At 58.6% G+C, this 57,671-nt stretch carries 48 protein-coding genes (2 of these 48 running past the window's edge); 32 read left to right on the top strand and 16 right to left on the bottom strand.

The window, feature by feature from the left end:
- The 17 genes from murF to K0F75_RS12890 all read left to right on the top strand — a co-directional run.
- Positions 1 to 118 carry the end of a UDP-N-acetylmuramoyl-tripeptide--D-alanyl-D-alanine ligase gene (gene murF, locus K0F75_RS12970; RefSeq protein WP_219062259.1) on the top strand. Its footprint begins 1,250 nt before the window's first position, so only the last 118 of its 1,368 coding nucleotides appear in the window; its start codon lies beyond the left edge, outside the window; it ends in the stop codon at positions 116 to 118.
- Positions 118 to 1,200 (top strand): phospho-N-acetylmuramoyl-pentapeptide-transferase, encoded by a 1,083-nt coding sequence (mraY, locus tag K0F75_RS12965; protein WP_219062258.1) that lies wholly within the window; start codon positions 118 to 120, stop codon positions 1,198 to 1,200. The genes murF and mraY overlap by 1 nt, the downstream gene beginning before the upstream one ends.
- 5 nt (positions 1,201 to 1,205) lie before the next feature.
- On the top strand, positions 1,206 to 2,552 hold the full coding sequence (gene murD, locus K0F75_RS12960) for a UDP-N-acetylmuramoyl-L-alanine--D-glutamate ligase (protein WP_219062257.1): 1,347 nt from the start codon (positions 1,206 to 1,208) through the stop codon (positions 2,550 to 2,552).
- A complete protein-coding gene (gene ftsW / locus K0F75_RS12955) occupies positions 2,552 to 3,763 on the top strand; it encodes a putative lipid II flippase FtsW (protein WP_219062358.1) in 1,212 nt (403 codons plus the stop codon). Before murD ends, ftsW begins: the two co-directional genes overlap by 1 nt.
- Entirely contained in the window at positions 3,753 to 4,823 is a 1,071-nt protein-coding gene (gene murG / locus K0F75_RS12950) for an undecaprenyldiphospho-muramoylpentapeptide beta-N-acetylglucosaminyltransferase (RefSeq protein ID WP_219062256.1), read from the top strand. Before ftsW ends, murG begins: the two co-directional genes overlap by 11 nt.
- Positions 4,816 to 6,276: a UDP-N-acetylmuramate--L-alanine ligase gene (gene murC / locus K0F75_RS12945; protein ID WP_219062255.1), complete on the top strand. Its 1,461-nt coding sequence runs from the start codon at positions 4,816 to 4,818 to the stop codon at positions 6,274 to 6,276. The genes murG and murC overlap by 8 nt, the downstream gene beginning before the upstream one ends.
- A complete protein-coding gene (locus K0F75_RS12940) occupies positions 6,273 to 7,232 on the top strand; it encodes a D-alanine--D-alanine ligase (protein ID WP_219062254.1) in 960 nt (319 codons plus the stop codon). Before murC ends, K0F75_RS12940 begins: the two co-directional genes overlap by 4 nt.
- A gap of 4 nt (positions 7,233 to 7,236) precedes the next feature.
- Complete coding sequence (locus K0F75_RS12935; protein ID WP_219062253.1) at positions 7,237 to 8,103, top strand: cell division protein FtsQ/DivIB; 867 nt, start codon at positions 7,237 to 7,239, stop codon at positions 8,101 to 8,103.
- A gap of 14 nt (positions 8,104 to 8,117) precedes the next feature.
- The gene (ftsA, locus tag K0F75_RS12930) at positions 8,118 to 9,371 is read left to right on the top strand and encodes a cell division protein FtsA (protein WP_219062252.1); all 1,254 of its coding nucleotides are present in this window, start codon (positions 8,118 to 8,120) and stop codon (positions 9,369 to 9,371) included.
- Between the two features lie 66 nt (positions 9,372 to 9,437).
- Positions 9,438 to 10,628 (top strand): cell division protein FtsZ, encoded by a 1,191-nt coding sequence (gene ftsZ, locus K0F75_RS12925; protein ID WP_219062251.1) that lies wholly within the window; start codon positions 9,438 to 9,440, stop codon positions 10,626 to 10,628.
- 112 nt (positions 10,629 to 10,740) lie between these two features.
- A complete protein-coding gene (lpxC, locus tag K0F75_RS12920; protein ID WP_219062250.1) occupies positions 10,741 to 11,652 on the top strand; it encodes a UDP-3-O-acyl-N-acetylglucosamine deacetylase in 912 nt (303 codons plus the stop codon).
- Positions 11,653 to 11,853: 201 nt separating this feature from the next.
- Complete coding sequence (gene tssI, locus K0F75_RS12915; RefSeq protein ID WP_219062249.1) at positions 11,854 to 13,866, top strand: type VI secretion system tip protein TssI/VgrG; 2,013 nt, start codon at positions 11,854 to 11,856, stop codon at positions 13,864 to 13,866.
- Complete coding sequence (locus K0F75_RS12910) at positions 13,863 to 14,744, top strand: DUF4123 domain-containing protein (RefSeq protein WP_219062248.1); 882 nt, start codon at positions 13,863 to 13,865, stop codon at positions 14,742 to 14,744. The genes tssI and K0F75_RS12910 overlap by 4 nt, the downstream gene beginning before the upstream one ends.
- Positions 14,741 to 18,298, top strand: a complete 3,558-nt coding sequence (locus K0F75_RS12905) for a toxin VasX (RefSeq protein ID WP_219062247.1) — start codon at positions 14,741 to 14,743, stop codon at positions 18,296 to 18,298. Before K0F75_RS12910 ends, K0F75_RS12905 begins: the two co-directional genes overlap by 4 nt.
- Complete coding sequence (locus K0F75_RS12900; protein WP_257604352.1) at positions 18,291 to 19,427, top strand: hypothetical protein; 1,137 nt, start codon at positions 18,291 to 18,293, stop codon at positions 19,425 to 19,427. The genes K0F75_RS12905 and K0F75_RS12900 overlap by 8 nt, the downstream gene beginning before the upstream one ends.
- A 39-nt stretch (positions 19,428 to 19,466) precedes the next feature.
- Positions 19,467 to 19,901, top strand: a complete 435-nt coding sequence (locus tag K0F75_RS12895) for a hypothetical protein (protein WP_219062246.1) — start codon at positions 19,467 to 19,469, stop codon at positions 19,899 to 19,901.
- Positions 19,894 to 21,030 carry a hypothetical protein gene (locus K0F75_RS12890; protein ID WP_257604350.1) on the top strand — a complete coding sequence of 379 codons (1,137 nt, stop codon included), beginning with the start codon at positions 19,894 to 19,896 and terminating at the stop codon, positions 21,028 to 21,030. Before K0F75_RS12895 ends, K0F75_RS12890 begins: the two co-directional genes overlap by 8 nt.
- 79 nt (positions 21,031 to 21,109) lie before the next feature.
- On the opposite strand, the gene K0F75_RS12885 is transcribed toward K0F75_RS12890, so the two are convergent.
- Complete coding sequence (locus K0F75_RS12885) at positions 21,110 to 21,565, bottom strand: DUF721 domain-containing protein (RefSeq protein ID WP_219062245.1); 456 nt, start codon at positions 21,563 to 21,565, stop codon at positions 21,110 to 21,112.
- Positions 21,566 to 21,871: 306 nt separating this feature from the next.
- On the opposite strand from K0F75_RS12885, the gene secA reads away from it, so the two are divergent.
- From secA to K0F75_RS12865, 4 genes are all read left to right on the top strand, one after another.
- A complete protein-coding gene (secA, locus tag K0F75_RS12880) occupies positions 21,872 to 24,607 on the top strand; it encodes a preprotein translocase subunit SecA (RefSeq protein ID WP_219062244.1) in 2,736 nt (911 codons plus the stop codon).
- Between the two features lie 125 nt (positions 24,608 to 24,732).
- Positions 24,733 to 25,950, top strand: a complete 1,218-nt coding sequence (argJ, locus tag K0F75_RS12875) for a bifunctional glutamate N-acetyltransferase/amino-acid acetyltransferase ArgJ (RefSeq protein ID WP_219062243.1) — start codon at positions 24,733 to 24,735, stop codon at positions 25,948 to 25,950.
- A gap of 90 nt (positions 25,951 to 26,040) precedes the next feature.
- Entirely contained in the window at positions 26,041 to 26,679 is a 639-nt protein-coding gene (locus K0F75_RS12870) for a glutathione S-transferase family protein (protein ID WP_219062355.1), read from the top strand.
- Positions 26,676 to 27,620 (top strand): Nudix family hydrolase, encoded by a 945-nt coding sequence (locus K0F75_RS12865; protein WP_219062242.1) that lies wholly within the window; start codon positions 26,676 to 26,678, stop codon positions 27,618 to 27,620. The genes K0F75_RS12870 and K0F75_RS12865 overlap by 4 nt, the downstream gene beginning before the upstream one ends.
- A gap of 78 nt (positions 27,621 to 27,698) precedes the next feature.
- On the opposite strand, the gene K0F75_RS12860 is transcribed toward K0F75_RS12865, so the two are convergent.
- The 3 genes from K0F75_RS12860 to K0F75_RS12850 form a co-directional block, all read right to left on the bottom strand.
- Positions 27,699 to 28,274 (bottom strand): cob(I)yrinic acid a,c-diamide adenosyltransferase, encoded by a 576-nt coding sequence (locus tag K0F75_RS12860; RefSeq protein WP_219062241.1) that lies wholly within the window; start codon positions 28,272 to 28,274, stop codon positions 27,699 to 27,701.
- A gap of 2 nt (positions 28,275 to 28,276) precedes the next feature.
- Entirely contained in the window at positions 28,277 to 30,313 is a 2,037-nt protein-coding gene (locus K0F75_RS12855) for an ATP-binding protein (protein WP_219062354.1), read from the bottom strand.
- A 79-nt stretch (positions 30,314 to 30,392) separates the two neighbouring features.
- A complete protein-coding gene (locus K0F75_RS12850; protein WP_219062240.1) occupies positions 30,393 to 31,310 on the bottom strand; it encodes a putative 2-dehydropantoate 2-reductase in 918 nt (305 codons plus the stop codon).
- A 175-nt stretch (positions 31,311 to 31,485) separates the two neighbouring features.
- Here K0F75_RS12850 and K0F75_RS12845 point away from each other — a divergent pair, with 175 nt between their 5' ends.
- Together K0F75_RS12845 and K0F75_RS12840 are read left to right on the top strand one after the other, a co-directional pair.
- Positions 31,486 to 31,965 carry a YajQ family cyclic di-GMP-binding protein gene (locus tag K0F75_RS12845; protein ID WP_219062239.1) on the top strand — a complete coding sequence of 160 codons (480 nt, stop codon included), beginning with the start codon at positions 31,486 to 31,488 and terminating at the stop codon, positions 31,963 to 31,965.
- An 11-nt stretch (positions 31,966 to 31,976) separates the two neighbouring features.
- On the top strand, positions 31,977 to 32,819 hold the full coding sequence (locus tag K0F75_RS12840; RefSeq protein WP_219062238.1) for a mechanosensitive ion channel family protein: 843 nt from the start codon (positions 31,977 to 31,979) through the stop codon (positions 32,817 to 32,819).
- Positions 32,820 to 32,878: 59 nt separating this feature from the next.
- On the opposite strand, the gene K0F75_RS12835 is transcribed toward K0F75_RS12840, so the two are convergent.
- Together K0F75_RS12835 and K0F75_RS12830 are read right to left on the bottom strand one after the other, a co-directional pair.
- Complete coding sequence (locus tag K0F75_RS12835) at positions 32,879 to 34,438, bottom strand: AmpG family muropeptide MFS transporter (protein ID WP_219062237.1); 1,560 nt, start codon at positions 34,436 to 34,438, stop codon at positions 32,879 to 32,881.
- Between the two features lie 42 nt (positions 34,439 to 34,480).
- On the bottom strand, positions 34,481 to 34,849 hold the full coding sequence (locus tag K0F75_RS12830) for an MGMT family protein (protein ID WP_219062236.1): 369 nt from the start codon (positions 34,847 to 34,849) through the stop codon (positions 34,481 to 34,483).
- A 135-nt stretch (positions 34,850 to 34,984) separates the two neighbouring features.
- Between K0F75_RS12830 and K0F75_RS12825 the strand changes: the two genes are divergently transcribed.
- Positions 34,985 to 35,992: a DUF481 domain-containing protein gene (locus K0F75_RS12825; RefSeq protein WP_219062235.1), complete on the top strand. Its 1,008-nt coding sequence runs from the start codon at positions 34,985 to 34,987 to the stop codon at positions 35,990 to 35,992.
- 104 nt (positions 35,993 to 36,096) lie between these two features.
- On the opposite strand, the gene K0F75_RS12820 is transcribed toward K0F75_RS12825, so the two are convergent.
- The gene (locus K0F75_RS12820; RefSeq protein WP_219062234.1) at positions 36,097 to 36,855 is read right to left on the bottom strand and encodes an SDR family oxidoreductase; all 759 of its coding nucleotides are present in this window, start codon (positions 36,853 to 36,855) and stop codon (positions 36,097 to 36,099) included.
- 143 nt (positions 36,856 to 36,998) lie between these two features.
- Between K0F75_RS12820 and K0F75_RS12815 the strand changes: the two genes are divergently transcribed.
- The 4 genes from K0F75_RS12815 to groL all read left to right on the top strand — a co-directional run bounded on the left by K0F75_RS12815 (position 36,999) and on the right by groL (position 40,532).
- Positions 36,999 to 37,730, top strand: a complete 732-nt coding sequence (locus K0F75_RS12815) for a HugZ family protein (protein WP_219062233.1) — start codon at positions 36,999 to 37,001, stop codon at positions 37,728 to 37,730.
- A 66-nt stretch (positions 37,731 to 37,796) separates the two neighbouring features.
- Positions 37,797 to 38,279, top strand: coding sequence for an FxsA family protein (locus K0F75_RS12810; RefSeq protein ID WP_219062232.1), 483 nt, complete (start codon positions 37,797 to 37,799; stop codon positions 38,277 to 38,279).
- A gap of 265 nt (positions 38,280 to 38,544) precedes the next feature.
- Complete coding sequence (locus K0F75_RS12805; protein WP_020292988.1) at positions 38,545 to 38,838, top strand: co-chaperone GroES; 294 nt, start codon at positions 38,545 to 38,547, stop codon at positions 38,836 to 38,838.
- 50 nt (positions 38,839 to 38,888) lie between these two features.
- Complete coding sequence (groL, locus tag K0F75_RS12800; protein ID WP_219062231.1) at positions 38,889 to 40,532, top strand: chaperonin GroEL; 1,644 nt, start codon at positions 38,889 to 38,891, stop codon at positions 40,530 to 40,532.
- Between the two features lie 134 nt (positions 40,533 to 40,666).
- Here groL and K0F75_RS12795 read toward each other — a convergent pair whose 3' ends face one another.
- Both K0F75_RS12795 and K0F75_RS12790 read right to left on the bottom strand, forming a co-directional pair.
- The gene (locus K0F75_RS12795; protein ID WP_219062230.1) at positions 40,667 to 41,416 is read right to left on the bottom strand and encodes a phosphatase PAP2 family protein; all 750 of its coding nucleotides are present in this window, start codon (positions 41,414 to 41,416) and stop codon (positions 40,667 to 40,669) included.
- A gap of 54 nt (positions 41,417 to 41,470) precedes the next feature.
- A complete protein-coding gene (locus K0F75_RS12790) occupies positions 41,471 to 43,420 on the bottom strand; it encodes an LTA synthase family protein (protein ID WP_219062229.1) in 1,950 nt (649 codons plus the stop codon).
- A gap of 213 nt (positions 43,421 to 43,633) precedes the next feature.
- Here K0F75_RS12790 and colR point away from each other — a divergent pair, with 213 nt between their 5' ends.
- The 4 genes from colR to K0F75_RS12770 all read left to right on the top strand — a co-directional run bounded on the left by colR (position 43,634) and on the right by K0F75_RS12770 (position 46,845).
- Entirely contained in the window at positions 43,634 to 44,317 is a 684-nt protein-coding gene (gene colR / locus K0F75_RS12785; RefSeq protein ID WP_219062228.1) for a two-component system response regulator ColR, read from the top strand.
- Positions 44,307 to 45,587 (top strand): HAMP domain-containing sensor histidine kinase, encoded by a 1,281-nt coding sequence (locus tag K0F75_RS12780; RefSeq protein ID WP_219062227.1) that lies wholly within the window; start codon positions 44,307 to 44,309, stop codon positions 45,585 to 45,587. The genes colR and K0F75_RS12780 overlap by 11 nt, the downstream gene beginning before the upstream one ends.
- A gap of 314 nt (positions 45,588 to 45,901) precedes the next feature.
- A complete protein-coding gene (locus tag K0F75_RS12775; protein WP_219062226.1) occupies positions 45,902 to 46,618 on the top strand; it encodes a lipopolysaccharide kinase InaA family protein in 717 nt (238 codons plus the stop codon).
- Positions 46,618 to 46,845, top strand: a complete 228-nt coding sequence (locus tag K0F75_RS12770) for a hypothetical protein (RefSeq protein WP_219062225.1) — start codon at positions 46,618 to 46,620, stop codon at positions 46,843 to 46,845. Before K0F75_RS12775 ends, K0F75_RS12770 begins: the two co-directional genes overlap by 1 nt.
- Before the next feature lie 48 nt (positions 46,846 to 46,893).
- On the opposite strand, the gene K0F75_RS12765 is transcribed toward K0F75_RS12770, so the two are convergent.
- The 7 genes from K0F75_RS12765 to K0F75_RS12735 form a co-directional block, all read right to left on the bottom strand.
- Positions 46,894 to 49,941 (bottom strand): multidrug efflux RND transporter permease subunit, encoded by a 3,048-nt coding sequence (locus K0F75_RS12765; RefSeq protein WP_219062224.1) that lies wholly within the window; start codon positions 49,939 to 49,941, stop codon positions 46,894 to 46,896.
- A gap of 14 nt (positions 49,942 to 49,955) precedes the next feature.
- On the bottom strand, positions 49,956 to 51,107 hold the full coding sequence (locus K0F75_RS12760) for an efflux RND transporter periplasmic adaptor subunit (protein WP_219062223.1): 1,152 nt from the start codon (positions 51,105 to 51,107) through the stop codon (positions 49,956 to 49,958).
- A 132-nt stretch (positions 51,108 to 51,239) separates the two neighbouring features.
- Positions 51,240 to 52,352 carry a DUF1513 domain-containing protein gene (locus K0F75_RS12755; RefSeq protein WP_219062222.1) on the bottom strand — a complete coding sequence of 371 codons (1,113 nt, stop codon included), beginning with the start codon at positions 52,350 to 52,352 and terminating at the stop codon, positions 51,240 to 51,242.
- 1 nt (position 52,353) lies between these two features.
- Entirely contained in the window at positions 52,354 to 53,418 is a 1,065-nt protein-coding gene (locus K0F75_RS12750; RefSeq protein WP_219062221.1) for an imelysin family protein, read from the bottom strand.
- A 36-nt stretch (positions 53,419 to 53,454) separates the two neighbouring features.
- On the bottom strand, positions 53,455 to 54,840 hold the full coding sequence (locus tag K0F75_RS12745; protein WP_257604363.1) for a di-heme oxidoredictase family protein: 1,386 nt from the start codon (positions 54,838 to 54,840) through the stop codon (positions 53,455 to 53,457).
- A gap of 193 nt (positions 54,841 to 55,033) precedes the next feature.
- Positions 55,034 to 56,368 carry an imelysin family protein gene (locus tag K0F75_RS12740; RefSeq protein WP_219062219.1) on the bottom strand — a complete coding sequence of 445 codons (1,335 nt, stop codon included), beginning with the start codon at positions 56,366 to 56,368 and terminating at the stop codon, positions 55,034 to 55,036.
- A gap of 172 nt (positions 56,369 to 56,540) precedes the next feature.
- A protein-coding gene (locus K0F75_RS12735) for a bifunctional diguanylate cyclase/phosphodiesterase (RefSeq protein ID WP_219062218.1) crosses the window boundary here: on the bottom strand, positions 56,541 to 57,671 show its 3' portion. 921 nt of this gene lie beyond the right edge of the window; 1,131 of the gene's 2,052 nt are visible here — the last part of the coding sequence; the start codon falls outside the window, past its right edge — the gene reads right to left on this strand; it ends in the stop codon at positions 56,541 to 56,543.

The raw sequence follows: 57,671 nt of genomic DNA, 5'->3' as shown, positions 1-57,671 counted from the left end.
CGCGGCGCTTGGCGCCGAGCAGGACACTAATACCACTATTTTGATCAAGGGTTCGCGCAGCGCTGCGATGGAAAACATCGTCGCGGCTTTGTGTGGTTCTAGCCGGGAGAAACACTAATGCTGCTGCTGCTGGCGGAATATCTGCAACAGTTCTACAAAGGCTTCGCGGTCTTTCAATACCTGACCCTGCGCGGGATTCTCGGCGTGCTCACTGCGTTGTCGCTCTCGCTGTGCCTGGGTCCATGGATGATTCGCACCCTGCAGAATCGCCAGATCGGCCAATCGGTACGTAATGACGGTCCGCAGTCTCACCTCTCCAAGTCGGGCACCCCGACCATGGGCGGCGCGTTGATCCTCTCGGCGATTACCGTCAGCACCCTGCTGTGGGCTGATCTGAGCAACCGTTATGTCTGGGTCGTGTTGATCGTCACGTTGCTGTTCGGTGGCATTGGTTGGGTCGACGATTACCGCAAAGTGATCGAGAAGAACTCCAAGGGGCTGCCTAGCCGCTGGAAATACTTCTGGCAGTCAGTGTTCGGCCTTGGCGCCGCGATTTTCCTTTATGCAACTGCGCCGTCCGCGGTAGAAACCACCCTGATCCTGCCGATGCTCAAGGATGCCAGCATCCCGCTCGGTGCCGGCTTCATGGTGCTGACCTATTTCGTCATCGTCGGATCGAGCAACGCAGTCAACCTGACGGATGGTCTCGACGGTCTGGCGATCCTGCCGACGGTGATGGTTGGCGGTGCGCTGGGTATCTTCTGCTACCTGTCGGGTAACGTGAAATTCGCTGAATACCTGCTGATCCCTTATGTACCGGGCGCGGGTGAGCTGATTGTGTTCTGCGGCGCGTTGATTGGTGCAGGCCTGGGCTTTCTCTGGTTCAACACGTACCCGGCGCAAGTTTTCATGGGCGACGTCGGTGCCCTGGCACTCGGCGCCGCACTGGGCACCATTGCCGTGATCGTTCGTCAGGAAATCGTCCTGTTCATCATGGGCGGTGTATTCGTGATGGAAACCCTTTCAGTCGTCATCCAGGTCGCGTCCTTCAAGTTGACCGGTCGCCGTGTGTTCCGCATGGCACCGATTCACCACCACTTTGAACTCAAAGGCTGGCCCGAGCCGCGCGTGATTGTCCGTTTCTGGATCATCACCGTGATTCTGGTGCTGATCGGCCTTGCCACCCTGAAGCTGAGGTAGAACGAGTGTCTCTGATCGTTTCTGACCACTTCCGCATCGTTGTCGGTCTCGGCAAGAGCGGCATGTCCCTGGTTCGCTTCCTGGCGAAGCAGGGCGTGTCGTTTGCTGTGGCTGATACGCGGGACAATCCGCCCGAGTTGGCGACGTTGCGTCAGGACTACCCGCAGGTGGAAGTACGTTGCGGCGAGCTGGATGTGGAGTTTCTCTGCCGTGCCGACGAGCTGTACGTCAGCCCCGGCCTGGCATTGGCGACCCCAGCACTGCAGCAGGCGGCGGCCCGTGGCGTGAAATTGTCGGGTGATATCGAGTTGTTCGCGCGTAACGCGAAGGCGCCCATCGTTGCAATCAGCGGTTCGAATGCGAAAAGCACGGTCACCACGCTGGTGGGTGAAATGGCGGCCGCAGCGGGTAAACGTGTTGCAGTCGGCGGCAACCTCGGCACCCCGGCGCTGGACCTGCTCGATGACTCGGTCGAGTTGTACGTGCTTGAGCTCTCCAGCTTCCAGCTTGAAACCACTGACCAACTCGGCGCTGAAGTGGCGACTGTGTTGAACGTCAGCGAAGATCACATGGACCGTTACAGCGGCCTGCCGGCGTATCACTTGGCCAAGCACCGGATTTTCCGTGGTGCCCGGCAAGTGGTGGTCAATCGGCAGGACGCACTGTCGCGGCCGCTGATCGGTGAAGGCTTGCCGTGCTGGACCTTCGGTCTGAACACACCCGATTTCCACGGCTTCGGTCTGCGCGAAGAGAACGGCGAAAAATACCTCGCCTTCCAGTTCGACACCCTGATGCCGGTCCGCGAGCTGAAAATTCGCGGCGCACACAATCAATCCAATGCCTTGGCTGCGTTGGCGCTCGGGTATGCAGTGGGCTTGCCGTTTGACGCCATGCTCAGCGCCTTGCGCACCTTCACCGGCCTCGCGCATCGCTGCCAATGGCTGCGTGAGCGTGCAGGTGTCAGCTATTACGACGACTCCAAAGCCACCAACGTTGGCGCCGCGCTGGCTGCCATCGAAGGCCTGGGCGTGGATATTACGGGCAAGCTGGTGTTGATCGCAGGTGGAGATGGCAAGGGTGCTGATTTCAGCGCCTTGCGTGCCCCTGTCGTCGCCTATTGCCGCGTGGTCGTGTTGTTGGGCCGCGATGCTGAATTGCTGGCCAAGACCTTCGGCGATGCGGTGCCTTTAGTCCGCGTCAAAACCCTGGAAGAAGCTGTGCAACGTGCTGCCGAATGGGCTCAGGACGGGGATGCGGTATTGCTGTCTCCCGCCTGCGCCAGCCTGGACATGTTCAAGAACTTTGAAGAGCGTGGGCGTTTGTTCGCTCACGCCGTGGAGGCCTTGTCATGATTCTGGGTGTGATCAAGCCTTATCCATCGCCGCTGATCAGCGGTCGCGGCATTGATGTCGACTTCCCGATGTTGGCCGGTTGTCTTGCGCTGCTGGGCCTGGGTCTGGTGATGATCACTTCTGCCTCGTCAGAAGTGGCCGCCGTGCAGTCCGGCAACCCGCTGTACATGATGATGCGTCACCTGGTGTATCTGGTCATCGGTTTGGGCGCCTGTGGCGTGACCATGATGATTCCTGTTTCGACCTGGCAGCGCCTGGGCTGGCTGATGTTGATTGGCGCCTTCGGTTTGCTGGTGATGGTATTGGTGCCGGGGCTGGGCCGTGAGGTTAACGGTTCGATGCGCTGGATCGGTTTCGGGATGTTCAACGTCCAGCCTTCGGAAATCGCCAAGGTGTTCGTGGTGATTTTTCTTGCCGGTTACCTGGTACGGCGCCAGCAGGAGGTTCGGGAAAGCTGGATGGGCTTCTTCAAGCCATTCATCGTTTTGCTGCCGATGGCAGGTTTGCTGCTGATGGAACCGGACTTCGGTGCCACCGTCGTAATGATGGGGGCTGCGGCGGCGATGCTGTTCCTCGGTGGCGTAGGACTGTTCCGCTTCACCCTGATGGTGGTGTTGGCGGTGGGCGCGGTGTTCGTGCTGGTTCAAGCGCAGCCCTATCGTATGGCGCGTCTGATCACCTTCACCGACCCCTGGTCCGATCAGTTTGGCTCCGGTTATCAGCTGACCCAGGCCCTGATTGCCTTTGGCCGTGGCGAATGGTTCGGCGTCGGTCTGGGTAACAGCGTGCAGAAGCAGTTCTATTTACCTGAAGCGCACACCGACTTCGTGTTTGCTGTGCTCGCGGAAGAATTGGGCGTGGTCGGCTCGCTGATCACTGTGGGCCTGTTCGTATTCGTCAGTATCCGGGCCATGTACATCGGTATGTGGGCCGAGAGGGCCAAGCAATATTTCGCAGCCTATGTGGCTTACGGTCTGGCGTTCCTGTGGATTGGTCAGTTCCTGATCAACATCGGCGTAAACGTCGGACTGTTGCCGACTAAAGGCCTGACCTTGCCCTTCCTCAGTTATGGCGGCAGTTCGTTGGTGATCTGCTGCGCAAGCCTGGGCTTGCTGCTGCGCATCGAGTGGGAAGCGCGGACCAATACCGGCAGCGAAGAAACGGAATTCAATGAAAGCGACTTCACCGAGGAGCCGACCCATGGGCGCTAACGTGCTGATCATGGCGGGCGGCACGGGCGGACACGTCTTCCCGGCGCTGGCCTGCGCGCGCGAATTTCAGGCCCGCGGTTACAGCGTGCACTGGCTCGGCACACCGCGCGGTATCGAAAACGAACTGGTCCCGCAAGCGGGCTTGCCGCTGCATTTGATCAACGTGACCGGCCTGCGGGGCAAGGGCGTGCTTACGCTGTTGAAGGCGCCGTTTGTGGTGCTTAAGGCTTTGTTGCAAGCGCGCAAGATCGTTCGTCAATTGCAGCCCGTCTGCGTACTGGGAATGGGTGGTTTCGTCACGGGTCCTGGCGGCCTGGCAGCGAAATTGGCGGGTGTACCGCTGATCATTCATGAACAGAACGCTGTCGCCGGTACAGCCAATCGCAGCCTGGCGCCGTTTGCCACTCGCGTGTGCGAAGCCTTCCCGAACACGTTTTCGACTTCGGCAAAACGCCGTACCACCGGCAACCCGGTACGCACCGAGCTGTTTCTCGAAACGCCGCGTCAGGCGTTGGCCGGACGTAAAGCCCGTTTGCTGATTCTTGGCGGAAGCCTGGGCGCTGAGCCACTGAACAAACTGCTGCCCGCCGCATTGGCACTGGTGCCGCTGGAGTTGCGACCTGAAGTGTTTCATCAGGCCGGCAAGAATCATGACCAGATCACCGCAGAGCGCTATCGCACTGCCGATGTCGAGGCGCAAGTGGCGCCCTTCATCAAAGACATGGCCCAAGCCTATGGCTGGGCCGACCTGGTGGTTTGTCGCGCAGGCGCGCTGACCGTCAGTGAACTGGCGGCGGCTGGCCTGCCGTCGTTGTTGGTGCCGTTGCCCCATGCGATCGACGACCACCAGTCCCGTAATGCCGACTATCTGGCCCGCGAAGGTGCAGCCTTCGTCATGCCACAAGCGACAACTGGCGCAGCCGAAATGGCCGCACGCCTGAAAGAGGTTTTGATGCAACCCGAACAATTGAACAGCATGGCCCGCACGGCTCGCGACCTGGCCAAACCTGACGCAACGCGCACTGTGGTCGATATCTGTCTGGAGGTGGCTCATGGTTGAGAACAAGAGGGCGATGCCCCAGCCGGAAATGCGCCGCATCCGTCGCATCCACTTCGTCGGTATCGGCGGTGTGGGCATGTGCGGTATTGCCGAGGTGCTGCTTAACCTGGGCTACGAAGTGTCCGGCTCCGACTTGAAGTCTTCACCGGTGACTGAACGTCTTGAATCGTTCGGCGCTAAAGTGTTTATCGGCCATCGCGCCGAGAACATCGCGACGGCTGACGTACTGGTGGTCTCCAGTGCAGTCAATACCGCCAACCCGGAAGTCGCTACTGCTCTGGAACGTCGTATTCCTGTGGTCCCGCGTGCCGAAATGCTGGCCGAACTGATGCGCTATCGCCATGGCATCGCAGTCGCTGGCACGCATGGCAAAACCACCACCACCAGTTTGATCGCTTCGGTGTTCGCGGCCGGTGGCCTGGACCCGACGTTCGTCATCGGTGGTCGTCTGAATGCTGCCGGAACCAACGCTCAGTTAGGCACCAGCCGTTACCTGATCGCTGAAGCGGATGAAAGCGACGCCAGCTTCCTGCACTTGCAGCCGTTGGTGGCCGTGGTCACTAACATCGACGCCGACCACATGGCGACCTACGAGGGCGACTTCAACAAACTGAAGAAAACCTTCGTCGAGTTCCTGCACAACCTGCCGTTCTATGGGCTGGCCGTGGTGTGCATCGATGATCCAGTGGTGCGTGAAATTCTGCCGCTGATCAAGCGTCCGACACTGACTTACGGTTTCAGCGAAGAAGCCGACGTACGGGCCATCAACGTGCGTCAGGCCGGCATGCTGACTTACTTCACCGTGCTGCGTCGTGACCGCGCGCCGCTGGATGTCTCGGTAAATATGCCGGGCAACCACAACGTTCTCAACTCGTTGGCGACCATCGCTATCTCTACCGATGAAGGTGTCAGCGACGAGGCCATCGTTCAGGGGTTGTCGGGCTTCCAGGGTGTCGGTCGACGCTTTCAGATCTATGGCGAGCTGCCGGTGGAAGGCGGCAATGTGATGCTGGTCGACGACTATGGTCATCACCCGCGTGAAGTGGCTGCGGTAATCAATGCTGTTCGTGGCGGCTGGCCTGATCGTCGTCTGGTCATGGTTTACCAGCCTCATCGCTTCAGCCGCACCCGCGACCTTTACGATGACTTCGTGCAAGTACTGGCCGAAGCCAACGTGTTGTTGCTGATGGAAGTCTATCCAGCCGGGGAAGAACCGATTCCTGGTGCCGACAGCCGCAACCTGTGCCACAGCATCCGTCAACGGGGTCAGCTGGACCCGATCTACATCGAGCGTGGCGTCGAGTTGGCACCGCTGGTCAAACCACTGTTGCGTGCTGGCGATATTTTGCTGTGCCAGGGCGCCGGTGACATTGGTGGCTTCGCGCCGCAACTGCTTCGAAGCCCGCTGTTTGCAGGTGCTGTCGTGGCCCCGACCGAGGGGAAACTGAAATGACTTCGACCCTGCAAACCGCCTTGTTGTCCACGCTCGAACCCAAGGCTTTCGGCCGTGTCGCCGTGCTGTTCGGCGGTAAAAGCGCTGAGCGTGAAGTGTCGCTGAAATCCGGCCAGGCAGTGCTTGAGGCCCTGCAAGGCGCAGGTGTCGACGCGTTCGGCATCGACGTCGGTGACGACTTCCTGCAGCGCCTGGTCAGCGAAAAAATTGACCGTGCTTTTATCGTCTTGCACGGTCGTGGCGGCGAAGACGGCAGCATGCAAGGCTTGCTGGAATGTCTGGACATCCCCTACACCGGCAGCGGTGTGCTGGCTTCTGCGCTGGCCATGGACAAGTTGCGGACCAAGCAGATCTGGCAAAGTCTGGGCTTGTCGACACCTCGGCATGCCGCATTGAGCACTGAAGCTGATTGTATTTCTGCGGCAACGGAACTGGGCTTCCCTTTAATCGTCAAACCCGCCCATGAAGGTTCGAGTATTGGTATGGCCAAGGTGACCAGCGTCGATGAATTGATCGCCGCATGGAAAGCTGCCAGCACCTACGATTCACAAGTATTGGTCGAGCAATGGATCCAGGGTCCGGAGTTCACTATCGCGACTCTGCGTGACCAGATATTACCGCCCATCGGTCTGGGCACTCCCCACAGTTTCTACGACTACGACGCCAAGTACCTGGCTTCCGATACTCAGTATCGGATCCCTTGCGGGCTCGACAGTGCAAAAGAACAAGAGCTTAAAGATCTTACTGCGCGTGCTTGCGAGGCCGTTGGCATTGCAGGTTGGGCGCGTGCGGACGTTATGCAGGATGCTGACGGCAAGTTCTGGTTGTTGGAAGTGAACACCGTCCCGGGCATGACCGACCACAGTCTGGTCCCTATGGCGGCACGAGCGGCGGGTCTGGATTTTCAGCAGTTGGTGTTAGCGATTCTGGCTGACAGTGTCGAGGCGCGAGGTTAATCCCATGCAAGGCGCGATGCTACGTCATCAGCAACCCGTTCCCGGCCGCAAGCCGGTGCCGCGTGGTGCCAGTCGGATGGTGGCCAAAGAGCCGCTGTCGATGCGCCTGCCTAAAGCAAACTTCGGATTCTTCAAGCGTCTGTTCTGGCCTGTGATGTTGGTCGTTCTGGGCTTCGGCACCTACGAAGCCGCGCAGCGGCTGTTGCCGTATGCCGACCGGCCAATTACCCGGATCAATGTGCAGGGTGATCTGAGCTACATCAGCCAGCAAGCGGTGCAGCAGCGGATTGCCCCGTATGTGGCGGCGAGCTTCTTCACCATCGACCTCACAGGGATGCGCACCGAACTGGAACAAATGCCATGGATCGCCCACGCCGAAGTCAGGCGTGTCTGGCCCGATCAGGTGGTCATTCGTCTGGAAGAACAATTGCCGGTGGCGCGCTGGGGTGAAGAGGCGCTGCTGAACAACCAGGGGCAGGCGTTTACCCCGCGCGAGCTGGCCAATTACGAGCATCTGCCTCAACTGTTCGGCCCTCAGCGTGCCCAGCAGCAGGTGATGCAGCAGTATCAGGTGTTGAGTCAGATGTTACGGCCGTTGGGTTTTTCCATCGTACGTCTGGAATTACGTGAACGTGGCAGTTGGTTTTTGACCACTGGTGCAGGCAGTGCGGGCCCGGGTATCGAGCTGTTACTGGGACGCGACCACCTGGTGGAAAAAATGCGCCGATTTATTGCCATTTATGAAAAAACGCTTAAAGAACAGATCACGAATATTGCGCGCATCGACCTGCGTTACTCCAACGGCCTTGCCGTGGGATGGCGTGAGCAGGTTGCGCCTACGACGGACAAACCCGCCGTCGCGAAGAATTGATAAGAGGCAGGACCATGGCAAACGTGCAAAGCGGGAAAATGATCGTCGGCTTGGATATCGGCACCTCCAAAGTGGTGGCGCTGGTGGGCGAAGTCGGGGCGGATGGCACCCTGGAAATCGTCGGTATCGGCACGCATCCTTCCCGCGGCCTGAAGAAGGGCGTGGTGGTGAACATCGAGTCCACCGTGCAATCGATCCAGCGCGCCGTTGAAGAAGCTCAACTGATGGCCGGTTGCCGTATCCACTCGGCTTTCGTCGGTGTAGCGGGCAACCACATTCGCAGCCTGAACTCCCACGGCATCGTGGCGATCCGTGATCGTGAAGTCAGCATGGCGGATCTGGAGCGTGTACTCGATGCCGCCCAGGCCGTGGCGATTCCAGCGGATCAGCGGGTGCTTCACACCCTGCCGCAGGACTACGTGATCGACAACCAGGAAGGCGTACGTGAGCCTTTGGGGATGTCGGGCGTACGTCTGGAAGCCAAGGTTCATGTGGTGACGTGCGCCGTCAATGCCGCACAGAACATCGAAAAATGCGTGCGTCGTTGCGGGCTGGAAATCGACGACATCATTCTCGAGCAGTTGGCCTCCGCGTATTCGGTGCTGACGGATGACGAGAAAGAACTGGGCGTTTGCCTGGTTGATATCGGCGGCGGCACCACTGACATCGCCATCTTCACCGAAGGCGCGATTCGTCATACCGCGGTCATCCCGATTGCGGGCGACCAGGTCACCAACGACATCGCGATGGCGTTGCGCACACCGACCCAATACGCCGAAGAGATCAAGATTCGCTACGCCTGTGCCCTGGCCAAACTGGCTGGCGCCGGTGAAACGATCAAAGTACCAAGCGTCGGCGACCGTCCACCACGTGAGCTGTCCCGTCAGGCGCTGGCTGAAGTGGTCGAGCCGCGTTACGACGAGTTATTCACATTGATTCAGGCCGAACTGCGTCGCAGTGGGTATGAGGATTTGATCCCGGCCGGCATCGTGCTGACCGGTGGTACCTCAAAAATGGAAGGCGCGGTCGAACTGGCCGAGGAAATCTTCCATATGCCGGTACGCCTCGGCGTGCCGCACAGTGTCAAAGGGCTCTCGGACGTTGTCCGCAACCCAATCTATTCCACTGGTGTGGGGCTGCTGCTGTACGGACTGCAAAAGCAATCCGACGGTATTTCGTTGTCCGGCATCAGTAGCAGCAGCTATAGCGATGAACCTAAAACACCGGTATTCGAGCGCCTCAAACGCTGGGTGCAAGGCAATTTCTAAGTTTCAAAGCAGTAGTAGTGGTAGGCAGTAGGCGAAAAAACTAGAGAAAATGAAAGGAGAGGGAAAATGTTCGAACTCGTAGACAACGTCCCGCAAAGCCCGGTAATCAAAGTTATCGGTGTCGGTGGTGGTGGTGGTAATGCTGTTAACCATATGGTTAAGAGCAACATCGAAGGTGTGGAATTCATCTGCGCCAACACTGACGCACAAGCGCTGAAAAGCATCGGCGCACGGACCATCCTGCAATTGGGCACTGGTGTGACCAAGGGTTTGGGTGCTGGTGCCAACCCTGAAGTAGGTCGTCAGGCTGCACTGGAAGACCGTGAGCGCATTGCTGAAGTGCTACAGGGCACCAACATGGTGTTCATTACCACTGGCATGGGCGGCGGTACCGGTACCGGTGCTGCACCGATCATTGCCGAAGTGGCCAAGGAAATGGGGATCCTCACCGTTGCAGTGGTGACTCGTCCGTTCCCGTTCGAAGGCCGCAAGCGCATGCAGATCGCCGATGAAGGCATCCGTCTGCTGTCGGAAAGCGTTGACTCGTTGATCACCATCCCTAACGAGAAGCTGCTGACCATCCTCGGTAAGGACGCCAGCCTGCTGTCGGCTTTCGCCAAGGCTGACGATGTACTGGCCGGTGCCGTTCGCGGTATCTCCGACATCATCAAACGTCCGGGCATGATCAACGTCGACTTCGCTGACGTACGCACCGTGATGAGCGAAATGGGTATGGCGATGATGGGCACTGGCTGCGCCAGCGGTCCGAACCGTGCGCGTGAAGCGACTGAAGCAGCCATCCGCAACCCGCTGCTCGAAGACGTCAACCTGCAAGGTGCTCGCGGCATCCTGGTCAACATCACTGCCGGTCCTGACCTGTCTCTGGGTGAGTACTCGGACGTGGGTAGCATCATTGAAGCGTTCGCTTCCGAGCACGCGATGGTCAAGGTCGGTACGGTTATCGATCCGGACATGCGCGACGAGTTGCACGTGACTGTGGTTGCCACTGGCCTGGGCGCGAAAATCGAGAAACCTGTGAAGGTGATCGACAACACCCTGCAGACCTCGCAACAACATGCAGCGGTGCAACCTTCTGCACGTCAGGAGCTGCCGTCGGTGAATTACCGCGATCTGGACCGTCCGACTGTGATGCGCAACCAGGCTCACGCCGGTGCTGCCGCTGCTGCGAAGATGAATCCGCACGATGACCTGGATTATCTGGATATCCCGGCTTTCCTGCGTCGCCAGGCCGATTGATGAAATGTATCAGGGGTATTAGGGTGATTGGTGTTCAGCAAAGGCCGGGTCTGCTATTATCGCCAGCCTTTGTTGATACCAGTTCGCAACTTGCGCTGAAGCGGCCAATGCCATGATTAAACAACGCACCCTGAAAAATATTATCCGTGCCACAGGTGTAGGCCTGCACTCGGGGGAAAAGGTTTACCTGACCCTCAAGCCCGCACCTGTGAATACCGGCATCGTGTTTTGTCGTGCCGACCTCGACCCTGTGGTGCAGATCCCTGCCCGTGCGGAAAACGTCGGTGACACCACCCTGTCGACCACTTTGGTCAGCGGGGACACCAAGGTGGACACGGTAGAGCACTTGCTTTCGGCCATGGCTGGCCTTGGCATCGATAACGCCTACGTCGAACTCTCTGCCTCCGAAGTTCCAATCATGGACGGCAGCGCGGGACCCTTCGTATTCCTGATTCAATCTGCCGGCCTGGAAGAACAGGACGCAGCCAAGAAATTCATTCGTATCCTGAAAGAAGTCACCGTGGAAGAGGACGGCAAAACCGCCACTTTCCTGCCTTTCGAAGGGTTCAAGGTGAGTTTCGAGATCGACTTTGACCACCCTGTTTTCCGTAACCGTACTCAAAGTGCAACCGTGGATTTTTCCAGCACTTCTTTTGTTAAAGAAGTCAGCCGCGCCCGTACCTTTGGGTTCATGAGTGATATCGAGTACCTGCGCAAGCACAACCTCGCACTTGGCGGTAGCGTAGAAAATGCCATCGTGGTCGACAAGGACGGCGTGCTTAACGAAGACGGCCTGCGGTATGAGGACGAATTCGTCAAACACAAAATCCTGGATGCAATCGGCGACCTCTACCTGCTGGGCAATAGCCTGATAGGCGAGTTCCGAGGCTTCAAGTCTGGGCACGCACTGAACAACGTCCTTCTTCGCGCATTGATTGCGCAGAAAGATGCTTGGGAAATCGTGACCTTCGAAGACGCCAGCACCGCTCCGATCTCTTACATGCGTCCTGTTGCGGCCGTGTAATTAGTACTCTCTCTTTCCTTTTATTTTTTAAGGCTGCCTTCGGGTGGCCTTTTTTTATGGTTGTTGAAGAGCGTCGGGGGAGTGCAAGAATAACCCTACGAAATTGAGAGACGTCTCCTACTGAGTTTGTCGGCGGCGCGGGATACCTTTGGTCAGCTCATCTACCCAGAATCACCGTTCATTCCGATATGAAGAACGGCGATGTCCACTGCCCCAACGTTTACGCTCAGCATCAAAGGGAATCAGGACCACGAGTTGCTCGTTTTAGCCTTTTTCGGCGAAGAGGCCATCAGCGAGTGCTTCGAAATCACCGTCGATGTGGTCACCGAGCGACCGCCGCGCGAGCTGGAAGGCCTGCTGCACAAAGAAGCCTACCTGGCCTTTGGCAATCAGGGCCTGCATGGCCATATCTACTCCATCCGGAAGGGCAAAGTGGGCACCCGGCTGAGCCATTACCAACTGGTGATGGTGCCGTTTCTGCGTTATTTGCAGCACGCCAGTAATCGGCGGATTTTCCAGAATATGACCACTGAAGCCATCATTCGCGACGTGCTCAAAGGGCATGGCGTGCTGAATGGCCTGGATGTGCAATTCACCATCGGTCCGGAGAAACCGGTCCCGCATGAGTATTGCGTTCAGTACGATGAATCCGACCTGCATTTCGTCAGCCGCTTGTGCGAGGCCGAAGGCTACTTCTATTACTTTAAGCACACGCCACAAGGGCACCAACTGATCTTCGCCGATCAGGAAACCGAGTTCTATCACGCGGGCAATCCCACCGTGGCGATGCCGTTTCGACCGATCAACGGCATGGCGTCGGAGCATCCGGTGATCCAGGCGTTCGGCGTAGGCCTGAGCACCCGCCCCAGCCGCGTCACCCACCGTGATTACGACTTCAAAAACGCGCACATCTCGCTGGAGGCGGACCGGGATTCCAAGGTATTTCCGAACCTTGAGGCGTACATCTACCCCGGAGAATTTGATACCGCGCACGCAGGACGGGTGCGCACGCGCCGGGCGCTGGAGCGGCTTCGCGGCGATGCTGAACGGGCCCAAGGCCAGAGCAACCAACCGGCATTGCGCAGTGGTACGCCGTTACAGATAGAAGAACACCCGGAGCGGAACTGGAACGTGGTCTGGCTGCCAACCTGGGTGTTTCATGAGGGTCGCCAGCCTGCTGTATTAGAGGAATACGCGGTCGGTGACGAGCCGGTGGAAACCGGCCGAATCACTCAGGGCTATCGCAATGAGTTCATTGCCATCCGCGAGGCCGTGCAGTTTCGTCCGGCACTCAAGCATCCGATCCCGAAGATTCAAGGCATGCAAACCGCTGTGGTGACCGGCCCTGCGCAGGAGGAAATCCATTGCGATCAATACGGGCGGGTAAAAGTCCGTTTTCACTGGGACCGCAGTGAAAACAACGAAAGCACCAGTTGCTGGGTACGCGTGGCCTCCAGCTGGGCCGGTGCCGGGTATGGCGCGGTCACCATCCCGCGCGTGGGCATGGAAGTGTTGGTCGCCTTTGAGGAGGGACATGCCTGCAAGCCGATAGTGGTGGGCTGCCTGAGCAACAACACCCATCAAGTGCCTTACAACCTGCCGGACAACAAGACCAAAACCGTTTTGCGCAGTAAAAGCACCGGGGGAGGTTCGGGCTTCAACGAGCTGAGCCTGGAAGACAAGAGCGGGGCGGAACGGATTTACCTCCGCGCCCAACGCGACATGGAGCAGTTGATCCAGAACGACAGCCGAATCGAAATCGGCGGTCAGCGTCTGGAAACCATCAAAGGCAACAGCACCACCGTGCTCAAGGCCGAGGAAAACGTCACCGTCACCGGCGCGCGCAAAGTGCAGTTGCTGGCCGACGATCACCGACAGGTGGCTGGCAGCAGTCACACCCGCGTGGGTGGCGACCTGTTGATATCTGCCGGCCAAGAAGTGCACATCACTGGCAGCGATATCGTCATCAACGGCGGCCTTACCTTGACGTTGTCGATCAACGGCCAACACATCGTCATCAATCCGGCGGGGATTTTCAGCAGTACACCGATCCAGGTCGGCGGCGTGCCGGTACCGGGAACCCCGGCCATGCCGTTGGCGCCCGGCGAGGTGCTTATGCTGGTACGCGATGTTCTGCCGAGCGATCAGAAACATAACCTGGTCGTTGAGCATCGATCGCGCTGCGTGCTCTGTGAAGAGGCCGTGAAAGCATGAATACGCTCACTGCACTTTCTCAGGACCTGCCTTGGGATCAGGGACAGGCCGTGCTACTGCTCGATGGCGCAGCGGTACCCGACTTACCCCTCAGGCTGGCGGCGCGCGCGCCCGGCATCCTCAAAATCCCGCTGTACAAGGAAACGCGTTTCAACGCCCTCAGCGATATTTCCCCCTTGTTGGTGGTCATCGGGCAGCCCGACGATCCGGCGTTTCAGTTCTACCTCGAACATGCCGCGCAAGAGTGGGGCTCGTTGCTGTTCACCCGGGAACCGCTTAATCGACTGGTGAAACATCTGCGCAAACTGCTGACGGTACACGTCAGTGAGGGGCCCGAGGTGATGTTGCGTCTGGCTGACCCCGCCGTGGCGCAGGCCTTGGTCGGTGCGCAAGGCCGCGACGAGCGATTGTTCGGGCCAATTCATACCTGGGTCATCCCTGACAGTGTCACGGGCGGTTGGCATCGGCACACGCGTGCGCTGACGACGCCTGCCGACCTGCCAAAGCGTTATGAGTTGAGCACCGAACAGAATGCTGCGCTGGATGCTGTCGACCTGCGTCGAGCCACGCTGAAGCTCGATGCGCACCTGCGGGCGTATTTTCCCGACGAGCGCGTCAGGCCGTTGCCGGAGCGCTGGCCTGCGCTCGACCGACAAGTCCGCACCGCCTACGCGCAGGGGTTCACCAGCCAGTCCGACCTGACGTATTACGTCAATATTTTCGCGTGGCTGGGATCGTCGCCCCTGGAGCAACACCCACAGATTACGCGGCTGCTGAACACCCCGTCGGCTCAAACACCCAGTGCTCGCATCACCGCAGCCGCCCAACTGGCAAGCGCCTGGGCCTTGGCCCACTCGGCCGACAAGGATCGCCCATGACTTATAACCCCCGCAAAGACCCCAACCTCGCTGCCGCCGCCGAATCCAAAAGCGATGTCCTCGGCTACGGTATGTGCCCCTTGCGCCAGCCCAAGGTGCAGTTACTTCCGTTGCGTTACGGTCTGGTCGAGCGCGCTGATCCATCGACCGAATTGACGCTGCCTTATGCGCTGAAAAGCCGGCCGTTGGGCGTGCGCCTGTTGCGTGACGGCTGGCTGTACATCATCGACAGCGCGGCCCGTGAGCTGCACGAATACCGGGTTATCGAGGGCGCCATCAGTGCGTTGCTCTGGCAAGGTGCCGAGGTCAGCAGCGACCAGCGTGAACCGCAGAGTGCGGAACCGGCCTTGGTATTTGCCAGGAGCAGCACCCTGCATGTCAGCTTTGCCGACGTGCAATGGACCGCCGTCCAATGCAATCGGATGTTGAACAGCGCCGACGAGCGCGCGCACTTCATGCACGCTGTCGGGCTCGCCAACGTCAATTGCGAAACCGGTGGCAAGGACCTACTCACTTTGCAACAGACTGAGCGCTGGCTGGCTGAATTGGCCGAAGATGATGCACTGCTGCCCGACGCCGACCTCCCGGCCAAGGAGCGCATGCCTTATCTGTGGGAAACCCCCAAACGCTTTCGCGAAGCGCATGTCGGCGAACTGCTAAAGCGCGTGCTGCCGCTTTACCAACACGACACGCTGTGCCTGGTGGTGCATGACGACATCGGCGTATTGACCGATCTGGCCAACTATCAAGACGCGGTGGTCGGCTGGATCGAGGGGTGGGCCGAGGGTGGCGCGCAGCAGAACGCCAACGAGCGCGATTACTTGCTGGCCTGTTACATCGAATCCCTGACCCTGCTCAATGACAGCAACCTGACGGGACTGGCCAATGCCAGCGATGATCCGGCGATCAAGGCCATGCTTCAGGACCTGGATGACCTGCCGTCACCACAGCGCAACCATGCCGGGCGCGCATTACTCGATCATTTGAATAACAGCGGCCAGGCCGTTTCCAGTCAAAAAGCCGATCCCCCCGAGGCCTTGCTGGAGGAACGTCAGGAAGCGCTGGATCAGTTTCGCAAGGAGCAAGGCTTTTTCGGCAGCCTCGCCTTGGGGTCGATCAAGGTCGTGATCCTTCAGGACGTTGACTGGCGCTATCACACTCGACAGTTCATGCGGCCCGCGCCGGACGACTTTGTCGAGCGCCACCTCAAGGCGCTGGTCCAGTTAGGCAAAGAACAGAACCAACGCATCAAGGACGTGCTCGCGGGTGCAAAAATCGGGCAGCGCGGCGTCAATGAACTGATCGACCGCGCCGCCATGGATCACGTGCTGGCTGAGCACAGGGCAAATCTGGCGCGCTGGAATCCCTTGCTCGACCTCATCAGCGAAGACCGGGTGGCGTTGGTCGCTGCCGGCCGCTTCCATCGCGCCGCCTGGTATTTCGATGCACAACAGGCCGCGCAGCAACTGGCGGCGTTCAGCGCCGAATACGCCTGCCTCAAAGACATCTGCCGCAGCGACACGTCCAGCCAGGCGATGCTCGAGTGGCTGGAGAAAAATCCGCAGTTCAGCCTGCCGCTCCTGCATACCTTGCCGTTGAGTGAACAAAGCCAACTGACCACCCAGTACGCCACGCTGGTCAACGTCGGTTATGCGCTGCTCAACAATCTGCCGCACTGGATCGGCGAGTGGCAACGGATCACCCAGGGCAAGCTCCCGGCCCTCGATCAGTTGCCCGACAACGTTCGCGTGGTCGCAGAAGGCGCGCGCGATACCTTGGCGCCAGCCCTGAGTCGCGGAATGGAACGGATACAAAGCGCATTCATCCAGGGCATTCAACGCGAACAGATGCCAGACCTGGACCAACTGTTCCGCAACCTGCCCAAAGCCCTGCCGGGGCGAATTCTCGAAGCCGCAAAACGCGAAGGCGCGACCTTCACCTTCGCCACCCCGGCCGAACAAACCGCCTTGCAGAACGACCTCAAAGAAGTGCTTGAGCAGCGTCGACAACTCAAGCGGGTGACCCATGATCGCAACCAGATCATCCGTCGCTGGGACCACAAAGAGCCCGAAGCGAAAAGACTGCAGGCCGAAATCTACCAAATTCGCAGGACACTGGACACGATAGAGGCGCGCCTGGCCAAAGCCATCAGTCCCATCCCCGAGCTGCCCCATGAATCCGTCAGACTCTACGGCGCCGCGCAGGGCAAGGCGGGCGTGACCTTGCTGTTCCCGCCTGCGCAACAGCGGGAGCTGGGTCACTTGATGGGCAATGTGCGCCAGGGGATACAGACTGCGCCGAAGCTGAATGTGCTGGGCGATGGGGTGGGGGTGCTGGTGTTTGTGGCGCAGATGGTGAATTTGATAGTGGTGGGGAGGGAGGCCAAGGCGCAGTCATGGGGCGATGAGGCGTTTCGTTCATTCGTTGTTGCCGGTACTGCCACGGCGGCTTCTGGGTTTACGGCGGCTCGTGGGATTTTTGACACGGCCTTGACGGCGAGGGCTGCCGCGCTTGCGAGCGTTTTTCAGCGGCATGCTTTGAATAATGTGCACGTGCAGTTGGGCAAGATGCACTTAGGGCTTGGGGGGCTAGGTTCATTCGCTGGAATTTTCGCAACCGGCGCTAGCCTTAACGCACACCATAGCAATTGGCAGCAGGCTGTGCGTAGCGGCAACCGTACACTTCAAAACAGCGCGACGTTGGCCATGGTGGGTGCTGGGGGGCAACTGATCAGTCATACCTATGATTTCAGCAGCGTGTTGTACTCTGCTTACAAAGTTATATTCGCGCCCAATCGAGCCGCGCGCATCGCCGCTTGGGCCGCCGCCGGAGTACGGATGTCGACCGTGTTCTTTCGCGTCAATCTGGCGGGCGCGTTCTTCACTGTCATTGAACTGGGTGGCACCTGGCTTTACAACCGCCACAACACCTCGCCTCATGATCAATGGCTGGAAAGCACTCCCTGGAGCCTGGATGGCGACAAGCGTCAATTCCTGAGCCTCGTTGAATATCAACGAAACCTGAAGTGGCTATTGCAGGCGCCACAGGTACAGGTCGGCCCTAAACTCCACAGCGACCGCTGGCAAGACATGCTGCGCCAGGCGCCGCGCGGCGCGATTCATCTAACACTGCCCGGCCTCAGTCTCGCCAACTTGCGAACACCTCTGTCGGATACGCCCTCTCACCGCCTGAGCATCGCCGCGTATCGGATCATCACCGCTCAATGGGACCGAGGCTTCGACAGCGACCAATGGGCCATCGTCAGTGAGCGGGTGATTGCCAGTTTGCGGGTGGTGCAGTCCGCGCCATTGATACTTAGGCTGGATTACCCGGATGAATGGGAGAGACCCTCGACCGTGGCCAAGGCCGCACTGGTCCTGGCTGTCGCCGTGCAAACCTACGACAGCGAGGGTGAGGCCCAGACGCATCTCTACCATTTGCGGCTGGACCCTAATGGCGGAGGTGTTTTCCCGGTGGCGCCCTTTGAGCCCCGATACGATACGGCGAAGTTGTTCACGGTCGATCCGCTGACACTGGAGGGCGCTGATGAGTAAGGCGCCTGAAGTTACCCTGCCCGAACCGCAGCTTCAGCAACCCACGCAGGCGGGTGATGTGGAGCCGTTTCCCAGCGGTCGCATCACCTACTTGGCCCCATTGCCTTTACCTACACAGCTGCCGCCGCAATGTCCCTATGTGGGGGAGCTTAACGACGTTTATTTGGACTTTGGATTGGGTTCGCCGCAGGTGTTTTCATGGCAGGTCACCTTAGGCCTTCCATTCAACGGCTTTGTCATGACCGGTTTTTTGTTGCCGCTGATTTTGGGGTTGATGGTTATGTTGATGGGCGCGGAGTTGCCAGAGGTTTGGGAGGTGATCGCTGGTACGCACCGAGCTGGCTGGGGAATGACTGTGGGGGTCACCCTTTTTACTCTCGCCATGGCTCTCCTCATCTGGTTCTACATGCACAACAAATACGAAGAAGTCATCCCCACGCGCTTCAACCGTCAACGCCGTGAAGTCTGTTTCGTCCCCAACGACGAAAGCGAACCCGTGATCGTGCCTTGGGAATCGGTCACCGCCTGGGTGATTCAAGCCCAGGGCGCCAATCAATACGGTGTCCAACGTCAATACGGCATGGGCGTGGGTTTTTACCATGAGGCCAGCGGCGAGCGTTTTACCTTGGAGTTCGTCTGCCCCGCACTGCCCATCGCCATCAGCAACTGGGAAGCCATCCGCGCGTACATGGAGTACGAAGTCCACACCCTGAAAGAGATCACCGACCCGCTCGATCTACAAGGTCCCGATGACCCGCCGCACGAAGGCCTGCACACCTTCCGCAACGCCCGCGCTCGTTTGCACCAAGAGATTCGCGACAAGCAGCGCGGCTGGGTCTATGGCTTCTTCTGGTACCTGTTTCACGTCATGACCTTCTGGACCTTGCCGTTTCACCTGACCGAGTGGGAAGTCGGCCGGGTCAAACGCATGGCTCGTCAGGCGCTGCCAGAGGCCATGCGCGACTGGTCGGAACCGCTGCCCAAAGAACAATGGGCCAAACCCAGTGCCGACCTGCTGCGCATGAGCGCTCAGGTCCGGGCGCTGCATAAACGCAATCCGCAACGCCCGATCACCGAGGTGTTTGCCGAGGTTTATCGCACCGAGAAGTCGGGGAAGCGCAGCGCATGACGGACGGTCGTACTGACCCGCTGACACTGGAGGGCGCTGATGAGTAAGGCGCCTGAAGTTGAACGGGGTGGCACCTCGCGCTACAACCGCCACAACACCTCGAGTCGCCTGAGCATCGCCGCGTATCGGATCATAACCGCTCAATGGGACCGCGGATTCGACAGCGATCAATGGGCCATTGTCAGTGAGCGGGTGATTGCCAGTTTGCGGGTGATGCAGTCCGCGCCATTGATACTTCAGCTGGATTACCCGGATGAATGGGAGAGACCCTTGACCGTGGCCAAGGCCGCACTGGTCCTGGCTGTTGCCGTGCACACCTACGACAGCGAGGGTGAGGCCCAGACGCATCTCTACCATCTGCGGCTGGACCCTAATGGCGAAGGTGTTTTCCCGGTGGCGCCCTTTGAACCCCGATACGGTACGGCGAAGTTGTTCACGGTCGACCCGCTGACACTGGAGGGCGCTGATGAGTAAGGCGCCTGAAATAACCCTGCCCGAACCGCAGCTTCAGCAACCCAAACAGGCGGGAGATGTGGAGCCGTTTCCCAGCGGTCGCATCACCTACTTGGCCCCGTTGCCTTTACCTACACAGCTGCCGCCGCAATGTCCCTATGTGGGGGAGCTTAACGACGTTTATTTGGACTTTGGATTGGGTTCGCCGCAGGTGTTTTCATGGCAGGTCACCTTAGGCCTTCCATTCAACGGCTTTGTCATGACCGGTTTTTTGTTGCCGCTGATTTTGGGGTTGATAGGTCTTTCGGTCGGCTATAGCTCGTCAGAAGCTTGGGAAGTGATCGCTGGAACGCACCGAGCTGGCTGGGGAATGACGGTGGGGGTCACCCTTTTTGCTCTCGCCATCACCCTTCTTATCTGGTTCTACGTCCACAACAAATACGAAGAAATCATCCCCACCCGTTTCAACCGTCAACGCCGTGAAGTCTGTTTCGTCCCCAACGACGAAAGCGAACCCGTGATCGTGCCTTGGGAATCGGTTACCGCTTGGGTGATTCAAGCCCAGGGCGCCAATCAATACGGCGTCCAACGTCAATACGGCATGGGCGTGGGTTTTTACCATGAGGCCAGCGGCGAGCGTTTTACCTTGGAGTTCGTCTGCCCCGCACTGCCCATCGCCATCAGCAACTGGGAAGCCATCCGCGCCTACATGGAATACGAAGTCCATACCCTGAAAGAAATCACCGATCCGCTCGATCTACAAGGCCCCGACGACCCGCCGCACGAAGGCCTGCACACCTTCCGCAACGCTCGCGCTCGCCTGCACCAAGAGATTCGTGACAAGCAACGCGGCTGGGTCTATGGCTTTTTCTGGTACCTGTTCCACGTCATGACCTTCTGGACCTTGCCGTTTTACCTGACCGAGTGGGAAGTCGGCCGAGTCAAACGCATGGCTCGTCAAGCGCTACCAGAAGTAATGCGCGAATGGTCGGAGCCGCTGCCCAAAGAACAATGGGCCAAGCCCAGCCCCGAGCTGCTGCGCATGAGCGCGCAGGTCCGGGCGCTGCATAAACGTAGTCCGCAACGCCCAATCACCGAGGTGTTTGCTGAGGTTTATCGTGCAGAGAAGTCGGGGAAGCGCAGCGCATGATGGGCGGTCGTCAGTGAGCAAGTGCCCCACGCGGTCTCACAAAAACAAGTCTACGTCCGGCATAGGTGGAGGATTTACCTCAACCCTTGGGCTTGCCATGACTCGCCAGCCGCTCCAGCGCGGCACGCAGATTAGGGTCGGTAATACCCTCTGCCGTCGCCTGGATGCTTTCTGCGGCGCAGGCCGACAGATGGATGGTGTGTCCTGTTGCGCCCTGCTGGACGGTAGGCGGTTGTACTTTGAACAGAATGCGCGTCAGGCTGGCGAATTCTTCAAAAGCGACCAGCTGTCGTTGCAGGCGTTTCTGTTGATAGCGCAGGCGCGTGGCCCAATGACCGTCGGTCACGATCAACAACAGGCTGCCTTCACGCCAGGACGCGACGTGGCAGTGTTCACGAGCAGCCGGTTGCAGCTGGGTTTCGAGCAGGCGCTGTAAATGGGCCAGGCGCTGCGCGTGGTGGAATATGGCTTTAAGCGGCTTCGCCTCGCGGAGCAAGACGGCCGGCGCCCTTGCCGAAAGGGGACGAAATGCCATGTGGGACACCTTGAGTTACAGAGCGGCCATGGTAGCAGAAAGCGCCCGCACGGCCTTGTTAGATGGGTTTTCCGTGCTTTTATGGACACATAAAGTGCGCCACTTCTTCCCTCAATGGGTTGAAGTCGGAAAAAACGACCCAATTGTAAAGCTGCCCCATTAGAGCGTTGTGCCGGTATCGTGGAATAACGCCACTTTCCTCACCACCGTTTCCGGGTAGAATGCTCGTTCGCATGCGGCCATGAGGGCTGCACGGGCGACTCACGGGGCCGCCCTCCATCCCTATGTGTGGAAGATCCTGTCGATATGTTTGCGCCTTTGTTAAAGAAACTTTTTGGAAGCAAGAACGAGCGTGAAGTCAAACGCATGCTCAAGACGGTCGTCACCGTCAATGCCTTCGAAGAGCAAATGGTGGCCCTTTCGGACGAGCAATTGCGTGCCAAGACCGAAGAGTTCAAGGCCCGTTTAGCCAAAGGTGAGACCCTCGATCAACTGCTGCCTGAAGCTTTTGCGGTTGCCCGCGAAGCCGGCAAGCGTGTCATGGGTATGCGCCACTTCGACGTCCAGTTGATTGGCGGCACGGCCCTGCACGAAGGCATGATCGCTGAAATGCGTACCGGTGAAGGCAAGACCCTGGTGGCAACACTGGCGGTTTACCTGAACGCGCTGTCCGGTAAAGGCGTGCACGTTATTACCGTGAACGACTATCTGGCTCGTCGTGACGCCAACTGGATGCGTCCCCTGTACGAATTCCTCGGTCTGACCGTCGGCGTTGTCACGCCTTTCCAGCCGCCGGAAGAGAAACGCGCTGCTTATGCGTCGGATATCACCTACGGTACCAACAACGAATTCGGTTTCGATTACCTGCGCGACAACATGGCTTTCAGCATGGAAGAAAAATTCCAGCGCGAGCTTAACTTCGCTGTAATCGACGAAGTCGACTCGATTCTGATCGACGAAGCGCGTACGCCGCTGATCATTTCCGGTCAGGCTGAAGACAGCTCCAAGCTGTACACCGAAATCAATAAACTGATCCCGAGACTCGAGCAGCACATCGAGGAAGTGGAGGGTGTTGTTACCAAGGCCGGGCATTTCACCGTTGACGAGAAAACCCGTCAGGTCGAACTGAACGAAGCCGGTCACCAGTTCATCGAAGAGATGCTGACTGAAGTCGGCCTGCTGGCGGTGGGCGAAAGTCTGTACTCGGCGCACAACCTGGGCCTCTTGACCCACGTTTACGCCGGTCTGCGTGCGCACAAACTGTTCCATCGTAACGTCGAGTACATCGTCCAGGACGGTCAGATTCTGCTGGTCGACGAACACACCGGTCGTACCATGCCGGGTCGTCGTCTGTCCGAAGGCCTGCACCAGGCCATCGAAGCGAAGGAGGTTCTGAACATTCAGGCCGAGAGCCAGACCCTGGCATCGACCACCTTCCAGAACTACTTCCGCCTGTACAACAAGCTGTCCGGCATGACCGGTACAGCGGACACCGAGGCGTTCGAGTTCCATCAGATCTACAGCTTGTCGGTAACGGTTATTCCGCCGAACAAGCCACTGGCGCGTAAAGACTTCAACGACCTGGTCTACCTGACAGCCGAAGAAAAATACGCCGCCATTGTCACCGATATCAAAGAGTGCCTGGCCCAGGGGCGTCCGGTACTGGTGGGTACGGCAACCATCGAAACCTCCGAGCACATGTCCAGCCTGTTGATCAAGGAAGGCATCGATCACAAGGTTCTGAACGCCAAGTACCATGAAAAAGAAGCCGAAATCATCGCCCAGGCCGGTCGTCCGGGTGCGCTGACCATCGCCACCAACATGGCCGGTCGTGGTACCGACATTCTGTTGGGCGGCAACTGGGAAGTGGAAGTCGCGGCCCTGGAAGAGCCGACCCCTGAGCAGATCGCTCAGATCAAAGCCGACTGGCAGAAACGCCATCAGCAAGTGATCGAAGCGGGTGGCCTGCATGTGATTGCTTCCGAGCGTCATGAATCGCGCCGTATCGATAACCAGCTGCGCGGTCGTGCCGGTCGTCAGGGCGATACAGGTTCCAGCCGTTTCTACCTGTCGCTGGAAGACAGCTTGATGCGCATTTTCGCCTCTGATCGGGTGAAAAACTTCATGAAAGCGCTGGGCATGCAGTCCGGCGAAGCGATCGAGCACCGCATGGTGACCAATGCGATCGAAAAGGCGCAGCGTAAAGTCGAAGGCCGTAACTTCGACATTCGTAAGCAACTGCTCGAGTTCGATGACGTCTCCAACGAACAGCGTAAAGTGATTTACCACATGCGTAACAGCCTGCTGGCTGCGACCAACATTGGTGACACCATCGCTGACTTCCGTCTGGACGTGCTTAACAGCCTTGTCAGCCAGCACATTCCGCCACAGTCGCTGCCAGAGCAGTGGGATGTCGTGGGCCTGGAAGCGGCGCTAAACAGCGATTTCGGTGTTCAGCTACCGATCCAGCAGTGGCTCGACGAAGACGATCATCTGTACGAAGAAACCCTGCGCGAGAAGCTCCTGCAAGAGCTCCTGGCCGCGTACAACGATAAAGAAGAGCAAGCCAGTGCCGAAGCGCTGCGCACGTTCGAGAAGCAGATTCTGCTGCGTGTCCTCGACGACCTGTGGAAAGACCACCTGTCGACCATGGACCACCTGCGTCACGGTATCCACCTGCGTGGCTATGCACAGAAGAACCCGAAACAGGAATACAAACGCGAGTCCTTCGCGCTGTTCCAGGAACTGCTCGACTCGATCAAGCGCGACACTATCCGTGTGCTGTCTCACGTTCAGGTCCGCCGCGAAGACCCGGCCGAAGAAGAAGCCCGTCTGCGTCGCGACGCCGAGGAGCTTGCTCAACGCATGCAGTTCGAACACGCCGAGGCTCCAGGTCTGGATCAACCCGAAGCGCTGTTGGAGGAGGGCGATGTTGCCGTCGCAGCTGCACCGGTTCGCAATGATCAGAAACTGGGTCGCAACGAAGTGTGCTGGTGTGGTTCGGGCAAAAAGTTCAAGCACTGCCACGGCCAGATCAACTAAGTTCAGCCTGGCGTTGTTAACCTGAAATACCCCGCGCCGCGACCGGCCCAGCCGTCGCGGCGTTTTTCCATCGATTGAGCCGTACCGATGCGGGCGGCGCAGATAGCTTTCAAGGAGCGCACTTCATGGCTGTTGGTCTTGGTCCTTTGCCGACGTTGCACCCGGTTCCTGGTTTTGAACTTGGCATTGCCTCTGCCGGAATCAAGCGCCCAGGGCGCAAAGACGTAGTGGTCATGCGCTGCGCTGAAGGTTCCAGTGTGGCGGGCGTGTTCACGCTGAACGCGTTCTGCGCCGCGCCGGTGATTCTGGCCAAGCAGCGTGTACAAGGCCCTGTGCGTTATTTGCTGACCAACACCGGTAACGCCAACGCGGGCACCGGCGCGCCGGGGCTGGCCGCAGCTGCGCGTACCTGCGCCAAGCTCGCGGAGCTGGCGGGTGTCGACGCCAATACTGTGCTGCCCTATTCCACCGGTGTGATTGGTGAGCCGTTGCCCGTGGAGAAAATCGAAGGTGCGCTGCAAGCCGCCCTCGACGATCTGTCTGTGGATAACTGGGCCGCTGCGGCGACCGGGATCATGACCACTGACACTTTGCCCAAGGGTGCGAGCCGTCAGTTCCAGCATGAAGGCGTGACCATTACCGTCACCGGTATCAGCAAAGGCGCTGGCATGATTCGTCCTAATATGGCGACCATGCTGGGCTACATTGCCACTGACGCCAAGGTCGCTCAGAGCGTGTTGCAGGACCTGCTGCGTGATGGGGCTAACAAATCGTTCAACCGCATCACCATCGACGGCGACACCTCGACCAACGACTGCTGCATGCTGATCGCGACGGGCAAGGCCGCACTGCCGGAGATCACTGAGGCCAAAGGCCCATTGTTCGCCGCGCTCAAACAAGCCGTATTCGAAGTGTGCATGGACGTGGCTCAGGCTATCGTCCGCGATGGCGAGGGTGCAACCAAGTTCGTCACTGTTGAAGTGAATGGCGGCGGCAATCATCAGGAATGCCTGGACGTGGCTTACGCCGTGGCGCATTCCCCGTTGATCAAAACCGCGTTGTTCGCCTCCGATCCCAACTGGGGCCGGATCCTTGCGGCGGTGGGTCGTGCGGGTGTGCCGGACCTGGACGTCAGCAAGATCGACGTCTTCCTCGGTGCTGTGTGCATCGCCAGCCAGGGCTGCCGTGCAACCACCTACACCGAAGCTCAAGGCTCGGCGGTCATGGCCGAAGCTGAGATCACCATCCGCATCGAGCTGGGCCGTGGTGAATGCCGCGAAACCATCTGGACCACTGACCTGTCGCACGAGTACGTGAAGATCAACGCGGAATACCGTACGTAATCTGGACGCGCATTTTAGCTGAACAGGTGGGCGCGAATGTATTTGCTCCCACCTGACGTGATCGATCCGCCCTCCTGGAGAGTCCCGAACATGAGCTTGCACCTGATTATCGGCGACAAACGCTTTTCTTCCTGGTCGCTGCGTCCTGCGCTGGCGCTGGCGCTGGATATGATCGGCGTGCCCTATACCGAGCAAGTGATCTGGCTGAATCAGCCAGATAGCCGACAGCGGGCGCTTGAGCATTCGCCAACCGGCAAAGTGCCTCTCCTGAAAACCGAACACGGGACCATTGCTGACTCTTTGGCGATTATTGAGTACCTGGCCGAGCGTTTTCCTGAGGCCGGTCTCTGGCCGCAGGATATCGCCGCTCGGGCCCAGGCGCGTTCCGCCTGCGCACAGATGCACAGCGGGTTCATGGGCTTGCGCACGCACATGGGGTTCGACCTTCGGCATGATGCGGCGCTGGACGTGATCCCTGCCGACGCTCAGGCCGACATCGACCGTATCGTTGCGTTGTGGGCTGAGTGTCGTGCAGCGGCCGTTGAGAGCGGTCCTTACCTGTTCGGCAAGCTGAGCGCGGCGGATGCGTTTTTCGCTCCGGTTGCCGTGCGCCTGCGGACCTATCGCGTGGCATTGCCCGCCGAGGCTGAGGCGTATGTTGAAACAATTTACCAGTGGCCTGCTTTTCAGCGCTGGCAGAAAGCAGGTTTAGAGGAAGTGGTGCGGTGAAACGAGTTCATGTAGCAGCGGCAGTGATCCGTGGTAACGACGGCAAGATCCTTATCGCGCGACGTGCCGATACTCAGCATCAGGGCGGTTTGTGGGAGTTTCCCGGCGGTAAGGTCGAGACCGGTGAAACGGTCGAGACGGCGCTGGCACGCGAGCTGCTGGAAGAGCTGGGTATCGTGGTTGTCACCGCTCGCCCGCTGATCAAGGTTCAGCACGACTACCCGGACAAACAGGTGTTGCTGGATGTCTGGGAAGTGTCGGTGTTCACGGGCGAGCCGCATGGCGCCGAAGGCCAGCCATTGGCGTGGGTGTCTGCGCGCGAGCTGGCGGACTACGACTTTCCGGCGGCGAATCAGCCTATCGTCGCGGCAGCACGCTTGCCCGGCGAGTACCTGATTACCCCCGAGGGGCTGGAAACGCCTGAATTACTGCGCGGTTTGCAGAAGGCGATTGCCGGAGGAATCAAGCTGGTACAACTGCGTTCGCCGAACGGATACGACCCGAAATACCGCGACCTGGCGGTGGATGCCGTTGGACTGTGCGCAGGCAAGGCGCAGTTGATGCTCAAAGGACCGCTGGAGTGGCTGGGTGACTTCCCGGCGGCTGGCTGGCACCTGACGGCGGCGCAGTTGCGCAAACTCGCCAGCGCAGGCCGACCGTTCCCTGCGACGCGCTGGTTGGCGGCGTCCTGTCACAACGCTGAGGAATTGGCGCTGGCCGAGCAGATGGGGGTGGACTTCGTCACGTTGTCTCCAGTGCAGGCTACACAAACCCATCCAGACGCGCTGCCGATGGGGTGGGAGCAGGCGACGCAGTTGATCGCCTGCTTCAGCAAGCCCGTGTTTTTGCTAGGCGGTGTCGGTGTCGATGATCGTCAGCGCGCCTGGGAAAGCGGCGCGCAAGGCGTAGCAGGGATTCGGGCGTTTTGGCCTGAGGTGTGACCGCCGCGATCTCTTGTAGGCGCGTTTGCCCGCGATAACTGTTTGCCTGACACACCGCTATCGCAGGCAAGCACGCTCCTACGGTTTAGGCGCCGCCTGCCAAAGAATCTCGGCAACGCCCTGACGCTTGGCAATCAAGCGCGCGGCCACGAACAACAGGTCTGACAGTCGGTTGATGTAGGCCAGGCCAACACCTGCCAATGGCTCGAGGGCATTCAGGTGTTGGCAACGGCGTTCGGCGCTACGGGCCAGGCTGCGGCACACGTGGGCCTGGGCGATCAGCGCCGAGCCGCCCGGCAGAATGAAGTTTTCCAGCGGTCCCAATTCCTCGTTCCACAGGTCGATGGAGGCTTCCAGTCGTTCGATTTCGGCGTTGTCGAGCGCTTGATACGCAGGCATCGCCAACTCGCCACCCAGATCGAACAACCGGTGCTGGCAAGGCGTCAGTACCTCGATCAGCTCGCTCAAGCCTGGATAACGCTCGACCTGTTCAGCCAACCCCGCGAGCAATACGCCCACTTGGCTGTTCAATGTATCGACCTCGCCAATGGCCTCGATACGCGGGTGGTCCTTGGGTACTCGGCGGCCATCACCAAGGCCGGTTTCGCCTTTATCGCCCGTACGTGTGTAAATTTTCGACAGGCGAAAGCCCATGGTTATAACTCCGAAAGGGACTGTTCCTGAACGTTGATCGCGCTGCCGGCCAGCGGCAGGCGCAGGGTGAAGCAGGTGCCCTGGCCTGGGGTCGATTGCACTTCCATCTGGCCTTTGTGGTTGTTGGTGATGATGAAGTACGACACGGACAGACCGAGCCCTGTGCCCTGGCCGATTTCCTTGGTGGTGAAAAACGGCTCGAAGGTGCGTTTTCGTACATTCTCGGGCATCCCGACGCCATTGTCCTCCACCTGAATTTCGGCCCACGGCGGATTTAGTCGGGTGCGCAGGATGATGCGTCCCGGTTCGCTGTCATTTTCACGCTGGTGGATGGCCTGCGCGGCGTTCTTCAGCAAATTGAGCAGCACCTGTTCCAGCTCGTTAGCCGTGCCGGGTACGGGGCCCAGGTTAGGGTCGAACTGACGAATAATGGCCTGGCCCTTGAAGTCGAAGCCGATGGTCAGGTCGAAGTCGTTACTGGCGATCTCTACGGCCTGATCGATCAAGGCGGGCAAGTCGCAGGGCGCCATCTGTCGGTTGCTGAGTCGGCTGAAACTGAGCATGTGGCTGACGATTTTGGCGGCTCGGGCGCCAGCCTGCTGGATGCCTTCGAGTAATTTAGGCACTTCCCGGCTTTCCAGGTACAGGTTGACCAACGCCAGATCAATGCCGTTTTGTTCGGCCTGTTCGATGTTTTTCGCCAGATCCGGCGACAAGCGTCGGCGAATGTTCTGCACGTTATGCAGGATCGCGCCTAAGGGGTTGTTGATTTCGTGGGCCATGCCGGCCGCAAGCCCGCCGACGGACAGCATCTTCTCCGACTGCACCATCATGTCCTCCAGCGACAGCCGTTGGGTGATGTCATCGATGCGGATCACCACGCCACGTCCTGCGCCGCCCGTCAGCGGATAAAAGGTCAGTGCGTAGTGGTGAGGGACCTCATCTTTGATCCAGGTGACCCGCTCGATCTTGGTGACCGTGTGCCGCTCGACCGTGTGTTTGATCTTCGGCAGGAAAGCCTTCATCGGCTCAAAGGCGAGGAAGATCGGCTGATTGAGGGCCTCATCCAGTGGCGTGCCGGAGAGGGCGCTGGCCTCCTGGTTCCATTGCGTGACATACAACTGTTCGTCCAGCGCGATCAGCGCTGACGGCATCGAGTCGATGATGCTGTTGAGGTAGTTCTGGAAACCGGTGAGTTTCTTCTCGATCTTGCTGCGCACCTGCACTTCGAGTTCGAGTTTACGGTTGGTGTGGCGGGTTTCTTCTGCCAGGCCCTGCGCTTGGTCGTAGGCCTCTTGAGAGTCGTCCCGCGCACGTTTGAGCTGCTGCTCCCGGGCTTCGATACGCGAAAGCATGGTGTTGAAGGCTTCAGCCAGGCTGCCGATTTCATCGTCGTTGCCCCGTTTGGCCCGCAGCGCGTAGTTTTCCTCGCGGGTCACCTGGCGCGACAGCTCTTCGAGCTGATAGATCGGCTCGGTGATCAGGCGTCGAATCTGCCGGGCGATGATCAGCCACAGCAACACGCTGAACACCAGAATCCCCAGACTGGCGGTGAACGTGCCGGTGTAAAACGCCATCGGCAGCTCACTGCTGGCCACCAGCAATAAATAGCCTGGTGCTTCGCCTGCCTTGGGGATGGGAATCAGTTGGGTGCTGCGAAACTCGGTCAGGCGCCAGCCTTCTATGTTCTTGTAGTGTTCGGGCAAGTTGAGTTTTTCGCCCTGTTGCACCTGCGCCAAGCGCTCGCCGTTGTTGTCGTACAGCGCTGCCGCACGCAATGGGCTATAGCTCTTGAGCTCCTTGAGCAAGGCTTTGGCGTTGCTCTCCGACGTTAACGCGTCCTGGCTGAGACCGGGGTTGCTGAGCAGCCGGCCAATGGTCTGCAAGGCCTGCGGGGCCATGCTTTCCTGGGAAATGTAATAGGCAGCGCTGATGAAGGTCAGGTTGGCCACCAACAATACTGTGGTCAGCAAGACCAGCAAGGCGGCCAGAAGCTTCTGTCCTACCGGTAGATTTTCTAGGCGCTGGCGCAATGGCATCGGGCGAATCACTGGCGATTGATGAACCCGCAGGGTAACGCGCGGTTCAGGCACTGAGCAATATTGGCCACGCCGTAATCTAGTCGGTGCGCAACCCGCGTGACTGCAAATGGGTGATCAGTCGCGCTTGCAGTTGAGTCAGGTGTGGCAGCGAGCACTGATGACGCGCCGCTACCGCGCAGGCGTGGCCCAACAGATAACTGATTTCAGTGCGGCGGCCGTGGGCGACGTCCTGATACATCGACGAATAGTTGGCTGCCGTCGCCTGAATCACCCGCTCGACCTCGCTGTGCAAGTCCTCGGCTGCAGCGGGCTGGCCGCAGCAACCGAGCAGTTCGGACAATTCAGCGCACAGTGTCGCGACTTCGCAGTGGTGGGTTGCCAGCCCACCGTTGCGGCAGTCATGGAGCACGGTCAGTGGGTTGATCGCGCAGTTCAGCGCCAGCTTGCGCCAGAGCCGGGTGAGGATGTCCGGGGTCCACTCATGAGGGATACCGCTGGTCTGTAGCTCATTCAGCCATGTGGGTGGCGTCGGGTCCTTGGCATCGCCCAGCCAAGTGTAGCCGTGGCCGGCAAATACCACACGCCAGTCGCCGTCGCGAAAAGCACCCTCGGTACTCGACGCAAATATACAGCGGGCCTGGGGCACCTTTGCCGCGACCGCATCCTGACTGCCGAGGCCATTTTGCAACAGGATCAATTCGGCGTTGGCGCTCAATCGCGGAGCTAGGCGGGCGACGGCGGCTTCGGCGTCATAGGCTTTGCACGCCACCAGCAGTCGCTCGATGGGTTCTGCTGCATCGAATGTTTGCGCGGGGATGGCCAGGGTGTGGCTGTGGCCTTGTTCAACCAGGGTCAGACCGCCTGCGGCCTCGTAAGCCGCCAGACGCGCCGGGTCGCGCAAAATCAAGCGTACCGGCAATCCGGCGCGCGCCAGGCGGGTCGCCCACAAGCTGCCGAGGCTGCCAACGCCTAAAACATGCCAGATAACAGCCATCAGCCATTCACTGGCGAAAGGATGGCGGGGCGTTGAATGAAGGAATTGAAACTCAACATGGCAGGCTCGCAGCGACGGTGGGGAAAGTCTCGTTATAATGACGGCGCATTCATACCGTCAAGTCAGGCGTGCTCCATCTTCATGTTGAGCCGCGCCGTTTATCTGGAGAAATTACATGCCCTCGTTCGACGTAGTGTCCGAACTGGATAAACACGAAGTCACTAACGCCGTCGACAATGCCATCAAAGAGCTGGATCGTCGGTACGACCTTAAAGGCAAAGGCACGTTCGAGTTCAAGGAATTGACCGTGAACCTCACCGCCGAGGCAGACTTTCAGCTTGAGGCGATGGTCGAAATCCTCAAACTGTGCCTGGTCAAACGCAAGATTGATGTGCAATGCCTTGAGCTCAAGGATGCTTATGCGTCCGGCAAATTGATGAAGCAGGAAGCCACCCTCAAAGAAGGCATTGATAAAGAGATGGCGAAGAAAATCGTCGCTCATATCAAAGACGCCAAGCTTAAGGTGCAGGCCGCTATTCAGGGCGAACAAGTCCGTGTGACCGGCAAGAAACGTGATGACCTGCAAGAAGCGATGGCGGTGCTGCGTGGCCATGAGTTCGGCATGCCCCTGCAGTTCAACAACTTTCGCGACTAAAGGAGACCTCAATGGATTTGAATGCTGAAGTTGATCATTTGGTGAAGGTCTCCCAGTCTTGGGTTCCCATGTTTCTGCAGTATGGCAGCCGGGTGCTGCTGGCAGTGGTTACGCTGGGTATCGGCTGGTGGCTGATCAACAAAGTGACGCGCAAACTGGGTGGGTTATTGGCGTTGCGCAATGCCGACCTGGCGTTGCAGGGTTTTATCAGCAGCTTGGCCAACATCGTCCTCAAAGTACTACTGATCGTCAGCGTCGCGTCGATGATCGGTGTCGAAACGACCTCGTTCGTGGCCGCCATCGGTGCCGCGGGTCTGGCCATCGGTCTGGCGTTGCAGGGCAGCCTGGCGAACTTCGCTGGCGGCGTGCTGATTCTGCTGTTTCGCCCGTTCCGCATTGGCGACTGGATCGAAGCCCAAAGCGTCAGCGGTACGGTCGACAACATCCTGATCTTCCATACGGTTCTGCGCACGGGTGATAACAAGACAGTGATCGTGCCTAACGGCATTCTGTCCAATGGCATCATCACCAACACCAACCGTCAGCCAACCCGTAAGGTGGTGTTCGACATTGGTGTGGAGCATGACGCTGATCTGCGGCAAGCCCTGCAGGTGCTGCTGGAGATGGCTCAGGATCCTCGCGTGTTACAGGATCCTGCGCCTCAGGCAGTGGTCGCAGCGCTGGGTGAAAATGCTATTACCCTGTCGCTGCGTGCATGGGCCAAGACCGGCGACTATGCCGATGTCGTCGCCCATTTCAACATCGAAGCGCGGGATCGTTTGAAGGCCGCCAACATCAATATCCCTGCGCCACAGCGGATGGTTCGCGTGGTGCAGGAGACGGCCGCACAATAAACTGATTCTGCTGAAAAACAAAAAGCCCCGCGAGTCGGGGCTTTTGCTTGCAGGGCAGTCTAAGGCTGTTCGCTGACCGGCGTTTCAATCGCTTCCGGCACCTGCACGGCTTTGGCCCGTCGCGCCTCCTGAGACCATTGCAGGGCAATCATCACCAAGGTTGGCAGGCCGAGTACGGCGGTGATCAGGAAGAAGGTGTGGTAGCCGAACCGTTCTACCATCACCCCGGAATAGCCACCGATCAGGCGTGGCAACAGGAGCATGATCGAGCTGAGCAGGGCGTATTGTGTCGCCGAGAACTTCAGGTTGGTCAGACTCGACAGATAGGCGACGAAAGCAGACGTAGCCAACCCGGCGCTGAAGTTGTCCAGGGAGATGGTCACGACCAGCATCTGCAGATTCGGGCCCATGTCGGCGAGCAACAGGAACAGCAGGTTGGTGGCCGCAGAAGCCGCCCCGCCAATAAACAGGATCGGCAAGATGCCGAAACGCACGATCAACAGGCCGCCAAAGCCGGCGCCCAACAGGGTCATGATCAATCCGAATATTTTGCTGACGCTGGCGATCTGGTCCTTGGTGAAACCCTGGTCGATATAAAACACATTGGCCATCACCCCCATCACTGTATCCGACATTCGATAGGTGGCGATGAGACCGAGCAGCAAGAATGCCTGCCAGCGATAGCGCCTGATGAAGTCGTTGATAGGGGTCAGCACCGGTGCCAGCCCGCGTCGTCCAATGGATGACAGGCACAGGGTGGTCAGGGTGATGTACAGGATGGCGCGTAAAAATGCTCGGTCTTCGAGCAGCAAAGTGACCCAGCTGGAGCCGTTGAACAGCACGCTGGCGAAGTCCGTGTAGTACAGCTGGGTGAACATCGCGGGGACCGAAACCAGCAAAATGATCAGCACAAAGACTGACGCCAGTTGGTGGTTGAATCCATAGCGCGCCGCGGACAGTTGGGTGCGCAGCGGTACCGGGGGCTCTCGCATGACCATCGTGGTGACCAGTGCGGGCAACATCAAAAGAGCAAACAGAATGTAAGTGCCTGCCCACGCCGAGTGTTTGTAACTGAAGCCGGTCGAGCCAAAGCCTTCGGCAAAGTACAGCGCTCCCGCGGTTGAAAGCAGGGCGGCAACGCGGTACCCGGACATGTAGCTCGCCGCCAGTGCAGCCTGACGGCTGTCTTCAGCAATCTCCAGGCGATAGGCGTCGATGGCGATGTCTTGCGTCGCGGACGAGAATGCCACCAGTACGGCAATGGCGATCAACCAGGACAGGTGTTTTTGCGGGTCGCAAAAACCCATCCCGATCAAGCCAAGCACGACCAGCGATTGGGACAATATCAGCCACGATCGCCGCCGGCCAAGCTTGCCCAGGAATGGCAGGCGCCACTGGTCGAGCAGGGGCGACCAGACCCACTTGAAGGCATAAGCCAAGCCGATGAGGCTGGCATAACCGATGGTTTCACGGGCAACACCCGCTTCGCGAAGCCAGACCGACAGCGTGGAAAACACGAGCATGTAAGGCATGCCCGCAGCGAATCCGAGCAGCAATAGCACGAGTGTCGAGGGACTGGCATAAGCGGCGAGCGCGGCGCGCCAGGATTTACGGGGCATGGGCTGAAGTCTGCCTCAGGTTACGAAAACAAAGGGCGCACTCTAACCGCAGTGCTCTATCGGGCGCCAGCCATGGCACTGCATATCGACCCGATTATTCTCGATAGTGACGCCTTCAGCCCTTAGACGTGCACGCTGTTCGTCGCCTGAGGCGGTTCCGACGGGCAAACTGATTTTACCGCCGGCCCCCAGCACCCGGTGCCAGGGCAGGGAAGTGCCCTGAGGCAATTGACTCAACGTGCGTCCAACCCAGCGTGCGGCACGACCCAATCCGGCAAATTCAGCCAATTGTCCATAACTCACGACCTTGCCTTCCGGGACTTGATGGAGGGTCACGTAGAGCGCTCTACGCCGGACTTCGGCCGGCGTTAATTGAGCGGTGTCGTCCTGTTTTGGCGGGTGATCGGTCACGCGTTTATTCCTGTTGAAAGGCGCTTTAAGGCAGGGTTTGCGGAACTACAGCCCGTTTCATGGGTCTTTTGTTGCTCGTTGTCGTCCTGGAGATGATGCCCGATTTCCCAGTAAACCTGAGCCTTGACGTTGCTTATGCTGTCTAGAACCTTGCTGTGCATTGCTATTATCAGCACCTCCATACCTGTACTCGCCGATACCGTCTGGTTGAAAAATGGTGATCGGCTGACGGGGACCATTAGAGTCTTCGATGGCGGTAAGTTGTTGCTCCAGACCGAGTATGCCGGAGCGATCCCGCTGGACTGGAAACAGATCAAAACCCTGGAGAGTGATCAGAAACTTCTGGTCAAACAGGACAAGTACCCTGGCGAAATCGCCAAGTCGTTGCAGCCGGCCGAGGATGGCAAGGTGACGCTGGCCAATGGTGAGGCGCCCAAGACTGTCGAGCTGGCCAGCATCCAACAGATCATGAAGCCCAAGCCGGTGATCACGGACCTGGTCTGGAAAGGCAGCGTTGATGCAGCACTGGATTTCCAGCGGGCAGAAAAGAACACTGACGATTACAACATTGCCTTCAAGACTTCGGCGCGTCACGGCGATTGGCGGCATAACGCCAAAGGCGAGTACAACCGCGAAACACAGGACGGCCTCGTCAGTACGGATAACTGGAGCGCTGAGTACTCCATTGACCGTTTCTTCACCGAAAAATGGTTCTGGGATGGTCGTGTTACCTACAAACGCGACGATATAGAAAATTTGACCCGCCAACGTACAATCGGTACCGGTCCGGGCTATCAATTCTGGGATGACGAGCTGGGTGCATTCTCGCTGGGTTCGTTGCTTAACCGCACCGACTACGAATACGCCGACGGTCAGAAAGCCAATTTCTATTCCGCGGGCATGAAGTGGGATTACAACCGTTTCTTGATTGGCAAGAGAGTTGAATTCTTCACCAATGGTGAGTTGAACAAATCACTCACGGGCGTTGCCAATTACAGTCTGGACAGTGAGATTGGGCTGCGTTACAAGGTCACCGAGTGGGCCTCGCTCAATCTGAAGGCTGAGAAAAACCTCATTAGCGGTTCTTCCGACGGGGATCTCGACAAGACTCGCTATACGGCTGGCTTTGGGGTGACGTGGTAAGCCTCCGATGAGGCTATCGCAGGGGCGCTTGCAACCAGGCGTTCCCCTGCGAACGGATCAGGGTCGCGTCTGACTGACGCGATCTCCCTGATCAGCAATAGAACCTAGATCCGCAACCCGCCGTCCAACTCCAGGATACGACCGCTGTAGTAGTCGTTCTCCAGAATATACGCTGCCGAATGGGCGATCTCTTCAGGTTTGCCCATGCGCTTGAGCGGGATGCCTGAGGTCATTTTTTCCAGCGCTTCAGGCTTCATGCCCAAGGTCATTTCGGTTTCGATGAAGCCTGGCGCAATGCCTGCGACGCGGATGCCATAGCGCGCCAGTTCCTTGGCCCAGGTCACGGTGGCGGCAGCGACACCGGCTTTGGCTGCCGAGTAGTTGGTCTGACCGACATTGCCAGCGCGGGAGATCGAAGAAATATTGATGATCGCGCCCTGATTCTTCAGTTCGATCATCTTTGCCGCCACTTCACGGGTGCACAGGAACACGCCGGTCAAGTTGACGTCGATGACAGCTTGCCACTGGGCGAGTGACATCTTGGTCATTTCGCCGTCCTTGACCCTTAGCAGCAGGCCGTCACGAAGAATCCCGGCGTTGTTGATCAGGCCGTGAATCGCGCCGAAGTCCTCGGCCACTTGAGCAACCATCTGCGTCACTTGTTCTTCGTTAGCGACGTTGCACAGGTAAGACCGTGCTTCCACGCCCAATGCCTTGCAAGCGGCGACCGCTTGATCAAGCTTTTCCTGGTTCAAGTCCACCAGGGCCAGCTTCGCGCCTTTGGCCGCGAGATATTCGGCCATCGAACGGCCCAAACCCTGGCAACCGCCAGTGATAATAATTATCTTGTCTTTCAAATGCATGCGCGTGCCCAATAAACAGTCGGTGGTTATCCTTACCAGATGACCCACACTCGCGGAGTCCGCGTTTGGAGTCGCCCTGGTGGCGCTGCAAAAATGCCGAGCGCCCGTCCGTTTTCGACGGATTCTATATAAGGAGTCATAAGATGAGCGTTAAAGCCGCTAAGCATGCCCGAGAATTGCTGCTCAAGGAATACCGGGGTGCGCTGTCCACGCACTCCAAGTCCATGCCCGGCTTCCCGTTCGGCTCTGTGGTGCCTTATTGCCTGGATGATCAGGGCAGGCCACTGATCCTGATCAGCCGCATCGCCCAGCACACGCATAACCTGCAAAAGGACCCCAAGTGCTCGTTGCTGGTGGGTGAGCGCAGTGCTGAAGATGTACAGGCGGTGGGCCGTGTCACCTTGCTGGCCGAGGCCGAGAAACTGACTGACAGCGCTGCCATTGAGGCAGCGGCCGAGCGCTATTACCGGTATTTCCCCGAATCGCAGAGCTATCACAGTGCCCACGACTTTGACTTCTGGGTGCTGGTCCCGGTGCGATACCGTTATATCGGCGGTTTTGGCGCGATTCACTGGCTCGATGAGGTCGCCCTGGCCAATCCTTTTGCTGGCGCAACGGAAACCGCAATGGTCGAACACATGAATAACGACCACACCACAGCCATCGCCCATTACGTAGCGCTGTCCGGTCTGCCGCAGACGCAGCCCGCACAGATGGTCGGTATCGACAGCGAAGGTATGCATTTACGCATAGGGCAGGGTTTATACTGGCTGGCCTTTGCTCACCCCTGTAACACTCCGAAACAAGTCCGCGAAGCCTTGGTCCAGCTGGCCCATGCTGAAAAATGGCCGGCGAATGAAGCCCAAGAGGCTTGAATTCACGATTTGGCGACGTCACATAGGGTTTATTGGAAGTCATTCTTCCGTTGAGGAACTCATTTGATGCGCGTTTTTCTGTTGCTCTTTCTACTGTTTCCAGTGCTGGAGCTGTTTGTTCTGGTCAAGGTGGGTATGGCCATTGGCTTTTTACCGACCTTCTTGCTGGTGGTCGCCAGCTCCATGCTCGGTGTATTCATAATCCGGCTCGCAGGCTTTGCCACGGCGCTGCGTGCCCGCGAGAGCCTGGCGCGCGGCGAGCTGCCGGCCCAGCAGATGCTGGAAGGTCTGATGGTCGCCGTCGGCGGTGGGTTACTGCTGCTGCCCGGCTTTATCAGTGACGTGTTGGGGCTGATCTGCCTGTTGCCGTTCACCCGTAAGGTGCTGGTCAACACGCTGCGCAAGCGCGCTGAAGAGCAAGCGATCCGCCAGCGTGCGTTTGCCGATGACGTGCGAGCCGCGGGTGGCCCGGACCGTCCCGGTGCCGCACATCCCGGCAACCGTCAGCCTAGCGTGATCGAAGGTGAGTTCGAGCATCGCGATCAGTAAGCGTTCTAGCCTGTACGCAACGGCCTGTGCGGGACCGTTCGGTGCCGCATACGTTTCAAAAGGCTGTACCTGTCTGCAAAAAAATTACACGCCAAGCCTTGTAATCACCTTGCTCGCCCTTATGTAAGGGTCACCGCAAGGTTTCTGGTGGATTCGCCAGACCGTATTCTGCGGTTCGCTCGTCGAACCGTAACCGGCAACGCCGGATGTTCTAACCCGCCGGTGCAGTCACCGGACGTTCAAAACCATAATTAGGAGATCGACAATGAAGCTTCGTCCTCTGCATGACCGCGTCGTAATCCGTCGCAGCGAAGAAGAATCGAAAACTGCCGGCGGTATCGTTCTGCCGGGTTCGGCTGCTGAAAAGCCAAACCGTGGCGAGATCCTCGCTGTTGGTACCGGCCGCGTGCTGGACAACGGTGAAGTGCGTGCGCTGGCCGTAAAAGTAGGCGACAAAGTGGTGTTCGGCCCTTACTCCGGCAGCAACACTGTGAAAGTAGACGGCGAAGACCTGCTGGTGATGAGCGAGAACGAAATTCTCGCAGTCGTCGAAGCCTGAGTATTTCCCGCGAATTTCCGTTACTACCCAGTATTTAAGGAATAACGATCATGGCTGCAAAAGAAGTTAAATTCGGCGACTCCGCCCGTAAAAAAATGCTCACCGGTGTCAACGTCCTGGCTGACGCAGTTAAAGCGACCCTCGGGCCTAAAGGCCGTAACGTCATTATCGAAAAAAGCTTTGGCGCTCCGCTGATCACCAAAGACGGCGTTTCCGTTGCAAAAGAAATCGAACTGAAAGACCGTTTCGAAAACATGGGCGCGCAGCTGGTTAAAGACGTTGCTTCCCGTGCAAACGATGACGCAGGCGACGGCACCACCACCGCTACCGTTCTGGCTCAATCGATCGTCAACGAAGGCCTGAAAGCCGTCGCTGCCGGCATGAACCCGATGGACCTGAAGCGCGGCATCGACAAAGCGACCATCGCTATCGTTGCTCAGCTCAAGCTGCTGTCCAAGCCTTGCACCGACACCAAGGCCATTGCTCAGGTGGGTACCATCTCCGCCAACTCCGATAGCTCCATCGGCGACATCATTGCCGAAGCTATGGAAAAAGTGACCAAAGACGGCGTTATCACCGTTGAAGAAGGCACTGGCCTGGAAAACGAATTGTCTGTTGTTGAAGGCATGCAGTTCGACCGTGGCTACCTGTCCCCGTACTTCATCAACAAGCCAGACACCATGGTTGCCGAGCTGGACGGTCCGCTGATCCTGCTGGTCGACAAAAAAATCTCCAACATCCGCGAAATGCTGCCAGTTCTGGAAGCAGTGGCCAAAGCTGGCCGTCCGCTGTTGATCGTTGCTGAAGACGTTGAAGGCGAAGCCCTGGCGACTCTGGTTGTGAACAACATGCGCGGTATCGTGAAAGTTGCAGCCGTCAAAGCCCCAGGCTTTGGTGATCGTCGCAAGGCCATGCTGCAGGACATCGCTGTTCTGACTGGCGGTACCGTTATCTCCGAAGAGATCGGCCTGAGCCTGGAAACCACTACCCTGGAACACCTGGGTAATGCCAAGCGCGTTGTGCTGAACAAAGAAAACACCACCATCATCGACGGTGCTGGCGTTCGTGCCGATATCGACTCGCGTATCGCTCAGATCCGTACGCAAGTAGCAGACACCACGTCTGACTACGACAAAGAAAAACTGCAAGAGCGTCTGGCCAAGTTGTCCGGCGGCGTTGCAGTAATCAAAGTCGGCGCCGGTTCCGAAGTTGAAATGAAAGAGAAGAAAGCCCGCGTTGAAGACGCCCTGCACGCAACCCGTGCAGCCGTTGAAGAAGGCGTGGTACCTGGCGGTGGCGTGGCACTGGTTCGCTCCCTGCAAGCAATCGCTGGCCTGAAAGGCGACAACGCTGATCAGGACGTCGGTATCGCTCTGCTGCGTCGCGCGGTAGAAGCTCCACTGCGTCAGATCGTTTCCAACTCCGGCGACGAGCCAAGCGTAGTTGTCGACAAGGTCAAGCAGGGTTCGGGTAACTTCGGTTACAACGCTGCTACTGGCGAATACGGCGACATGATCGAAATGGGCATCCTTGACCCGGCTAAAGTGACTCGCTCTGCTCTGCAAGCGGCGTCCTCCATCGCCAGCCTGATGATCACTACCGAAGCGATGATCGCTGAAGTAGTTGACGACAAGGCTGCTGGCGGCGGCATGCCGGACATGGGCGGCATGGGTGGTATGGGCGGCATGATGTAAGCCAGCTTTACCCCTCCCATAAAAAACCCCGCCTTGTGCGGGGTTTTTTTATGTCTGTCGAACCTGATGGTTACCAAGGTCTTGTGGGATCAGGCTTGCCGGGCAAGCTGACTAACCTGATCCACCTTACAGAATCAGGCTTGACCGGCCTCAGCCACTAGCGGTTGACTCACCGCGACCTTTTTCGGGACCCGGTACAGCACGGCGTAATACGAGCCCAGGCAAATCAGCCAGCAGAACACCGCTGTCCAGACGTTGTGAGAGAAGAAGTGCGCGCCCTGCAACATTCGACCAATCGAGAAAATCGTGCCCAGGCTGAAGGCAAATACCAGTGCGGCTCGTGCCATGCGAGGACGGCGATCACGCAAGGCGAAGAACAGTGCGAACAAGGTAAAGCCGGTTGCAGCATGACCGCCGGGCCAGCAGCGCCCAGGTTTGTCGGTCGCAGGACGAGGGCTCAGCAACTCGCTGTAGGTTTCCTGGCCGCCGAACTCAGTCAGGCTCCATGGGCATTGCACTGAGGTGACGACTTTGATGGGTGTCACGAAGCTAGTGGACAGCGCCATGGACAACACCAGACAACCCAGTTCACGACGCCACGGTTTCAGGCGCTGCACAAAAAATGCGCCTGCAAAGGCCGCGAGGGCACAAAGACTGAGCAGAATCACGGCCTGCTTGGCGCGATCGTGAAGGATGTCCTCAAGAAAGTAACTGTGCCGACCTATAAAGCCCCCCGTTTCCGGGTTATAGGCTAGTTTGGCGATATCCATATCCAGGGAGGTCAGTTCCAGCAGAATTAGAACGACCGCTGTAATCAGTGGAATACCCAAACCCACCCAAAGATTGAGTGGGCGAGAGTAAGGTCGGGCAGAAAGAGACGGCATGACAGATCCTGAGCGTGTAGATAAAAGCCCCAGACCCATCAGCCTGGAGCGTGGTTATTGCTGGGTACTCACCGCGGACGGGTCCTGAGACGGTTTCCACCCCAACAATTGATGTTTGAAGCCATAGCTTGCGGTTTGGTAATAGGTAATACCTCGCAGTATCAGCGGGTCGGTAGCGGTTGCACTGGACTCACGACTCTCCTGCAGCGCCTGGTCATGGCGGCGGATCCCTTTGCGCGGGCTGAGAATGGCCAGATCCTTGCCATCAAACAACCCCAGATGTTGATAATTTCCGACCACGACCCGGGCGGGGAGTGAATTTTCCTGCAGCAAGTTACGACCAAAGAACGTCGATTGGTAACCCTGATTCAACAGCCCTAGCAACGTGGGGGCCAGATCGATCTGGCTGGCCAGTTGCGACGACTCGCGGGCTTCTATCAGCTTGGGCGAATAGATAAACAGCGGAATCTGATAATTGGTGATCGGCAGGTCTTCGATGCCCGCGCTCCCAGCAGTGTGGTCCGCGACAAATACGAAGATGGTGTTATCAAACCACGGCTTTTGACGGGCTTCACTGAGGAACTGACCGATGGCGTAATCGGTGTACTTCACCGCACCGTCGCGACCGTTGCCCGATTTGATATCGATTCGGCCTTCAGGGTAGGTATAAGGGCGATGATTGGAGGTGGTCATCAGTTGCAGCAAAAAGGGCTTCTGCTTGGCGAAGTCGGCATCAGCCAGGTTCAGCGTTTGTCGGTACAGGTCCTCATCGGCCATGCCCCATGCGTTCTTGAAGTGGATCTGCGCCTCATCGACACTGCTCTGATCGACAACTCGATAGCCGTTACCGCTGAAGAACGCATTCATGTTGTCGAAGTAACCGCGCCCCCCGTAGACGAACACGCTGTCGTAGCCAATGGCCGAGAGCTGTTGCCCGAGGCTTGCGAAGCCGCTTTCACGGCCCACACGTTTGACGATCGAGCGCCCCGGCGTCGGCGGAATCGACAGGGTAATGGCTTCCAGTCCCCGGTCAGTTCGGGTGCCGGTGGCGTAGAAGTTATTGAAGTACAGGCTTTGCTTGCGCAGTTGATCGAGGTTGGGCGTGAGGTTGCGCTTATCGCCATTGCTGCCCAGGTATTTGGCGCTCAGGCTTTCGATCGTGACCAAAATGATATTGGGCTGACGCGGCGTGCCTGGATTGACGATCATGCGTCGGATATCCAGTGGGTCGGTGCCGATAAACTGCGCATTCGGTTCGCTGAGTTCGGCCCGCATCTGTTTGGCGATCTGATCGACCGGCAAGCTGCTGTAGAACTGCTGATAATCCAGATCGTTGTTCCTGAATGCGGCGAAGAACTGGTATGGACCGTTACTGGCCAACTCGTGCTGGTAGGCGTTGCCACCTTGACCTCGAGGGCTGTCCTGATCGACCAGTTGCAGGCTCAGGCCGGCGACTGCGATCAGGCAAAAGGCCCCGGTCAGGCGCTTGCGCATTGTCGGTAATGGAGCATTGAACGCACGTTTGAGTGGCGTGTGCAGGGCAACGCTCAGGCCAATGGCAATCAGCGCGAGGATGCCCAGTAACGTGCCAATCGGGTAAGACTCAAGCAGGTTGTTCAACACTTCATCGGAGTACACCAGGTAGTCGACCGCGATGAAGTTGAAGCGCACACCAAACTCGTCCCAGAACAGCCATTCTGCAACGGCGGTAAAGAGCATGATGAAAATACTGACGCTCAGTACGCCCTGGAGAAACCAGCGGTGTCCACGTGACCGCCAGAGCGCGGGAGGGCAGAACAACAGGTACAGGCCCAAGGGCAGCGCGGCGTAGGCGAGAAAACTCAGGTCGTAGAGCAAGCCGATCCCAAAGATCGACAACGGGTTGCTACCGGCCTCATTCAGATGGCTGATCAGCAAAACGGACCGTGTTAACAGGAAGACCGCAAACCAGGTAGTGGTGAGTAGAAGCAAATAGCGCAGTGGCGCCGATAGGGTAAACCGCATTGTTAATTCCTTGTAGCAATGGCCAAAGTTTGACCGCGACACTGTAATGCGGTTGTGAACCGATAGTGAAAAAATCGTTAAGTAGGTGTGAACCTGCGACCATGTCTCTTTTCTGGCTAGGCCCGGCTGACTGTTAGATCTGGTCGAGCGCGTCACTTCGCCTTAAGCTGCGCCAGTTTCAAAGGCCTTAACAGCATACAGAGAGAGTGCTTCATGCGAATTCTGCTGGTTGAAGACAACCGCGACATCCTGGCGAACCTGGCGGATTACCTGGGTTTGAAGGGCTATACCGTCGACTGCGCGCAGGATGGGCTTTCCGGTTTGCACCTGGCGGCCACCGAGCATTATGACCTGATCGTGCTGGATATCATGCTGCCCGGCATTGATGGCTATACCTTGTGCAAGCGTCTGCGTGAGGATGCTCGACGCGATACCCCGGTGATTATGCTGACCGCGCGCGATCAACTGGACGACCGGCTGCAAGGCTTCCGCTCCGGTGCCGACGATTACCTGCTCAAGCCCTTCGCCCTGTCCGAACTCGCCGCGCGAATCGAAGCGGTATTGCGCCGGACCCAAGGTGGCGGCCGTCGCACCTTGCAGGTCGCCGACCTGATTTACGACCTCGACACCCTGGAAGTGACGCGTGAAGGGCGCCTGCTCAAACTCAACCCTGTCGGCCTCAAACTGCTAGCGGTGCTGATGCAGAAAAGCCCGCATGTGCTGCGCCGGGAGATTCTTGAAGAGGCTTTATGGGGCGACGATTGCCCGGACAGCGACAGCCTGCGCAGCCATGTGCATCAATTGCGCCAGGTGATCGACAAGCCGTTTGCCAAGCCGCTGCTGCAAACGGTGCATGGCGTGGGGTACCGATTGGCCGAGGGCCGTGATGGAGTTTAAACAGAGCCTTGCCCAGCGGATCATCATCGCCTTTGCGCTGATGAGTGCATTGGTGGCGGGGTCGTTCGCCCTGGGGATCGTGGCGACCGTCCATGTGGTCGAAGAAAAGCTGATCTCCGCAGGCCTTGGGGGCGACCTCAACCGCTTGCTGTTGATGGACAGCGTCAGCGACTGGAGCCATCGCCCTGAGCCAGACCAGTTGTTCTATTTCAGCAACGGTCGTGGCGATTTCGAGTTGCCCAAAGATTTACGGCATCTGGACCCAGGGTTTCACGAAGTGTTTCGCAATGACCTTTCTTACCACGCCATGGTGGAAATCGTCGACGGGCGCCGTTACGTGCTGTTGCAGGATCAGAGCGATTTTGAAGAGCGTGAACGGGTGCTGTTCGCCGTGGCGCTGGTGGGGTTCGTGCTGGCGCTGGCGCTGGCGGTGTTCCTGGGCTGGATATTGGCACGTAAAGTAATGGCCCCTGTGGTCAGGCTGGCCCGGCAGGTTCGGCACCGCGACCAACTGCTGGGGCTGGCACCGCCCCTGGCGCCAGACTATGCCGCCGATGAAGTGGGCGAGCTGGCAGTGGCCTTCGATGCGACGTTGGGGCGTTTGCGTCAGGCCCTTACGCGTGAGCGCTTGTTCACCAGTGACGTCAGCCATGAGCTGCGTACGCCGTTGATGGTGCTCGCCAGCTCCTGCGAGCTGCTCCTGGAAAACCCTGCCCTCGATCAGCGCGCGCGTGCTCAGGTCGAGCGCATTGCCCGGGCCTGTGAGGAAATGCGCGATCTGGTGCAGACCTTCCTCATGTTGGCGCGTACTCAGCGTGAAGATGCTGGCATGGCGCCGAAGGTCTCCCTTGATGCCGTGGCTGAGCAATTGATCTCTTTGTGGCGCGAGCCCATTGAAAGTAAGGGGCTGACGCTGTTATTCGAGCCGGGTCAGCCTTCGACGACCTGCTACAACGCTACCTTCCTTCATGCGGTGATGGGCAACTTGCTGCGCAATGCATTGCATTACACCGACCAAGGGTTTATCCGGCTTACGCTGGAAGCTGAAGGCTTTGTGGTTGAGGACAGCGGTGTCGGGATTCCCGAGGAAAAGCGTGAAGCCATGTTCCAGCCGTTCGTGCGCGGCAACGAGCAACGAGGTGAAGGCTTGGGCTTGGGGCTTTCACTGGTCCAGCGTATCTGTGAAAACCAGGGCTGGAGCGTCAGTCTGAGCAACATGGAGCCCAATGGCTGTCGCTTTCGCGTTGATCTGAAGATAGCGCCACGCTGAGTTCTGCAGGTTGCGGCCCAATGCCACCATTTGGTGCTCGCAATGCCTTGTAATATTTTCGCCCGCCAAGGGACGAAAATTTCACATGAGCACGACCTGAAGATGACAGTGTACGCGCTACCTTTGCCTGCATCGGTTTGAGGCCGCAGGCGGGTAGCGCTGGATTAATCAAGCATGCACGATCAGCTGCATGCTCGAACATATTTGCAAAAACACGGGAACAGTTTCGCCCGCAGACTGTCCCACGTTGGCTTTGCTGTGTGTGTGAGCCCAGCGGGTGAGGCTGAGTTTTTTATTGCGCAAGAGGTAACAGGATGGCGGTGGACTTTGTAGCAGAACCGAATGTTGCAGCTCAGGATCGTTTCGCGTACTTCTGGAGCTTGCGAGGTGAGTGGGTTGAAGAACCCAATCTTCGTCGCGGTGGCGAAAGTGGTGTGCAACGTGTGATGCCTGCCAACGGAGGGCTGCTCTACATCAAACGTCAGACCGGCCATATCTATCGCAGTTGGTTACATCCTTTTGGTCGGCCCACAGTGTTGCGTGAGCGCGATGCACTGGACGGGTTGCGGCAGCTGAATGTGGGCGTGCCGGCGTTGGTTTACGCCGGCGCCGAGCGCGACTCGAACAAGCAGTGGCGCGCCTTGCTGGTGACAGCGGCGCTCGACGGTTTTGATGAAATCGATAACTGGTATGCCGCCGGTGGACGCGAGCGATACGGCGAAGCGTTGCACGAACGGATGCTTCAAGAGATTGCGCTCAATCTGGCGCGCATGCATCTGGGACGCTGGCAGCACAGCTGCTTGTACAGCAAGCATGTGTTTGTGCGGGTGACGGGTGACGGGCCTGACGCCAATGTCGAGGTCGCGCTGCTGGATCTCGAGAAGTGTCGACGTCGCTGGACCGCCAACAGTGCCGCGCAACATGACATGAAACAACTGCGTCGCCATTCGTCGTTCAGTGCAACGGATTGGCAGAAACTCGTCTACTTTTACGAGACAGCGTTTGGCAGCGCTATCAAAGGCTTACACTAATGAAACTCGAAATAGCCCGAGGTTTGTTTTTGGTGGGGGCTTTAGGGATCGCATCCTTGGCGCTGACCCTCTGGGAGCAACCTGGGCCCAAGATATTGAGTGCGCAACATGGCGAGGATCGATGCCTCTTGCCACGGGTGGCCAAGGTGCAGGAGTCGATGAAGCCCGATCATGATCTATTACTGTTGATCTATGGCTTGACTCAAGGGATGAGACAAGAAAATTGAAAACCTTCGTTAACCAAAAGGCTCCGTTTTTACGGAGCCTTTTGGTTTCTACAGATTGAGGGCCAGATCAGCCTTCTTGTCAGGCGCCGCCAGCAGCGTATACACGCAGGGCAGCACGAACAACGTGAACAGCGTACCAATCGACATTCCCGTGGCAATCACGGTGCCGATGTCGAAACGGCTGACTGCTCCGGCGCCTGTAGCAAGAATCAGCGGCACCATGCCAAATACCATCGCAGCCGTGGTCATCAATACCGGGCGCAGACGAATTGCAGCGGCCTCTTCGATTGCTTCGCGGGCGCTCAGCCCCTTGTCGCGGCGTAATTGGTTGGCGAACTCAACGATCAGGATGCCGTGCTTGCTGATCAGCCCTATCAGCGTCACCAGCCCCACCTGGGTATAGATGTTCATGCTCGACAGCCCCAGAAACAACGGAATCAGCGCCCCACAGATCGATAGCGGGACCGTCACCAGAATGACCAATGGGTCTCGGAAGCTTTCGAACTGCGCCGCCAGTACCAAAAAAATAATCGCCAGTGCCAGGGCGAAGGTCATCCACAAGGCATTGCCTTCCTGCACGAACTGCCGCGCAGCGCCCGCATAGTCGTAGGCGTAACCGTGCGGTGCTTCTTCTGCTGCGATCTGGCGGACGGTCTCAATGGCCTCGCCCATGCTGACAATAGGTACGCCCTGAATAATCGCCGAATTCAGCTGCTGAAACTGATTCAATTGGCGGGGCTTGGCCCGGTCACTGACCTTGATCAGCGTCGACAGTGCCAGGAGTTCGCCTTTGTTGTTCTTCACGTAGTAATTATTCAGCCAGTCAGGGTTGTCCCGATACGGTCGCTCGACTTGCGCGATGACCTTGTAGCTGCGGCCATCAAGGGTGAAACGGTTAATCTCCGCTTCACCGAGCAATGTCGCCAGCGTGCCGCCCAGATCCAGCATGGACACGCCCATCTGCGCCGCCTTGGCCCGATCGATATCGACCACCACCTCGGGCTTGTCGAAGGCCAGATCAATATCGAGAAAGGCAAACTTGCCTGACTCGGTCGCGCGCGTCTTTATCCGGGTGGCCACTTGCAGCAGCGACTCATAGTCGTTCGGCGTATTGATCACGAACTGGAAGGGCAGGCCTTCGCCCGTGCCTGGCAGCGACGGCAGGTTGAAACCGAACACTTGCAAGCCCGCGATCTTCGCCACCTTGGCCTGCAGCTCCGGCAGAAGCTGCATCTGTGTGCGACTGCGCTCGTTCCACGGCTTGAGCAGGAAACCGCCGATGCCGGTCTGCACCCCGTCAAAACCGTTGATCTGGAACGATGAGTAATACTCGGGAAACGTCCTGAAGATCTCGATGAACTCATCGGTGTAGGCGTTCAGGTAGTCGAGATTGGTCGGTTGTGGCGACGTGGCCATCATGAAAATGATGCCCTGGTCTTCATCGGGCGCCAATTCCGACTTGGTGAACTTGAGCAGCACCGGAATCAGGCATAACACGATCAAGGCAAGCACCAGCACCACGGGCCGGGTATTAAGCGTGCCGTGCAGCATGCGTTGGTAGCGGGCCTTGAGGCGCCCGAAGGTCTGATCAAGTTTGTGCGACAGGCCGCGAGGATTCTCGTTGTGACGTAACAGCAGGGCGCACATCATCGGCGACAACGTGAGCGCGACCACCCCCGAAATAACCACCGCGCCCGCCAGCGTCAGGGCGAACTCCTTGAACAGCGCCCCGCTCAGGCCTTGAAGGAAACCGATGGGCGCATAGACGGCTGCCAGGGTGAGCGTCATCGACACCACCGGCATCCCGATTTCCCGGGCGCCTTCGATGGCCGCGTTGAACGGCGTTTTTCCCTCCTCGATATGCCGATGGATGTTCTCCACCACGACAATTGCATCGTCCACCACCAGCCCGATCGCGAGCACCATCGCAAGCAAGGTCAGCAAGTTGATCGAGTAGCCCATCAGCTGCATGAAAAACAACACGCCGATCATCGACAACGGAATGGTAATCACCGGAATCAGCACTGAACGCAGGGCGCCGAGGAACAGGAACACCACGACAATTACGATCAGCACCGCTTCGATCAGGGTTTTCACCACTTCATGAATCGATGCCTGAATAAACAGGGTAGCGTCATAGGCAATGGAAATTTTCAGGGTGGGCGGCAACTGGGTTTCCAGTTCCGGCAAGATTTTGCGCACTTCTTTGATCACGTCCAGCGGGTTGGAACTGGGCGTGCCGCGGATAGCGATATAGACCGACGGCGTGCCATCGAAAGAACTGATCGCGTTGTAGTTTTCCGCCCCCATTTCCACGCGGGCGACATCGCCGAGCAGCACGCGACGGTCGCCCGATATTTTCAGCGGGATGGCGGCAAAGGCTTCGGCAGACTTCAATTCGGTGGCAGCATTGATGCTGGTAACCACGTATTCGCCTCGTACTTCGCCGGCTGCGGAAAGGTAGTTGTAACGGCGTACGGCAGCAGTGACATCACTGGCGGTCAGGCCGTAACCGGCGAGGCGCACCGGGTCGAGCCACAGGCGCATGGCAAAGACCTGATTGCCGATAATCTCTGCTTCGGCCATGCCCGGCAGGGTCGCAAGCTTGGGCTGAATCACCCGTGACAGGTAGTCAGTGATCTGTGGGTTGCTCAATTCGCTGCTGTAGAAGCTGATGTACATCAGGGCGGTTGAGTCGGCCGCCTGCTTGTTCAGTACCGGGTCTTCAGCGTCTTGCGGCAGCTTGTTCTTGACCTCGTTAGCCTTGGCCAGCAGTTCGGTGAAGAGTCGGTCGCTGTCCGCACCGATATGTGCATAAATCGACACCACGGAAAAGTTCTGACGACTGACCGAGGTCATGTAATCGATGCCTTCGGCGCTGGCCAGGCTCTGTTGCAACGGCTGGGTGATATAGCCCTGGATAGTCTCTGCGTTGGCCCCGGGGTAAGCCGTGGTCACAGTGATCAGGGCATTTTCCATCTGCGGGTATTGGCGAATGGTCAGCTTGCTGAACGCCTGGAAGCCCAAGAGCACAATCAGCAGGCTGATGACGGTGGCCAGCACCGGACGACGGATGAACGGATCGGTAAACGCCATGAAGAATTCCTTGATCAGTCAACGCGTGGCTGGCTGTTCTGTTCGGCTTGCAGTGTCTTGTCGGCACTGATGGCAACATGGGCTCCAGTGTCCAGTTTGAGCTGGCCGGCGCTGACCACCCGCTCACCGGCGTTCAGGCCCTTGCTGACAACCACTCGACCGTTGCGGTGCTCGCCCGTCTCGACGAAGCGCCGCTCCACGGTCCATTGCGGCTCGCCTTTGGCGTCTTTTTCGGGCTCGCCCCCGGCGGTTTTTTTCGGCACCACGACATACACCGAATTGCCGTAGAGGGTATAGCTGATCGCGCTTTCCGGGACCACCACGCGGGTGTTGGCGCCGGGTAGCAATACGTGCAGGCTGGCGAACATCCCTGGCAGCAGCTCGCCGCCAGGGTTTGGCAGCGTGGCGCGGACCAGGATGTTGCGCGTGGCGTCATCGACTTTCGGGTTGATTGCGCTGATTTTCGCTTCAAAAGTCTGTGCCGGATAGGCCGCTACGGTGACCTGCGCGATCTGGCCAACCGCCAGTTTCGGCACCGCTTGCTCAGGCACATAGAAGTCGACGTACAAACTGCTCAAATTCTGCAACGTAGCGATCATCGTGCCGCTCGCGAGGTAATCACCGACATCCACCTGACGAATGCCGATGGTGCCGCTGAAGGGGGCGAGGATGCTTTTTTTCGCCAACGCGGCATTTAATTGGGCGACCGAGGCATAGGCTTTCTTCAACTGCGCGGCGAGCCGGTCGAAATCACCTTTGGAGATCGCCTGGCTGCCGACCAATTGGCTGCCACGCCCGTGCTCAATCTTCGCCAGGCCCAATTCAGCTTCAGCGGTGCCCAACAGCGCCTTTTCAACATCGCTGTCCAGTTGCAGGAGCAGCTGACCAGCAGTGACCTTTTGCCCGGACTCGAACTGCAGGGCCTTGACCGTCCCTGCAATCTCCAGGCTCAGATCGACCCCTTGCAAGGCCTTGAGGGTGCCAATAGCCGGGAGCTGACTCTGCCACGGTTGTTCGTTGGCGGTCACGACGGCAACATTGATGGGCGGTTTGGGCGTGGCGAATACCTGGATCTGCCGATAGACGGAAAAGGCTTTATAGCCCCCGAGGCTCAGCACCACGAGCAGCACAACCCCCAGCATGATCAGCATCCGGCGACGCAGCATATTCCACTTCCTTGGAAAGACCGTTGAATCGGGTGAGCACATGAGTCCCGCTGCCCCGGTGTTGCCTCGGGGCGATACTGCTGGAGTTACGGGTGTGCTGATGCAGGATAAGCCAGCTTCGCTGGCCCTGCATCAAACCAGATGCAGATGGTTATCCCAGAGGCCCGCTGGCAATTCAAGAGGCTGTGCCAGCAGCTCTGTTTGCCGACAATCGTAGAATCGGCAGCGTCCCTGGCCTGAGGTGACGACGAAACCATCCGCGACTGCGCCGACGCCTGCGCAGTCGGGCAGTGGCGCATCGAGACGCACTTCGCCGCTGTCCAGGTCCCAGATAAAAAAGCGGTTGCCGCGCGGCGCGGTGAGGGCCACCAGACGCAGTTCGCTGTGCACGGCAACGCTGGCGGTGTAGTGATTCATCGCCTGCAATTGGCTGTCGACCACCGGGAACGCCACGAAGGGCTGGCCGGGGCGTTTGATCGCCAGCAGTTCAGACGACTCGTGTGCCTCGCCCATGAACTGCTGCCCCGCGATAATCGTGCCGTCGCTGGCGATGGCCAGATGGCGGATGCTGTTCATCGACTGGCTGAGGGTTTCTTTGCTCAACAGGGTGCCATCGCGCTGCATCAGCACCAGGCTGGGCTGCATGGCATTGAGGTTCATCTCGACCCGGCTTTCGGCTTCGGTGCGAATCCCGCCGTTGGCGACCACCAGGGTTTCGCCGTCGGGCATCCACGACACCTGATGAGGGCCGACGCCGTGGGTGGGTATTTCGCCACTGAACACCAGGCGTTCGTTGACGAACTGATAGACGCCCAGCACCCCGCGTCCCGGGTCGGTGGTGTCGTTTTCAGTGGCGTACAGCCATTCGCCACTTTTGTGAATGACGGCGTGGCCGTAGAAGTGCCGGTTGGGCCGGGACGTAATGGTCTGGAGCAAACGACCGTCACGCAAGTCGATCAGGTAGCTTTGCGTCCCGGGCCTGCGCGCGACGAACAGCGCCAAGGGCAGGTCCGGGTGATTGATGATGTCATGGCAACGTTGGCCGACCTGAGTGGCGAAGACCTGGCCGCCGTCCAGACGATAACCCACGGCATAGTGCTGGCCGTTGCCATCGTCCCGAGCGGAAAGCAGCAAAGGGCTCGTGCCTTTTTGCCGAAACCCCTTTTGCTGAAAAAGTGTCCAGCCGCCCAGGGTACAGGCGCCGAGCAGCAGACTTCCAAGGGCCAGGGCCTGACGTCGCAACATATCAGTCACCATCATTTGCGTTGAAGCCAAGCTGGATACCCAGCGCCTTGGCGAGTTCGCCTTCATGCAAGCGATGGAGGGCGTTGAGGCTGTCGTAGAAGGCATTGAGCTGCTGACGACCAGCGTCTGTGGCGAGCAGGTCGGTCAACGGAGGTTTCAACGCAGAAAGCAGGTGGCGGCTGGCGGCATAAGCAGCATCGATTTTGTCGGCCAGTGGTTTTTGTTCGGCGGGCAGCAGGCCACGCAGGCCGTGGTTGTCGACGCCAGACCACACCGTCTCGGCGCTGATCAAGCTGGCTTCCAGGCTACTGAGCGATGCTTTGCTGCGCCAGGCGTCGGCCTGGAACGGCTGTGGTATGCCCTTGGTCTGACGACCCAATGGCGTGCCGAGTTTTTTCTTCAGGCTGTCCAGCGCAGTGACCTGCACCCGAAGCAATTCAGCGATGGCTTCGTGGGCGTCGGCGTAACGCGGATTGGGAAACTTGCTCAGTTGCGCGAGCATGCCATCAGTGCTGTTCCAGCCGGTCAGGATCTCCTCGGCCAGCGCTTTCTGGCGCTCACCGATAGCGATCAGCAGGGGGCAATAACGGGTTTTTTGCTCGGCGTTGGCCATGTCGACATTGGCGTCGAACAGGATGTATTCATACGCCGAAAGGCCCTGCACCACGACGCTGGACTTGCTCAGTGCGTCGGCATTGATCTGCGGTTGTGCGCTGACCAATTGCTCGACCTGGCGCCCCACCAGGTTCTTTTTGTCAGGCCAGAACTGGACTTGCCAGGCGCGGTTGCCTTCGGCCAATGGACCAATCAGCAATGGCTGTAATTCAGCCCAGGCTTTTTGCGCGTGCAGGAAGTCGGCGCGGGCGGTGTCCAGGTCTGATGTGCCCTGACAGAACGCCAAGGCGCTGATCGACAACTGACGGTCGGCATCGACCCAGCGACTGTAGGTTGGCAGGATCACTTGCTTGGCGATGGCGGCAGACGTCACGGCCTGTGGGTCTTGTGGCGAGCAGGCGGCGATGGCAAAGGCGGCCAGGCTGGTGAATAACAGTTTGGGGCGGAACATGTCCGGCTCCTCTTCTCGTCAATAGGGAGTACATCGTTAAAGAGAGTTCAAAAACGCCAATAATGCCGTGCGTTGTTCGGCGTTAAACGCCAATACCTGTTGCTGCGCGGCGTGCGCTTCGCCGCCGTGCCAGAGCACTGCTTCAAGCAGGTTTCGAGCACGACCGTCGTGTAAAAACTGTGTGTGACCACTGACGGCTTCTGTCAGGCCAATGCCCCACAACGGAGGAGTGCGCCAGTCGCGGCCAGTGGCTTGAAATTCGCTGCGATGGTCGGCCAGCCCTTCGCCCATATCATGCAGCAACAAATCGCTGTAAGGGCGGATCACTTGATTGGCCTGTTCGGGTTCGGCGGCGTTGGCACCGGTGGTGAACTGTGGCGTATGACACTGCTGACAGCCTGTTTGATAAAACAGAGTCTTGCCGGCCAGCACCTGTTGGTTGTCGACATCCCGTCGTGCGGGCACTCCCAGGTTGCGGCTGTAGAACAGTACCAGACGCAGAATGTTGTCGCTGACCTCCGGTTCGCCCTCAGGACCTTTACCGGTTGGCGCATTGAGACAGTCGACTTGGGTCGCGGTGCAGTCATCGACGGTTTTGAGGCGAGTGGTCAGGCCCATATCACCCGAGAAGGCGTGCGCATTTTGTTGGTTGAGAGTCGGCTGCCCGGCTTTCCAGCCAAATCGCCCCAGCACAATTTTCTGTTGTGCATCGTCCCAGACCCGGTTGGCGCGCCCGGCAATGCCATTGTTCTGTTTGTGTTGAGCATCGGCGTTGGCCAGAATTGCCGCCTCCGGGATCGCCTCCAACAGACCCAACCCAATCATCGGCGGTGCGACCCGCGCGGAAAAAAGGGTATCGGGGTGCATCGGGCCATAGCCGAGCTGGGTAATCTGCAGTTTGGGCTGGCGTAATTCGATCCGCGTGCCGTCCTTGAAGGTGACTGGCAGCAGGTCGTAGTCGACGCGCACTTTGCCTTCCGGTGCCACGCCAGGGATCGCCATGTCCTGCAATTGCCCACCATACACGGGCTCGGGCAGCACGCCCGATTGCTCGATGAGTGTGGAGTAGGCGGGGTCATTGGGGATCGACAGGCGCACCAGCATCGACACCGCATTGCTGTCGCCTGGCGCGGGTGGATGACCGCGGCCGTCCTTGATGTGGCAGTTCTGGCAGGCGTTGGTATTGAACAGCGGGCCCAGGCCGTCACGGGCGGTGGTGGTCGACGGCGCGATCACCCACGGGCTGCGAAAAAAGCTATTGCCGACGCTGAAATCCAGACGCCGCACTGGCGAAAGATTGGCTGAGGGCAGAGAAAAAGCATTCCGGTCCGTCTTGTTCACCGTCGCGCTTCCCCCTGACAACGCTTCCCCCGGCTCGGCTTTAGTGAAGCGCGGCGCGTGATCGCACGCACTCATGGTCATGACCAGGAGCAGGGGAAGGGATAGGCGGGATAGCAAGGGAATCACTGGAGCATCCTGATAGTGCGGTTTTGGCCTGACATACCGCCTCCGCAAATGCATTCACGCCCACAGAAAACATGCGTTTCCCTGTGGGCGTGAATTCATTCACGAAGACGCCATCACATTTACACATGTAATGGGTGTGAACCTTGAATCAGAACGCGTGATCAGCGTTGTCCGGGTTCAGGTCGGTGATGCCGAGCTTGGTCGCCGCTTGTTCGATGGCGCCGGTCTGGGTGACCAGTGATGCGATGGCGTCGCGCACGATCTGGTTGCCCTGGGTGTTGCCGGCAGCGATCAGTTGATCGAAGTGCTCGCCCTTGTTGGCGTGGTCGACGAGCACTTGCAGCTTGGCCTGCGTGGCGTTCAGGTCGGCCTTGAGCGTGGCGTCGGCGGTGGCGTCTGCTTTGGCGACCAGCGAGGACAGGCTCGGGCCGCTGATTTTGTTGCCGTCCACACGGGTGTATTCACCCAGGTAGACGTTGCGGATGCCCAGACCGTTGTAGAAGTGTGAGTTGTGCGTGTTGTCGCTGAAGCAGTCGTGTTCGTCTTCGCTGGAGTTGGCTTCCAGCGCGACTTTCATGCGTTCACCAGCCAGTTCGCCGAGGGACAGGCTGCCCATGCCGAAGAGCATTTTGCGCAGACCGCTTTCGCCGGACTCGGCTTCCAGGGTGGCGCGGTAGTTGTCCGCAACCCCCGGTTTCCAGTTGTCGACCATTTTTTCCAGGTCGCTGACCAGTAGGTCGGTCACTGCTTTGAGGTAGGCGCGACGACGATCATTGTGGCCGCCAGTGCCCGCTGCGCCTTCGACGTAATCAGTGGCTGGGCGCTCGCCGGCACCTGGACCGTTGCCGTGCAGGTCCTGGCCCCAGAGCAGGAACTCGATGGCGTGGTAGCCAGTGGCGACGTTGGCTTCAGAACCGCCCAGCTCGTTGAGGCTGGCCAGTTTTTCGCCGGTAATTTGCTTGACGTCGACTTTGTCTTCGCCGACCTGGATTTCGGTGTTGGCGATGATGTTGGCGTTCGCGCCCGGGTTGCCCAGCGCGTGCTGGTAATCGCCAGCGACGTAGTCGATCAGGCCTTCGTCCAGGGGCCAGGCGTTAACCTGACCTTCCCAGTCGTCGATGAGGGTGTTGCCGAAGCGGAAGACTTCACTCTGCATGTAAGGCACGCGAGCGGCAACCCAGGCAGCACGGGCTTTCTTGAGGGATGCGTCGTTGGGGTTGGCGAGGAAGTCGTTCACTGCGGTGCGCAAGGTTTTTGCGGTGGATTCGGCATCGCTGAACACGGCAAAGACCATGTTGGTGTAGTTGGCGACCACTGCCTTGGCCGCGACGTCGTCGAGCTGGCCTGCGGTAACGGGGGCTGTGGTAGCAGCAGCGGCAACCGGTGCTTGCGGCGCAGCGGCTTTGTCCTTGCCTTCGCCGCAGCCAGCGAGCGAGATAGCGATGGCCAACAGACTAGCGGTTGCGAGAGGCATACGAATCATGACGAAATCCTGCGTCGAGAAGTGAATAACACGCGTTAGCAATTGGAAAAACTGCGTCATAATGCGAAAGATATGCATTCTATGTAAAGGGGCAGCGCAGAAAAACTTGGTTACACACCATTTCGGCGTGTAACCATGGGGGGAAGGAGCGTTGGGGCGGGGTCGTTCCGGGTTACAGGATTTCCGCGTTGGAGCGCTGGGCGTGCTTCAAAAAAGCCAGCAGTTCGCGGGCGGGCAGGGGCTTGCTGTAGAGGTAGCCCTGGCCTTCGTGACAGCCTTCAGAAATGATGTAAGCCTCTTGTTCGGCGGTTTCTACGCCTTCGGCAATCACCTGCATGCCGAGACTTTTACCCAGTTGGATGATAGCGCGCACGATGGTGGCGTCATCGTCGTCATCGATCAGGTCCTGGACGAAGCTCTTGTCGATCTTGATTTTGTCCAGCGGCAAGCTCTTGAGGTAACTCAAGGAAGAATAACCGGTGCCGAAGTCATCAATGGCGATCAACGCGCCGGAGCGGCGCAGGCTCAGCAGGTGCTGGGCTGCGGTGCTGATGTCTTCCATCAGGCCGGTTTCGGTGACTTCCAGTTCCAGGCTGCGCGGCGGCAAGCGGTAAATCTGCAGCAGGTTGTTTACCACGCGCGGCAATTCGGCGTGGTGCAGTTGCACGGTCGACAGGTTGACGGCCATGCGCAGGTCACTGAACCCCTGGTCGTGCCATTCGCGTAACTGCCGACAGGCCTGATCGAGTACCCACTCGCCAATCGCGATGATCGTGCCGTTCTGCTCGGCCAGCGGAATGAACAGGTCCGGCGGTACCAGGCCGTGTTCGGGGTGCTGCCAGCGTATCAAGGCTTCAACCCCGACGACGCGGTGATCGCGGTAACTGATCTGTGGCTGATAGACCAGGTACAGCTGATTGCGTGGCAAGGCTTCACGCAGGTCTTTTTCAAGCTCGCGACGTCGACGCATTTCGCTGTCGACGCTGGCGATGTAGAACTGATAACGGTTTCGCGACCGGGACTTGGCCAGGGTCATGGTCTGTTCGGCTTTTTGCAGCAGTTTCTCGGTGCTGTCGCCATCTTCTGGAAACAAGGTGATGCCAATGGTCGCGCGCAGACGGATTTCCTGCTGGTCCAGCGCAAAGGGCGCTTCCAGATCGTCGAGGATGCTTTGCGCCAACTCGGCGGCCTCGTAGGGCTGTTCGATATCGGCTTGTACCAAGGCAAACTGATCGCCGCCCAAGCGGGCGAGGGCACCCAATCGGCCGCTGTGACCACGCAGGCGATCAGCCAGCGCCAGCAG

Origin of the sequence: Pseudomonas sp. UMAB-08, assembly GCF_900095225.1 — a bacterium.
Lineage (GTDB): Bacteria > Pseudomonadota > Gammaproteobacteria > Pseudomonadales > Pseudomonadaceae > Aquipseudomonas.
Note: the sequence above shows the minus strand (reverse complement) of the source record. Positions and strands in the feature narration are given on the sequence as shown.

Excerpts from the sequence above, each read along its gene's own strand:
- mraY (WP_219062258.1), top strand. The coding sequence starts at position 118 with ATGCTGCTGCTGCTGGCGGAATATCTGCAACAGTTCTACAAAGGCTTC.
- murG (WP_219062256.1), top strand. The coding sequence starts at position 3,753 with ATGGGCGCTAACGTGCTGATCATGGCGGGCGGCACGGGCGGACACGTC.
- murC (WP_219062255.1), top strand. The coding sequence starts at position 4,816 with ATGGTTGAGAACAAGAGGGCGATGCCCCAGCCGGAAATGCGCCGCATC.
- K0F75_RS12940 (WP_219062254.1), top strand. The coding sequence starts at position 6,273 with ATGACTTCGACCCTGCAAACCGCCTTGTTGTCCACGCTCGAACCCAAG.
- K0F75_RS12935 (WP_219062253.1), top strand. The coding sequence starts at position 7,237 with ATGCAAGGCGCGATGCTACGTCATCAGCAACCCGTTCCCGGCCGCAAG.
- ftsA (WP_219062252.1), top strand. The coding sequence starts at position 8,118 with ATGGCAAACGTGCAAAGCGGGAAAATGATCGTCGGCTTGGATATCGGC.
- ftsZ (WP_219062251.1), top strand. The coding sequence starts at position 9,438 with ATGTTCGAACTCGTAGACAACGTCCCGCAAAGCCCGGTAATCAAAGTT.
- lpxC (WP_219062250.1), top strand. The coding sequence starts at position 10,741 with ATGATTAAACAACGCACCCTGAAAAATATTATCCGTGCCACAGGTGTA.
- tssI (WP_219062249.1), top strand. The coding sequence starts at position 11,854 with ATGTCCACTGCCCCAACGTTTACGCTCAGCATCAAAGGGAATCAGGAC.
- K0F75_RS12910 (WP_219062248.1), top strand. The coding sequence starts at position 13,863 with ATGAATACGCTCACTGCACTTTCTCAGGACCTGCCTTGGGATCAGGGA.
- K0F75_RS12905 (WP_219062247.1), top strand. The coding sequence starts at position 14,741 with ATGACTTATAACCCCCGCAAAGACCCCAACCTCGCTGCCGCCGCCGAA.
- K0F75_RS12900 (WP_257604352.1), top strand. The coding sequence starts at position 18,291 with ATGAGTAAGGCGCCTGAAGTTACCCTGCCCGAACCGCAGCTTCAGCAA.
- K0F75_RS12895 (WP_219062246.1), top strand. The coding sequence starts at position 19,467 with ATGAGTAAGGCGCCTGAAGTTGAACGGGGTGGCACCTCGCGCTACAAC.
- K0F75_RS12890 (WP_257604350.1), top strand. The coding sequence starts at position 19,894 with ATGAGTAAGGCGCCTGAAATAACCCTGCCCGAACCGCAGCTTCAGCAA.
- K0F75_RS12885 (WP_219062245.1), bottom strand. The coding sequence starts at position 21,565 with ATGGCATTTCGTCCCCTTTCGGCAAGGGCGCCGGCCGTCTTGCTCCGC.
- secA (WP_219062244.1), top strand. The coding sequence starts at position 21,872 with ATGTTTGCGCCTTTGTTAAAGAAACTTTTTGGAAGCAAGAACGAGCGT.
- argJ (WP_219062243.1), top strand. The coding sequence starts at position 24,733 with ATGGCTGTTGGTCTTGGTCCTTTGCCGACGTTGCACCCGGTTCCTGGT.
- K0F75_RS12870 (WP_219062355.1), top strand. The coding sequence starts at position 26,041 with ATGAGCTTGCACCTGATTATCGGCGACAAACGCTTTTCTTCCTGGTCG.
- K0F75_RS12860 (WP_219062241.1), bottom strand. The coding sequence starts at position 28,274 with ATGGGCTTTCGCCTGTCGAAAATTTACACACGTACGGGCGATAAAGGC.
- K0F75_RS12855 (WP_219062354.1), bottom strand. The coding sequence starts at position 30,313 with ATGCCATTGCGCCAGCGCCTAGAAAATCTACCGGTAGGACAGAAGCTT.
- K0F75_RS12850 (WP_219062240.1), bottom strand. The coding sequence starts at position 31,310 with ATGGCTGTTATCTGGCATGTTTTAGGCGTTGGCAGCCTCGGCAGCTTG.
- K0F75_RS12845 (WP_219062239.1), top strand. The coding sequence starts at position 31,486 with ATGCCCTCGTTCGACGTAGTGTCCGAACTGGATAAACACGAAGTCACT.
- K0F75_RS12840 (WP_219062238.1), top strand. The coding sequence starts at position 31,977 with ATGGATTTGAATGCTGAAGTTGATCATTTGGTGAAGGTCTCCCAGTCT.
- K0F75_RS12835 (WP_219062237.1), bottom strand. The coding sequence starts at position 34,438 with ATGCCCCGTAAATCCTGGCGCGCCGCGCTCGCCGCTTATGCCAGTCCC.
- K0F75_RS12825 (WP_219062235.1), top strand. The coding sequence starts at position 34,985 with ATGCTGTCTAGAACCTTGCTGTGCATTGCTATTATCAGCACCTCCATA.
- K0F75_RS12820 (WP_219062234.1), bottom strand. The coding sequence starts at position 36,855 with ATGCATTTGAAAGACAAGATAATTATTATCACTGGCGGTTGCCAGGGT.
- K0F75_RS12815 (WP_219062233.1), top strand. The coding sequence starts at position 36,999 with ATGAGCGTTAAAGCCGCTAAGCATGCCCGAGAATTGCTGCTCAAGGAA.
- K0F75_RS12810 (WP_219062232.1), top strand. The coding sequence starts at position 37,797 with ATGCGCGTTTTTCTGTTGCTCTTTCTACTGTTTCCAGTGCTGGAGCTG.
- K0F75_RS12805 (WP_020292988.1), top strand. The coding sequence starts at position 38,545 with ATGAAGCTTCGTCCTCTGCATGACCGCGTCGTAATCCGTCGCAGCGAA.
- groL (WP_219062231.1), top strand. The coding sequence starts at position 38,889 with ATGGCTGCAAAAGAAGTTAAATTCGGCGACTCCGCCCGTAAAAAAATG.
- K0F75_RS12795 (WP_219062230.1), bottom strand. The coding sequence starts at position 41,416 with ATGCCGTCTCTTTCTGCCCGACCTTACTCTCGCCCACTCAATCTTTGG.
- K0F75_RS12790 (WP_219062229.1), bottom strand. The coding sequence starts at position 43,420 with ATGCGGTTTACCCTATCGGCGCCACTGCGCTATTTGCTTCTACTCACC.
- colR (WP_219062228.1), top strand. The coding sequence starts at position 43,634 with ATGCGAATTCTGCTGGTTGAAGACAACCGCGACATCCTGGCGAACCTG.
- K0F75_RS12780 (WP_219062227.1), top strand. The coding sequence starts at position 44,307 with ATGGAGTTTAAACAGAGCCTTGCCCAGCGGATCATCATCGCCTTTGCG.
- K0F75_RS12775 (WP_219062226.1), top strand. The coding sequence starts at position 45,902 with ATGGCGGTGGACTTTGTAGCAGAACCGAATGTTGCAGCTCAGGATCGT.
- K0F75_RS12770 (WP_219062225.1), top strand. The coding sequence starts at position 46,618 with ATGAAACTCGAAATAGCCCGAGGTTTGTTTTTGGTGGGGGCTTTAGGG.
- K0F75_RS12765 (WP_219062224.1), bottom strand. The coding sequence starts at position 49,941 with ATGGCGTTTACCGATCCGTTCATCCGTCGTCCGGTGCTGGCCACCGTC.
- K0F75_RS12760 (WP_219062223.1), bottom strand. The coding sequence starts at position 51,107 with ATGCTGCGTCGCCGGATGCTGATCATGCTGGGGGTTGTGCTGCTCGTG.
- K0F75_RS12755 (WP_219062222.1), bottom strand. The coding sequence starts at position 52,352 with ATGTTGCGACGTCAGGCCCTGGCCCTTGGAAGTCTGCTGCTCGGCGCC.
- K0F75_RS12750 (WP_219062221.1), bottom strand. The coding sequence starts at position 53,418 with ATGTTCCGCCCCAAACTGTTATTCACCAGCCTGGCCGCCTTTGCCATC.
- K0F75_RS12745 (WP_257604363.1), bottom strand. The coding sequence starts at position 54,840 with ATGACCATGAGTGCGTGCGATCACGCGCCGCGCTTCACTAAAGCCGAG.
- K0F75_RS12740 (WP_219062219.1), bottom strand. The coding sequence starts at position 56,368 with ATGATTCGTATGCCTCTCGCAACCGCTAGTCTGTTGGCCATCGCTATC.